The organism is Sphingobium sp. Ant17, assembly GCF_000588875.1.
Classification (GTDB): Bacteria; Pseudomonadota; Alphaproteobacteria; order Sphingomonadales; family Sphingomonadaceae; genus Sphingobium.
Window position 1 is genome coordinate 1 of record NZ_JEMV01000026.1, and the last position, 57,671, is coordinate 57,671.

The 57,671-nt window shown below is 61.8% G+C and carries 41 protein-coding genes and 8 pseudogenes (1 of these 49 running past the window's edge); 18 read left to right on the plus strand and 31 right to left on the minus strand.

What is annotated here, in order from left to right; genetic code table 11:
* Positions 1–85: 85 nt before the first annotated feature.
* From BF95_RS12800 to BF95_RS12815, 4 genes and pseudogenes are all read right to left on the minus strand, one after another.
* A pseudogene (locus BF95_RS12800) lies at positions 86–1,091 on the minus strand (IS30 family transposase).
* Between the two features lie 386 nt (positions 1,092–1,477).
* A pseudogene (locus BF95_RS12805) lies at positions 1,478–2,768 on the minus strand (ISNCY family transposase); the annotation flags it as partial.
* Positions 2,769–2,921: 153 nt separating this feature from the next.
* The gene (locus tag BF95_RS12810) at positions 2,922–3,350 is read right to left on the minus strand and encodes a ThuA domain-containing protein (protein ID WP_051520008.1); all 429 of its coding nucleotides are present in this window, start codon (positions 3,348–3,350) and stop codon (positions 2,922–2,924) included.
* Positions 3,351–3,419: 69 nt separating this feature from the next.
* A complete protein-coding gene (locus tag BF95_RS12815; RefSeq protein ID WP_043151835.1) occupies positions 3,420–4,919 on the minus strand; it encodes a CoA-acylating methylmalonate-semialdehyde dehydrogenase in 1,500 nt (499 codons plus the stop codon).
* Positions 4,920–5,013: 94 nt separating this feature from the next.
* Here BF95_RS12815 and BF95_RS12820 point away from each other — a divergent pair, with 94 nt between their 5' ends.
* Complete coding sequence (locus BF95_RS12820) at positions 5,014–5,898, plus strand: LysR family transcriptional regulator (protein WP_043151790.1); 885 nt, start codon at positions 5,014–5,016, stop codon at positions 5,896–5,898.
* Positions 5,899–5,968: 70 nt separating this feature from the next.
* Entirely contained in the window at positions 5,969–7,576 is a 1,608-nt protein-coding gene (locus BF95_RS12825; protein ID WP_152542707.1) for an AMP-binding protein, read from the plus strand.
* On the opposite strand, the gene BF95_RS12830 is transcribed toward BF95_RS12825, so the two are convergent.
* Both BF95_RS12830 and BF95_RS12835 read right to left on the minus strand, forming a co-directional pair.
* Positions 7,577–9,163 carry a family 43 glycosylhydrolase gene (locus tag BF95_RS12830; protein ID WP_043151792.1) on the minus strand — a complete coding sequence of 529 codons (1,587 nt, stop codon included), beginning with the start codon at positions 9,161–9,163 and terminating at the stop codon, positions 7,577–7,579.
* 57 nt (positions 9,164–9,220) lie between these two features.
* Entirely contained in the window at positions 9,221–12,064 is a 2,844-nt protein-coding gene (locus tag BF95_RS12835) for a TonB-dependent receptor (protein ID WP_051520009.1), read from the minus strand.
* A gap of 442 nt (positions 12,065–12,506) precedes the next feature.
* On the opposite strand from BF95_RS12835, the gene BF95_RS12840 reads away from it, so the two are divergent.
* Together BF95_RS12840 and BF95_RS12845 are read left to right on the plus strand one after the other, a co-directional pair.
* Positions 12,507–13,937: a pectate lyase family protein gene (locus BF95_RS12840; protein ID WP_235209734.1), complete on the plus strand. Its 1,431-nt coding sequence runs from the start codon at positions 12,507–12,509 to the stop codon at positions 13,935–13,937.
* Positions 13,934–14,341 (plus strand): cupin domain-containing protein, encoded by a 408-nt coding sequence (locus BF95_RS12845; RefSeq protein ID WP_043151796.1) that lies wholly within the window; start codon positions 13,934–13,936, stop codon positions 14,339–14,341. Before BF95_RS12840 ends, BF95_RS12845 begins: the two co-directional genes overlap by 4 nt.
* 44 nt (positions 14,342–14,385) lie before the next feature.
* Here BF95_RS12845 and BF95_RS12850 read toward each other — a convergent pair whose 3' ends face one another.
* The 10 genes from BF95_RS12850 to BF95_RS12895 form a co-directional block, all read right to left on the minus strand.
* Positions 14,386–15,927, minus strand: coding sequence for a carboxylesterase/lipase family protein (locus BF95_RS12850; RefSeq protein ID WP_043151797.1), 1,542 nt, complete (start codon positions 15,925–15,927; stop codon positions 14,386–14,388).
* A 92-nt stretch (positions 15,928–16,019) separates the two neighbouring features.
* The gene (gene kduD, locus BF95_RS12855; protein WP_043151798.1) at positions 16,020–16,775 is read right to left on the minus strand and encodes a 2-dehydro-3-deoxy-D-gluconate 5-dehydrogenase KduD; all 756 of its coding nucleotides are present in this window, start codon (positions 16,773–16,775) and stop codon (positions 16,020–16,022) included.
* Between the two features lie 96 nt (positions 16,776–16,871).
* Entirely contained in the window at positions 16,872–17,711 is an 840-nt protein-coding gene (gene kduI, locus BF95_RS12860) for a 5-dehydro-4-deoxy-D-glucuronate isomerase (RefSeq protein ID WP_043151799.1), read from the minus strand.
* A gap of 100 nt (positions 17,712–17,811) precedes the next feature.
* Positions 17,812–18,384: a LutC/YkgG family protein gene (locus BF95_RS12865; protein WP_235209735.1), complete on the minus strand. Its 573-nt coding sequence runs from the start codon at positions 18,382–18,384 to the stop codon at positions 17,812–17,814.
* 37 nt (positions 18,385–18,421) lie between these two features.
* Complete coding sequence (locus BF95_RS12870; RefSeq protein ID WP_043151801.1) at positions 18,422–19,816, minus strand: lactate utilization protein B; 1,395 nt, start codon at positions 19,814–19,816, stop codon at positions 18,422–18,424.
* Positions 19,813–20,568 (minus strand): (Fe-S)-binding protein, encoded by a 756-nt coding sequence (locus tag BF95_RS12875; RefSeq protein WP_043151803.1) that lies wholly within the window; start codon positions 20,566–20,568, stop codon positions 19,813–19,815. The genes BF95_RS12870 and BF95_RS12875 overlap by 4 nt, the downstream gene beginning before the upstream one ends.
* Positions 20,565–21,533 (minus strand): alpha/beta hydrolase, encoded by a 969-nt coding sequence (locus BF95_RS12880; RefSeq protein WP_043151804.1) that lies wholly within the window; start codon positions 21,531–21,533, stop codon positions 20,565–20,567. The genes BF95_RS12875 and BF95_RS12880 overlap by 4 nt, the downstream gene beginning before the upstream one ends.
* Complete coding sequence (locus BF95_RS12885) at positions 21,530–22,321, minus strand: rhamnogalacturonan acetylesterase (RefSeq protein WP_051520014.1); 792 nt, start codon at positions 22,319–22,321, stop codon at positions 21,530–21,532. The genes BF95_RS12880 and BF95_RS12885 overlap by 4 nt, the downstream gene beginning before the upstream one ends.
* Before the next feature lie 142 nt (positions 22,322–22,463).
* A complete protein-coding gene (locus tag BF95_RS12890; protein WP_043151805.1) occupies positions 22,464–23,228 on the minus strand; it encodes an SDR family NAD(P)-dependent oxidoreductase in 765 nt (254 codons plus the stop codon).
* A 24-nt stretch (positions 23,229–23,252) separates the two neighbouring features.
* Positions 23,253–24,080 (minus strand): IclR family transcriptional regulator, encoded by an 828-nt coding sequence (locus tag BF95_RS12895; protein ID WP_043151806.1) that lies wholly within the window; start codon positions 24,078–24,080, stop codon positions 23,253–23,255.
* A gap of 192 nt (positions 24,081–24,272) precedes the next feature.
* Here BF95_RS12895 and rhmD point away from each other — a divergent pair.
* The 7 genes and pseudogenes from rhmD (at position 24,273) to BF95_RS12930 (ending at position 31,046) form a co-directional block, all read left to right on the plus strand.
* Positions 24,273–25,456: pseudogene (gene rhmD / locus BF95_RS12900) on the plus strand (L-rhamnonate dehydratase).
* Positions 25,457–25,474: 18 nt separating this feature from the next.
* A complete protein-coding gene (locus BF95_RS12905; RefSeq protein WP_043151807.1) occupies positions 25,475–26,332 on the plus strand; it encodes a fumarylacetoacetate hydrolase family protein in 858 nt (285 codons plus the stop codon).
* Entirely contained in the window at positions 26,329–27,078 is a 750-nt protein-coding gene (locus BF95_RS12910) for an SDR family NAD(P)-dependent oxidoreductase (protein ID WP_043151809.1), read from the plus strand. Before BF95_RS12905 ends, BF95_RS12910 begins: the two co-directional genes overlap by 4 nt.
* Positions 27,079–27,241: 163 nt before the next feature.
* Positions 27,242–28,143, plus strand: a pseudogene (locus tag BF95_RS12915) (amidohydrolase family protein).
* Entirely contained in the window at positions 28,140–29,204 is a 1,065-nt protein-coding gene (rhaT, locus tag BF95_RS12920; RefSeq protein WP_043151810.1) for an L-rhamnose/proton symporter RhaT, read from the plus strand. The pseudogene BF95_RS12915 and the gene rhaT overlap by 4 nt, the downstream one beginning before the upstream one ends.
* Positions 29,204–30,241: a glycoside hydrolase family 43 protein gene (locus BF95_RS12925; protein WP_043151811.1), complete on the plus strand. Its 1,038-nt coding sequence runs from the start codon at positions 29,204–29,206 to the stop codon at positions 30,239–30,241. Before rhaT ends, BF95_RS12925 begins: the two co-directional genes overlap by 1 nt.
* A complete protein-coding gene (locus BF95_RS12930) occupies positions 30,228–31,046 on the plus strand; it encodes an alpha/beta hydrolase (protein ID WP_043151812.1) in 819 nt (272 codons plus the stop codon). The genes BF95_RS12925 and BF95_RS12930 overlap by 14 nt, the downstream gene beginning before the upstream one ends.
* Positions 31,047–31,053: 7 nt before the next feature.
* On the opposite strand, the gene BF95_RS12935 is transcribed toward BF95_RS12930, so the two are convergent.
* The 11 genes and pseudogenes from BF95_RS12935 to BF95_RS12975 all read right to left on the minus strand — a co-directional run bounded on the left by BF95_RS12935 (position 31,054) and on the right by BF95_RS12975 (position 44,582).
* A complete protein-coding gene (locus BF95_RS12935) occupies positions 31,054–32,016 on the minus strand; it encodes a family 43 glycosylhydrolase (protein ID WP_043151814.1) in 963 nt (320 codons plus the stop codon).
* Positions 31,937–33,193, minus strand: a complete 1,257-nt coding sequence (locus tag BF95_RS12940) for an SGNH/GDSL hydrolase family protein (protein ID WP_235209736.1) — start codon at positions 33,191–33,193, stop codon at positions 31,937–31,939. Before BF95_RS12940 ends, BF95_RS12935 begins: the two co-directional genes overlap by 80 nt.
* Positions 33,194–33,206: 13 nt before the next feature.
* A pseudogene (locus BF95_RS12945) lies at positions 33,207–34,704 on the minus strand (MFS transporter).
* A 95-nt stretch (positions 34,705–34,799) separates the two neighbouring features.
* Positions 34,800–37,148 carry a glycosyl hydrolase 115 family protein gene (locus BF95_RS12950; RefSeq protein WP_235209739.1) on the minus strand — a complete coding sequence of 783 codons (2,349 nt, stop codon included), beginning with the start codon at positions 37,146–37,148 and terminating at the stop codon, positions 34,800–34,802.
* 197 nt (positions 37,149–37,345) lie between these two features.
* Positions 37,346–38,461, minus strand: coding sequence for a beta-galactosidase BglB (bglB, locus tag BF95_RS12955; protein ID WP_043151815.1), 1,116 nt, complete (start codon positions 38,459–38,461; stop codon positions 37,346–37,348).
* 6 nt (positions 38,462–38,467) lie between these two features.
* On the minus strand, positions 38,468–39,724 hold the full coding sequence (locus tag BF95_RS29210) for a beta galactosidase jelly roll domain-containing protein (protein ID WP_268747172.1): 1,257 nt from the start codon (positions 39,722–39,724) through the stop codon (positions 38,468–38,470).
* 75 nt (positions 39,725–39,799) lie between these two features.
* A pseudogene (locus BF95_RS30355) lies at positions 39,800–40,537 on the minus strand (beta-galactosidase); the annotation flags it as partial.
* Positions 40,420–41,565, minus strand: coding sequence for a beta-galactosidase (locus BF95_RS29215; RefSeq protein WP_327195458.1), 1,146 nt, complete (start codon positions 41,563–41,565; stop codon positions 40,420–40,422). The gene BF95_RS29215 and the pseudogene BF95_RS30355, both read right to left, overlap by 118 nt.
* Positions 41,475–41,789, minus strand: coding sequence for an L-rhamnose mutarotase (locus BF95_RS12965; protein ID WP_043151816.1), 315 nt, complete (start codon positions 41,787–41,789; stop codon positions 41,475–41,477). Before BF95_RS12965 ends, BF95_RS29215 begins: the two co-directional genes overlap by 91 nt.
* A gap of 72 nt (positions 41,790–41,861) precedes the next feature.
* Entirely contained in the window at positions 41,862–43,382 is a 1,521-nt protein-coding gene (locus BF95_RS12970; protein WP_043151838.1) for a rhamnogalacturonidase, read from the minus strand.
* 39 nt (positions 43,383–43,421) lie between these two features.
* Positions 43,422–44,582 carry a rhamnogalacturonan acetylesterase gene (locus BF95_RS12975; protein WP_443018366.1) on the minus strand — a complete coding sequence of 387 codons (1,161 nt, stop codon included), beginning with the start codon at positions 44,580–44,582 and terminating at the stop codon, positions 43,422–43,424.
* 275 nt (positions 44,583–44,857) lie between these two features.
* On the opposite strand from BF95_RS12975, the pseudogene BF95_RS12980 reads away from it, so the two are divergent.
* The 3 genes and pseudogenes from BF95_RS12980 (at position 44,858) to BF95_RS30360 (ending at position 49,182) form a co-directional block, all read left to right on the plus strand.
* Positions 44,858–46,089, plus strand: a pseudogene (locus BF95_RS12980) (oligogalacturonate lyase family protein).
* A gap of 142 nt (positions 46,090–46,231) precedes the next feature.
* On the plus strand, positions 46,232–48,754 hold the full coding sequence (locus BF95_RS12985) for a TonB-dependent receptor (RefSeq protein WP_268747171.1): 2,523 nt from the start codon (positions 46,232–46,234) through the stop codon (positions 48,752–48,754).
* 32 nt (positions 48,755–48,786) lie between these two features.
* Positions 48,787–49,182: a hypothetical protein gene (locus BF95_RS30360; protein ID WP_327195461.1), complete on the plus strand. Its 396-nt coding sequence runs from the start codon at positions 48,787–48,789 to the stop codon at positions 49,180–49,182.
* A 78-nt stretch (positions 49,183–49,260) separates the two neighbouring features.
* Here the strand turns inward: BF95_RS30360 and BF95_RS12990 are convergent, their stop codons facing one another.
* The gene (locus tag BF95_RS12990; protein WP_043151817.1) at positions 49,261–50,037 is read right to left on the minus strand and encodes an IclR family transcriptional regulator; all 777 of its coding nucleotides are present in this window, start codon (positions 50,035–50,037) and stop codon (positions 49,261–49,263) included.
* Between the two features lie 76 nt (positions 50,038–50,113).
* Here BF95_RS12990 and BF95_RS29220 point away from each other — a divergent pair.
* Positions 50,114–50,405, plus strand: a pseudogene (locus BF95_RS29220) (IS110 family transposase); the annotation flags it as partial.
* Positions 50,406–50,684: 279 nt separating this feature from the next.
* On the opposite strand, the gene BF95_RS12995 reads toward BF95_RS29220, so the two are convergent.
* Both BF95_RS12995 and BF95_RS13000 read right to left on the minus strand, forming a co-directional pair.
* Positions 50,685–51,485, minus strand: coding sequence for an enoyl-CoA hydratase/isomerase family protein (locus BF95_RS12995; RefSeq protein WP_043151818.1), 801 nt, complete (start codon positions 51,483–51,485; stop codon positions 50,685–50,687).
* Between the two features lie 11 nt (positions 51,486–51,496).
* Entirely contained in the window at positions 51,497–53,707 is a 2,211-nt protein-coding gene (locus BF95_RS13000) for an acyl-CoA dehydrogenase (protein WP_043151819.1), read from the minus strand.
* 384 nt (positions 53,708–54,091) lie between these two features.
* Here BF95_RS13000 and BF95_RS13005 point away from each other — a divergent pair, with 384 nt between their 5' ends.
* The 3 genes from BF95_RS13005 to BF95_RS13015 all read left to right on the plus strand — a co-directional run bounded on the left by BF95_RS13005 (position 54,092) and on the right by BF95_RS13015 (position 55,544).
* Positions 54,092–54,802, plus strand: a complete 711-nt coding sequence (locus BF95_RS13005) for a Bax inhibitor-1/YccA family protein (protein WP_043151820.1) — start codon at positions 54,092–54,094, stop codon at positions 54,800–54,802.
* A 4-nt stretch (positions 54,803–54,806) separates the two neighbouring features.
* Entirely contained in the window at positions 54,807–55,091 is a 285-nt protein-coding gene (locus BF95_RS13010; RefSeq protein WP_043151821.1) for a TFIIB-type zinc ribbon-containing protein, read from the plus strand.
* Between the two features lie 159 nt (positions 55,092–55,250).
* The gene (locus tag BF95_RS13015; RefSeq protein WP_043151822.1) at positions 55,251–55,544 is read left to right on the plus strand and encodes a GIY-YIG nuclease family protein; all 294 of its coding nucleotides are present in this window, start codon (positions 55,251–55,253) and stop codon (positions 55,542–55,544) included.
* 112 nt (positions 55,545–55,656) lie between these two features.
* On the opposite strand, the gene polA is transcribed toward BF95_RS13015, so the two are convergent.
* A protein-coding gene (gene polA / locus BF95_RS13020) for a DNA polymerase I (protein WP_043151823.1) crosses the window boundary here: on the minus strand, positions 55,657–57,671 show its 3' portion. Its footprint extends 766 nt past the window's final position; only the last 2,015 of its 2,781 coding nucleotides appear in the window; the start codon falls outside the window, past its right edge; it ends in the stop codon at positions 55,657–55,659.

Consider the following 57,671-nt stretch of genomic DNA (forward strand, 5'->3'; position numbering starts at 1 on the left):
GGCGGTTTCGATTTGAAGCGCGACATCCATGGGATGCGTAGCATTTCATCGAGGGTGGGGCGAGCCCCACCCTCGATGGCAAAATCTATCGGGCCTTGAGGATGTTGATCTGCTCTCCCAGAACGTCATGCGGGGTGCGATAGTTCAGGCACTTGCGAGGGGTGCTGTTGATGCGATCAGCAACGGCCTGGATTTCCTTATCCGATAGCAACGCCAGGTCTGTGTCAGACGGCAGGAAGCGCCGTATCCGGCCATTGCTGTTTTCGACGCTGCCCTTTTGCCATGGTGCCGATGGCATGCAGAAATAGCTGGTCATCGCGAGTTTCTTCTGGAGTGTCGCAAAGGCGGCAAATTCCGTTCCCCGGTCAAAGGTGATGCTCTGACGCAGGGAAGGGGGCAGCATGTGCAAGTGGTGCTGGATTCCCGACATGACGCCGGCGGAATGCCGACTGGGATTGCGGGCGAGGATAGTAAATCGGCTGCGGCGCTCGACCAGCGAGGTGAGGTTGGCTTTGCCATATTCCAACCTGAAGATCATCAGGTCGCCTTCCCAATGACCAAAGCTGCTGCGATTACCGATTTCGGAAGGGCGTTTGCCAATGGTGTTGACCAAGGGAATATGCAGACCGCGGGGCTTACGCGCATAGCGTTGACGTCGAGATCGACGGGCAACAGGCAAAAGGCGCCAACAGCCTTGGCTTCGTCCGTCCGGCCCATAGACGAACTGGTAGATGGTCTCATGACAGACGGCTTCACGAATACCGCGATGGCGCCGAAGATATCCCGCAATCTGCTCGGGCGACCAAGCTGCTGACAAGCGGTCGGCGATATAGGCGGCAAGCTCGGGCTTTCGGGCAATCTTGCCACCACGCACCCGGCGCCTGTCCGCCATCGTTTGTGCGGCGGTCGGAAAAATAGCCACGAAACATTGGCTCGTCATCGAGATGCCGGTTGCGTTTGAGCTCACGATAGATGGTCGAACGATGTCGCTGCAGCGCCGCTGCTATCTGCTGCACGGACCGCCCGGTTGCAGCCAATTGATAAATCTGTCGCCGCTCGTCCAAATCCAGATGCTGATAGCCGTTCATCATGTGCCTTCCTGGAAAAGGGATCAAACCCCTATAAATCCTAGGATTTCGCACTTCGATCTAGAATCCACCGATCGGAATTGATGTTCCTGCTAATTAGAGAAGTCACTATCTGTGCCATATAGAAAATGTCACACGTTGATGGACAGCAGGGTCTGCGCGGAGCCATCGGTCTAGCGCAGCGCAGACCCCTGCTGATGCGCTGACCTTGGGGGTAGCGGACCCATGGACCCCGCTGCCCCTGCAGTGGGGCCCCGGGTCATGTCCTCTGCACGAACCTGAGCGTGCCGCGTTCGCGCAAACGCCTCATCACTGAGCCTGGGACCGCGCTTGAGCTTCGAGCCGCCCAGTTTGCGGCGATCGATCTTCGCGGGTGGTTCCGGCTCGGGGAACATATGCATGGGCTGGTCACGGCGGGCAGGGGCGTCGTTGTTGCGCTTGCGGTGATGCGGCATGATCGCCTGCATCTGCTTTGCCAGGATCAGAGCCGCGTCCAGATGTTTGTTCCCGACAATGGCTGGCTGGTTGACCTGCCGCATCTTGTCAAACTGGCGGTAGGGCAGGACATGGCCTCATGCTCGATCTCCAGTCGACCGTCGGGATATTCGCAGACCGTCACCCGCTTGCGCGCCAGCTTTTCGCTGACATCGTTCGGCTCCAGGATGAACATCGCCTTGTTGTAGTGCAGCGTCAGCGCTGCCGTCACGGTCCGCTGCTCACGCCAGACCATGATTGAGCGCAGATCGTCATGCGGGGCGAGGGGGCGGTGCAGATCGCGGGCATCGAAGGCAGGGCGGGCAAACCGCTCGTTGTGCCTGGCCATATAACTGTCGAGGAAGGTGTTGGCGTCCGCGATCGATGAGATGCCTTCCAGGCGCATCGCTTTCACCAGGCGATCCTGCAAGGTGGCGTTTGGCCCGCTCGACCCGGCCCTTGGCCTGTGGCGAGTTGGCGCAGATGATCTCGATGTTCAGAGCATCGAGCGCGCGGCCAAAATGCGTCATGCCATCCCCACGCGCCGCGCTGGCTTTGGCATTGCGGAAAACACTGTGCTTGTCGGAATAGAAGGCCACAGGCTTGCCGTGCCGTTCGATATACTCGCGCGTTGCCTCCATATAGGCGAAGGTGCTCTCGCTCTCGACCATCTTGAGGTGCATCAGCTCGCTGGTCGCGTCGTCGATATAGACGAGCAGGGTGCATTGCGGCCCGCGGTCTTCGAACCACCAATGTTTTGAGCCGTCGATCTGGATCAGCTCGCCACGGCAATCCCGGCGATAGCGAGGCTGATACGGGCGAGGGCGACGAGCATCGCGATCTTTCCACAAACCAGCCTGGATCATCAACTGGCGCAGCGTCTCGCAGGCCAGATGAATATCGTGCCGCTCGGCAAGATACTCGCGAGCCAGGGTTGGTCCGAAATCATGATAATGCTCGCGCACGATCGCGACGACGCGCTCGCGGGAAATCGTCATCATAACGCCGGTTGCTTGGTCGGCAACGCCTACCCGAAATCAAGCCTTCGGGACCGGCCGCATGTAATCGTGACAGCAACCGGAATATCTGCCTTCGACAAAGGCCCAATAGCGCCGACGCATCCTCAACACGCAATTCGCCACGCTCGACCCGCAGCAGCGTATCGTAACGGGAAAGCTCGCCATGGCTCATGCCAATCACCGTCATAAGCGCCACCTCCTGTATCAGGAGATAACCATGCCACCGATGACCCGCACTGCGACGTCGAGAGTGACATCTCTAACTAGCGGAGGGGTGACATTTCTATTTAGCGCTTACAATCATAAAGTCCGATAATATACATTATGTTAAATATATTCTCTATTGAGCTCGACATGCTTCCCGTCGATCGCCAGCCCACCGCATCGCATTTTCCAACAGCCGCAGATGATGCCCATCGGCGTAAGCTTCCGGGCGATGGCCGATAGCGCTGTACGACATGCGCCCTTTGCCAATGCAGCGCGTCCAGGCAATAGGATGATCACCCGTCGTCAACGGTTCGCCGGGCTTGTAGCTACCTTCATCCAACGTCGCGATGATCGTTGCCCCGGTCCCACGCGGGTTGCTTTTGAAGGAATACCATTCGACATTCATGACCCATGTTTTGGGCCGGCCCTGATTGACAGGATGTCCTGTATTTTCGATCATAACCCGTGCATCCTGGAATTGCGAATTCATCGGATGCGAGGCAAAACGCGCGCCGATCAGCGTATCGACATACCAGTCCCAAAACGCCGCCGGAATCACCATGTTTGGCGTAAATGTTATAGCAGTGCGGCGGCGATGGAAAGGCGAGCCGTGGCCGACCCGCCCTCTCCGTCACCCCATTGTCGGAATGACGAAGCTCTGGTCCATCACCGCACCGCCGCTCGGCCAACGCTGAGTGATCGTCTTGACCCGCGTATAGAAACGCACGCCATCCATGCCATATTGGTTCATGTCGCCAAAGCCCGACTGCTTCCAGCCGCCAAAGCTGTGATAGCTGACCGGCACCGGGATCGGCACGTTGATCCCCACCATGCCGACTTCGACATTGGCGCAGAATTTCCGCGCATAGTCGCCGTTGCGGGTGAAGATTGCCACGCCATTGCCATATTGATGCTTGGTCGGATAGCTCAGCGCCTCCTCGAACGTCGCCGCCCGCACCATCTGCAGCACCGGGCCGAAAATCTCTTCATTATAGCTTTTCATGTCCGGCTTCACATGATCGAGCAGCGTCGGCGCCAGGAAAAAACCCTCCTCATAGCCCTGCAATGCAAAGCCGCGCCCATCGATGACCAGTTCAGACCCTTCATCAACCGCCATCTGAATATAGTTTTCAATCCGTGCCTTATGCGCCGCACTGACCACCGGACCATAATGAGCGTCAGGATCGCTCGGCACGCCGACGCGCAGCCCCGCAATCCCGGTTTCGAGCTTAGCCCGCAGCGCTACCGCGGTCGCTTCGCCCACCGGCACCACTACCGGCAACGCCATGCAGCGTTCGCCCGCCGACCCGTAAGCCGCGCCCAGAATGTCCGCAACCGCTTGGTCCAGATCGGCGTCGGGCATGACGATGCCATGATTTTTCGCCCCGCCCATGCACTGCATCCGCTTACCGTTCGACGCGCCGCGGCCATAGACATATTGGGCGATGTCGGACGAGCCGACAAAGCTCACCGCGCGGATCGCCGGATTGTCGAGGATCGCGTCCACCACTTGCTTGTCGCCATGAACGACGTTCAGGATGCCTGCGGGCAGCCCCGCATCCATCGCCAACTCCGCAAGTCGCACCGGCACCGACGGGTTCCGTTCGGAGGGTTTCAGGATGAAGGCATTGCCGCACGCAATCGCAGGCGCGAACATCCACATCGGGATCATCGCCGGGAAATTGAACGGCGTGATCCCCGCCGCAATGCCGATCGGCTGGCGCATCGAATAGACGTCGATCCCCGGCCCTGCGCCTTCGGTATATTCGCCCTTGAGCAGATGCGGAATGCCGCAGGCGAATTCCACCACGTCCAGCCCGCGCTGGATGTCGCCCTTGGAATCCGAATGGACCTTGCCATGTTCGGCCGACAGCATTTCGGCCAGCTCGTCAATATGCTTTTCGATGAGCGCCTTCAGGTTGAACATCACCCGCGCCCGGCGCTGCGGGTTCATCGCCGCCCAGGCAGGCTGGGCCACCTGCGCATTGGCAACCGCCGCGTCCAGTTCGGTGGGATCGGACAGGCGGACCTGCGCCTGCACCTTGCCGGTCGCCGGATCGAACACGTCGCTCAGTCGAGAGGATGTCGATGCCTGATGAGTGCCGCCGATGAAATTGTCGATGATGCGCATGATGCCCTCGCGATAAATGCCTGACGCGGCGAATAGCCTATGGCGCCCTGCGCAAAAATGATCATATCTGCGCATCTGTTGTGCATGGATATATATGCTGCATTGGGATGATCTTCGCCTGTTCCTTGCCGTCGCGCGTGCTGGCCGCCTGACCAGCGCGGGGCAGGCGCTTGGCGTGAACCACACCACCGTTGCCCGCCGCCTGACCGCGCTGGAGGAGGCGCTGGGCGCGCGCCTGTTCGATCGCACTTCGCGCGGCGTGGCGATGACCGCGGCGGGCGCGCTGCTGCTCGACCATGCCGAGCGCGCCGAACGCGAGTTCGAGGCTGCCGCCGCAGCGCTGTCGGGACGGGCCGAAGCGATCGCGGGCGAAGTCCGTCTCGCCACTCCCGAAGCGTTCGGCACCTATATCGTCGCGCCCAACATTGCCGATTTCCACGCCCGCTATCCCGACCTGTTGTTGGAATTGATGCCGGAATCCCGCGCCGTCAGTCTCGCCAATCGCGAAGCCGACATCGCCATCACCGTCGATCGCCCGCCACGCGGCAAACTGGTGGTGCGCAAGCTGTGCGACTATCAGCTCGGCCTCTATGCGTCGGCCGACTATCTCGCCCGCCATCCGCCGATCCGCAGCGCGCAGGATGTCGCCGCGCAGCCCTTCGTGGCCTATATCGACCAGATGATCGACATGCGTGGCCTGCGCTATTTGTCCGAAGTCGCCGGCGAAGCGCGCCCGGTATTCCGCTCCAGCTCGATCGTCGCCCAGCAAAAGGCGGTGGCGTCAGGCGTCGGCCTTGGCCTGCTCCATCGTTTTTCGGCCGACAGCGAACCCGGCCTCGTCCGCATCCTGCCCAACGAGGTCGAAATCACGCGCAGCTACTGGCTGGTGCTGCGCCCGGAACATCAAAAATCTCCCCGCACCCGCGCCGTCATCGCTTTCATCGACGATCTGCTGGCGCGCTACCGGGCGTTGCTCTGACCCTCCATCGCCAGAGCGCTGGATTGCCGCCCGGCTTGCTCGTGCCGCCCATCTCCCGCATTTCTGCGCCATGTCCGAAACTGTCTCACTGCGGCGCACAACCCCCACCGGCTGGTCCATCCGCCGCGATGATGCTTTCGCGGCCCAAGCCTATAAGGATGGCTGGTGGCAGGCGAATAACGCCGCCGATGCGCTGGTCCGCGCGGCGCGTGAAACGCCCGACCACATCCTGCTGATCGACGGCGACACCAGCCTGACCGCCGCCTCCCTCCACGCGCAGGCCTCCCGTCTGGCGCAAGCCATGCTCGCCCGCTTCGCACCGGGCAGCGCCATCTCCTTCATGCTACCCAACTGGCACGAAGCCGCCATCATCTACATGGGCGCAACGCTGGCGGGCATGGTCGCCAACCCTATCCTGCCCTCGCTGCGCGATCATGATCTGCGCTTCATCCTCGCCGACCTGAACAGTGCGATGATCTTCATCCCCGCCAGCTTTCGCGGCTATGATTATGCCGGGATGCTCACCCGCGTCACCCAGGCGCTGGACAATCCGCCCGACGTGGTTGTCCTGCGCGGCGATGCAGGCCCGCACATCGCCTTTGCCGACCTGCTGGCAGAAGTCGGCGACGCCCCCCTTCCCGCTGTCGATCCCGACGATGTCCGCATGGTTATGTATACCAGCGGCACCACCGGACGGCCAAAGGGCGTCCTCCACAGCCATAACAGCATCAACGCGCTGATCCGCCAGATCGGCCGCCATTGGCTGGTCGAACCGGGCGACCGTTTCCTCGTCCCTTCCCCGGTCAGCCATATTGGCGGGTCGATCTACGCCTTTGAAACCCCGCTGCTGCTGGGCGCGACCGCGATCCTGATGGAACATTGGAACCCGGACGAGGCCGTCGCCATCATGACCGCCCAGCGCTGCACCCATATGGCCGGGGCTACCCCCTTCCTCCAGCATCTGCTGGCCTCGGCGCGCGCAGCGGAAACGCGCCTGCCTGATCTTAAACTCTTCATCTGCGGCGGCGCATCAGTCCCGCCCAGCCTGATCCGCGAGGCTGCCGCCTATTTCGACAAGGCGATCGTCAGCCGCGTCTATGGTTCCACCGAATTGCCTGTCACCACGGTCGGCGTGATCGACCCGGCCGATCGCGATCATGCCGCCGACACCGATGGCCGCCCCGGCATCGCTACCATCCGCATCGCGCCCGATGGCGAAATCCGCGCGCGCGGACCGCAGATGATGGTGGGCTATCTCCACCGGGAGGATGAGGAAACTAGCTTCGACGCCGACGGCTATTATCGAACCGGCGACCAGGGTGCATGGATCGACGGTGACCATCTGGTCGTCACTGGGCGGATCAAGGATATCATCATTCGCAATGGCGAGAATATCGCGCCGAAGGAGATTGAGGATCTGTTGATCGCCCATCCCGACATCGCCGAAATTGCGATCGTCGGCATTCCCGATCCGCGCACGGGGGAAAAGGCGGTTGCCGTCATCGTCCCGCGCAACCGCGCAAAACCGGACATAGCCTCTTTGGCTGACTTTCTCGCCAACCAAGGCGTTGCCCGCTTCAAATATCCCGAAAGCGTCCTGTGGGTCGACGCTTTGCCCAAGAATGACGCTGGCAAGATACTCAAGGCTGCGATCCGAACGAGCCTGACGACCGCCTGATCAAAGCGCCCGAAATCGGAAATTGCGGAACCGCGCCTCCCCCGGACCCGCCGCGTACAGGCCCGGTCGGAGCATCAGGAACCCGCCGCGCACATTATGATGATAGCCCGACACTTCGATGCCCCGGTCGAAGCGGCGCCATGTTCGCCCGCCATCACCGCTCAGATGATAGGAAACGATATGGTGACGGTTGGTCACCTTCATCGTCAGCTTGCGACCATGGGGATTGGCGGGGCGGCCCCGCTCCATGCCATATTGGTGGGTGACGAAGCGGTTCTCGTCAAACCCCAGCCCGCAATAGAGCCTGTCGTCATAGAAAAGCAGCAGCCCCGCTGTCCCGCCCGGCGCGATCTCGATATCGCACTGAAATTCATAGGATGGGTCGCCAGCGATCAACAGCAGCGGCGACGAATTGACCGGCGCGGTTCCTCGCCCTTTCAGCAGTAGCGCGCCGTCCTCCACCCGCGCCCGGCTGGCCTCGTCCGGAGAGGGCTTGAAGAAATTCCACTTCGCGCCCGGATTCAGCGTCGCAAAATCATCCGACAGCGCCATGCCGTGCGGCAATGTTTGCCCACCACGCGGCTTGGCGATCGGCTGTGACAAATCGCCCCCGGTCATGCGGAACCAGCCATCCGCCGTCCACTCGATCGGATCAAGCAAGGTCTGCCGACCCAGCGTCCACAGCCCATTCTCATAGCCATGATAAACCGCCCACCAACTCTTGTCGGGCGCTTCCACCAGGCTGGCATGGCCGCGCGACCACCAGCGTTCGGCCAGTCTTTCCGTCCGCACCAATGGATTGCCCGGATGCTGCTCCCAGGGACCATCAATGGAGCGGGATCGCGCTGCGATCACCATATGCCCAGTCGGTGGTCCCGCTGTCCCGCCCACCGCAGTCAGCATGTAGAACCACCCGCCATGGCGATGGATTTTCGGCCCTTCCGGTGAAAATCCTTCCACATCCCATGTGTCGGGGTAGCGCCAGGGATCATAGACATGCTCGACCGCGCCGACCGTGGACAGTCCGTCATCGCTCAATCTTATCCGGTCGCCGCCCGACAGGAACAGCCAGCGACTGCCATCCTCGCCAACCACATGGCAGGGGTCGATATGGTCATGCAGTTTGAGGTCAATGGGGTCGCTCCATGGCCCGTCGATCGTGTCGGCATGGATCACGAAGATGCTGTTGGGGGCCGCCTTCACCGGAATATAGAGAAAATAGCGCCCGCCATGCTTTTCCAGGCTGACCGCCCATACCGACCCGATATTCTTGTGCAATGCCGCTCCGCGCGGCTGCCAGTTGATCAGGTCGCGGCTATGCCAGATCGTGACGCCGGGATAGCTGTCGAATGTCGAGAAGGTCATGTAATAATCCGCGCCATCTTTGAGAATGGCCGGATCAGGGCGGTCGCCCGAAATCAGCGGATTGAGGAAGCGCCCGTCGCCCAAATCGGCGATACGCTGATTGTCGAAACCCCGTTTCCAGTCCGTTGCGGCCATGGGCGCTGTGGCCGCCTCCGCGCGGCTAAGAGCCAGCGCACTCCCCGCCAATACCCCCGTCATCGCGCCGCGCCGACTGATCGCCATAGTCTTTCCCAACCAAAAAACCGGGCCGCCCGTGCAGAGGCGACCCGGTCATGAGCCTTACATCTTGAAGCGCGCCCCCAACTGGATGGTGCGCCCATAATGCAACTGCTCATAATTGCGATTGGCGTCGAGATCGGTGTAGCGATCCCGATAATCGTCGGTCAGGTTGATGCCTTCCAGCGACAATTCGATCCAGTCGGTCAACTTGTAGCGCATCGACGCATCGACGTTGATCGTGCTGTTATAGCCTTCGAACACATTACCCGTGCCGCTATTCTGGTCGATATAGCCGCTGCGATAGCTGGCCGAGACGCGCGCGCTGAACTTGGCATCTTCATAATAGATGGTGCCGTTGAACGCTCGCTTCGACAGGCCGAACAGAGTCGCGTTGCGAACCGAGGACACCGTTCCACCGCCCGGCACCACGGCTGGCCCCGCCACCGTATAGTCTGCGCTGGAATCCACGAATGTCGCATTGGCGATCCCGCCGAAACGGGACAGGAAGCCGGGCAGGAAGGTAAAGGGTGCCTGCACCGACAATTCGATGCCCTTCAAGCTCGCACCGGTGCCGTTGACGATCGTGTTGATCGCCCAGCCTTCGTCTCGCTCAGGCTGCCCTGCCGCTGGAGAGCTTGGCGGAATGACGGACAGGGGAAGGCCGGTCGAGGCGAAAGTGCCATTGATCGTCTGGCCGATCGGGAAGCTCTGCACATCCTTCTTGAATATGGCGACTGACGCGATCGACTGCGGCGCGAAATACCATTCCAGCGCCAGATCATAGGCTGTCGCCCGGAACGGGCTGAGGTTGGGATTGCCGAAGCTGACCCGATAGTTGAACCCGTCGACCGATCCGCCCGGCGTCAGATTGCCCAGCGAAGGCCGCGTCATCACATCGGCCACCGATGCGCGCACAACGAAATCGCGATGAGGGAAGAAGGCGATGTTCATGGCGGGCAGCCAATCCTCATAGGACCGCGACACCTCCACCGGGACCGCATTGTTCAGGCCGATCGAACTCTGGTTGGTCCGTACATAGCGGATGCCTGCATTGGCCGCATATTCCAGTCCGAAAATATCGCCCTTGGCGTCGAACTGAATATAGCCGCCCTTGGTTTCTTCCACCACGCTGCGGGTATTGCCTGCATCGATGGTGGGGGTGCGCCCATAGAGGTTTGTAAAGTCGGTCCCCGCCGCCAGATTGGGGACCAACCATTGCGTCGTGGTTCCCGCCGGTGCGTTCGCGCCCTTGAGATTGAACATTTCCGCCAGCGCGGCAGTAACCGGAAAACCATAGACGGCGGACGGGCCAAATGCCGATGACGGCGAACAGTTGAGAGTGCCCAGAACCCGATCCACGCCGCCATTGCCGCAAACGACCGTATCGCGCGTGAAGCTTTCGGTATCGAACGAGAAGCGGCGATAGACTGCGCCCGCCTTGACCGTGAAGCCCTCCGTCACATCCCATTCGGTCCGCAACTGTGCGGTACGGAACTTATTGACCGTCGAGGAGGGACGATCGCGAATTTCAGACAATTGGAAATTGGCCGGATCGGTCACGCTGGTTCCGAACGTCAGCACGGGGCGCTTTATATTGCTATAGTCATAGCTATAGCCCTGCGCATCGCGATCGTCGAACACCAAAGTCGTCTCGAGCGGGATGGAGGCATCCGATTTGGAGAAGCCGCCCAGCAGCGTGAAGCGGAAGCTGTCGCTGACATCCTGGTCCCAGGTCGCACCCAGCTGGTAGAATTTCGTTTGCGACTTCCGCAGATAATGTTCAGTCCGCACCCAGGCGTCGTTCAGCGTCGCCGACACCAGGTTATTATTGCTGTCATAAACCGGATTCACGACGTCGATCGATCGCTCGTTCGACCGAAGCAGCACTTCGCCCCACTTCTCTTCGCGGGTTTCACGGAAGCGGGAGAACAGACCGTCGATCGACACTTTGGTCGCATCCGACGGTGCCCACTGGATCGAACCGGTAATACCCAAACGCTCACGTTCCTGTGCGATTTCGCCATAGCGGGGGATACGTGGATGGAAAGCGAGCGCGGCTTCATCGCAACCGGCGCTGGGCAGATAGGTGCCGCCGCTATTGGGTTGCGTGAAGCACCGCGTGCCATCAACGCTGTCGAACCGGGCCTGCGACCAGCGCACCGTATTATTACCCATCTGAAGCGTGTCGAGCTTCGAATAGGCGGCCGACAGCGCCACGCCCCACCGACCGTCCGGCGATTTCCAAGACATCAGGCCCGCCAGACGCGGCCCCCATTTCTTGGACAGGTCGTTGTAGGAAGCGGTCGCCGATCCTACGAAGGTGAAGCCATCCTTACCCGCCAGCGGATTGCCGGTGTTGAGATCTACGACCGCGCCGAGCGAACCCTCGTCGAGCGACGCCTCGGCGGTCTTGTGGACGACCAGCGAGCTAAAAAGTTCGGACGCGAACACGTTGAAATCGAAGGCACGGTCTCGGTTGGCACTCGCCCCGTCGGTCGATGTCGCCACGGTTTCCATTCCGTTCACGCGGACACGGGTGAACTGCGCGCCCAACCCGCGTACCGTGATGGCGCGTCCTTCGCCACCGTCACGCTGGATCGAAATGCCGGGAATACGCTGCAGCGATTCCGCCAGATTCTGGTCCGGGAATTTGGCGATATCTTCCGCCACGATCGCATCGACCGAACCGACCGACTGCCGCTTCAGGTTGATCGCCGCGCCCAGGGATTCGCGAAAGCCAGTGACGACGATGTCCGCCACTTCTTCGTCAGCCGCCGTTTGTGGCGCGCCATCTTGTGCCAGCGCGCCGCCCGGCATCGCCAACATCATGGCCGCGATGGAAGATCCTGCCAGCCACAAACGCGCTCTGCGCCTGTTCCGGCTTTGATTGTCGCCCTTTAGCATCGTCACCTTGTCGCTCCTTCCCTGTTTCGGCCGTCATCCACGGGTGGCGGGACGGCCCTGATTCGTCGGGGGCGAGAGCAGGCGCGACGGGGCCGCTATCCTCTCCCACCCATGCGCCGCCAGCTTTTGCTGATCCGTTGGCGTCATTGGAAACCGGTGTCATAAATGCGCGTCGTGTTTCCGCCTGTCAATATCCTGTGGCAATTTATGTCGTCACCAATGCCTTTTATCCCCCGCTCCTCATTAAGCTTCGGCCTACGCGAAAGGTTTATGCGTCCAATACTTGCCGAATTCGGTGCGTCTGGTCGCTAGGCACCGCCGGCCAGGGGCATCCATCGCCACTACCGCTCAACAAGCCATCTTTTTCAGACACCGGTGTCAAACGACGGTTGATCATGCCGCCCGGCGGTGGCACACCAGAGATGAGAGGAGACTGATAACCATGCCGACACTCAACCGGCCCCGCCCCCAATGGATGTTGTTGGGCCTGGCCCTGGCCCAACTCATAGCAAGCCAATCCGCCAGCGCCCAACCCGGCCCACAAACCGCCCCCGCAAGCCAGTCCGCCACCGCCTTTCCGGGCGCGGTAGGATGGGCTGCGACAACGCCGGGGGGACGTGGCGGCCGCATCTTGCGCGTCACCACCCTGGCCGCTGACGGCCCTGGCAGTTTCAAGGCGGCGTTGGAAGCCAAAGGCCCGCGAATCATCGTGTTCGAAGTGGGCGGCATCATCGACATGGGCCGCCAGACGCTCAAGATCATCGAGCCCTTCGTCACCATCGCCGGTCAAACTGCCCCTTCGCCGGGCATCACCCTCATCAAGACCGGTATCGACATTGCGACCCATGATGTTGTGGTCCGCCACATTCGCATCCGTACCGGTGTGGATGGGCAACCCAAATTAAGCGGTTGGGAAGCCGACTCTCTTTCCACCGTTGCGGCGCATCATGTCGTGATCGACCATTGCAGCTTCACCTGGGCGATCGACGAGAACATGTCCGCCTCTGGCCCTCGCTTCACAGGCAACACACCCGAAGACTGGCGCAAGGGAACCAGCCACGCGATCACATTTTCCTATAATATCGCGGCCGAAGGCCTTGCCGACGCCAGCCACCCCAAGGGCGAACATAGCAAAGGGACGCTGATTCACGACAATGCCAGCCAGATCCTGATCTACCGGAACCTCTACGCCCATAATGTCGAGCGCAACCCGCTGGTGAAGGGCGGTGGCCAGGTCGCGATGGTCAACAACATTCTCTATAATCCGGGTGAGCGGGCGGTTCATTACAACCTCATGGCGCTCGAATGGGGCGATCACCCCTATCAGACGGGCAAGATCGCCGCGGTTGGCAATGTCCTGCGCGGGGGCGTATCAACCGCCCCAGGCCTGCCCTTTCTGACATTGGGCGGCGATGGTGATCTGGACTATCACGGCAAGGACAATCTCGCCGTGGATCGCTTCGGCGTCGCCTTGCCCCTGTTCGGCCGCTATGGCGAAACACGCGCCAAGCTGAACGAAGTCGCGACCCCACCGATCTGGTGGCCCGGCACCCAGGTTCTTCCCGTGCGCGACGTCGAAACCCATGTGCTGGATCAGGCCGGTGCCCGTCCATGGGATCGCGATGCCGACGACTTACGCGTCCTCTTCTTCGTTGCGGAAGGTCGCGGCACCATCATCGACGATGAACGCGAAGTCGGCGGCTACCCCAAAATGGCACAAACCCGCGCGCCATTCGTAGAGGCCGACTGGAATCTTGACACGATGGAGCCGAAGTCTGGGCGGTATCCTGGCCAGACCGAGGACGTCGCCGAACATCTCTCGGATCGTGACAAGATGATGCGCCAGGGTGAAGCATCGGCCAGTCGCCGATGAACGCCCTTATCCCCCTGCTCCTTGCCGCAGCGCCGGCCATGGTCGTCATCGACGAACGAAATGTGCGCGTCGAAGAACCCCCGCCCCATGGTGCGATTGGTGCCAGCACGGCCTACCGGATCAGCGACATTGTCCCCCAGCCCCGCACCATGGAGTTCCGCAAGCGCATCCTCCATGTCGGTGCCGCCATCGGCCTTCACCCGATAGCCCATGATGAAGTCTATTATGTCCTGTCCGGCACTGGCGAAGTGACGTCGGACGGCAAGACCCACACCCTGACACCCGGCATGGCGGCCTATCTTTACGACGGCGCGGTCGTAGGCATCCGGCAGACGGGAGAAGAGCCTTTGGCCCTGATCATCAGCTACCCGGTCAAGCCCCATTCCGACGGTAAAGCGAGGTAGGGCTGTCAAATATAGTGAGCATATATATATATATATATCGAGGCTCAAATTCCCGGCTGGATATAGGGTGCGCGAGCAAATAATTCGCGCTCCCATCCTCGCGGATCATCCTCCTCGCGACTCACCCGATCGAATATCATCGTCGCGCGCCGGTCGAGCCGATATTGCTGCCACTCTGCCCGTTCCGTCCGCGCGAATTCCACGAAGCGAGTCATCATGGCCGCGCTGGCCGCCCTCGCGCCAGCACCTGTGCCTGCAAAAGATCCCGGTGCTTCCAGCGTCCCAAAGGCCAGCGCAATATCCATCATGTGCGGTGCCCCCCGCCGGGGGTGAGTGGGCGATTGGAAATCCACCTGATAGACCCAGGTCGGTGCGTCCGCCTGCGCCCGCGCCTCCGCTTCGATCACTTGACCCGGCCAGCTACGGCCCGCCGTGGTGGCGGCATAGAAGATTCGTTCTGCCGACCAGCTGGGATAACGCGCGCGATACTGGTCCACGATCCATTCGGGCAACAGATCGATCCGCAATTCGCCAGCCATCCGGTGCGCCAGATTGCTCCAATCCAGCCCTTGGACCAAAGGCCCATCAGGATCGATAAAGGCCCGAGTCTCGTCCAATGTATTGCCGAGTATCATCGGGATCGCGTTGCCCTGCGGCGCTGCGTCAGGCCAGAAAGGATGCCGCTCCAGCCAGCGCATATCCAGCACTGGCCCCATATAGACGCCGCCGCCTAATATCGGATCAGTGGCCGCCAACCCTTCGATCAGCCGTTCGACCGGCATAGTCAGCAAGGGTTCCAGCGCATCAGGCTGCACGCCCAAATGGTCCAGATAGGCCATCGTTCGCCGCGACGCGTTGATCGGACCGCTCGCGGTAACCTGTTGCCCACTCATGGTAATGGCGCGGTGGAAGAGGCCGTTGGCGGCCGGCATTGCCATCATCGTCGCGATCTTCGCCCCACCGCCGGACTGCCCGAACACCGTCACATTGGCAGGATCACCACCAAATGCCGCGATATTGTCCTTTACCCAGCGCAGCGCCAGCATCAGGTCCAACTGCCCCACATTGCCACTATCGGGAAACCTCGAATTTAGCCGGGCAAGATAGAGATAGCCCAACGCATTGAGCCGATGATTGACCGTGACCACGACGACATCGCCCGCCGCTGCCAGATGCCGCCCGTCATTTAGCGGATCGACCACGCTGCCATTGGCATAGGCACCGCCATGGATATACAGCATGACCGGCCGTTTGGCCGCAGGGTCCAGTCCCGCTGTCCAGATATTGACGAACAGGCAATCCTCGCTGGTCGCCTCCTGCTTGGCTCGCTGCGGACAGGACGGCCCAAACCGCACGGCATCGACAACACCGGACCAGGCTTGCGGTGCGACTGGCGCGCGAAAGCGCCGCGACCGTGTATCCTGACCATAGCGAATGCCACGAAACACCTGCAGCCCGCCTTCGCGCAAACCCCGAATGTTCCCTTGTCGCGTCGAAACAACCGGATCGCGTTGCGCGGCCACGGCAGGGCTCGTACCCAGGACCAGAGCTGACCCCACGAAAGCACGCCTGTCGATATTGGGCATCCATCCTCCTTTGGTGTGGGGGAGGGTTATCCCTCCTCTATGTGATAGCCTGTTCGCCCTGAGCCGAGCGGGTAGTGGTGGGTGTCAGTCGATCATCGCGCGAGCCATCCGCCGTCGACGGCGAGGGTATGGCCATGGATATAGGTCGCCGCGCTGGAAGCGAGGAACACGGCTGCGCCGCCAATGTCGCTGGCCTCGCCCCARCGGCCKGCCGGGATGCGTTCCTGGATCTGGCGGTTGCGGSTCTCGTCGGCYTGCAGCGCGGCGGTGTTGTTGGTGGCGATATAGCCTGGCGCAATGGCGTTGACGTTGACGCCCTTCGCCGCCCATTCATTGGCCAGCAGYTTGGTCAGSCCAGCRACCCCGCTCTTGGACGCGGTATAGCTTGGCACGCGGATGCCGCCCTGGAAGGACAGCAATGAGGCGATGTTGATGATCTTGCCCGCGCCCTGGCCGATCATATGCCGTCCCGCCGCCTGACAAAGAAAGAACAGCACTTTGAGATTGGTGTCGATCACCGCGTCCCAATCCGCTTCGGTAAAGTCCACGCTGTCGGCGCGGCGGATGATCCCGGCATTGTTGACGAGGATGTGCAGACCGCCGAGCTTTTCCAGCGTCTCGTCCACCACRYGCTGGACCGGGGCGATGGTCGAAAGGTCGGCGGATATGATCTCCGCGCGACGCCCAAGCGCGCGAACCTTTTCGACGGTTTCCTGTGCCGGGGTGCGGCCCACGGCGGCGATGTCCGCACCCGCAGCGGCCAACGACAAGGCGATCGCCTGGCCGATACCCGTGTTAGCGCCAGTGACGACGGCGACTTTGCCGGTGAGATCAAAGGGGTTGGTCACAATAATTCCGTTCGTGTCGAGCGAAGTCGAGAAACCAGCCGGGCGCTGTGCGAGCGTGTCTCGACTGCTCGACACGAACGGCTCTCTCACTTTGCGTTATGCGAGCTGGCAGATATCCAGCACGTTCATGTCGGTATAATCCTGGTTCTCACCCGCCATCGCCCAGATGAAGGCATAGGCCTTGGTGCCGCTGCCCATATGGATCGACCAGGGCGGCGAGATCACCGCTTCCTCATTGCCCATGACGATATGCCGCATCGCATCGCCTTCGCCCATATAGTGGAAGACGCGATCCGACGGCCCATCCAGTTCGAAGTAGAAGTAAATCTCGCTGCGACGCTCATGAATGTGCGGGGGCATGGTGTTCCASACCGAGCCGGGCTTGAGCACGGTAAGCCCCATGACCARCTGCGCGCTGTCRCAGATGCCRGGGATGACRAGCTGGAAGATGGTGCGCTCGTTGGATTCTTCGAGGGAGCCGCGTTCGAGCGCATTGGCGTCGGCGATGCCRAGCTTGCGGGTGGCAAASCCCTTATGYGCCGGACAGGAGGCGAGATARAAGCGCGCGCCTGCGCCTGCGAACTGCACATCCTTCGCGCCCATGGTGACATAGAGGCAATCCTTGTTGCCCAGCGTGAAGCTCTCGCCATCGACGGTGACGGTGCCTTCGACATTCGACACGTTCACGACCGCCATTTCGCGGCGTTCGAGGAAGGGATGCCCCGCCGCCGAAGCGGGCTCGGTCTGGGCAGGAAGCGCCACCGGCGCATCGACCACCGCAACGCCACCGATCACGAAGCGGTCGGCATGGGTATAGTTCAACACGCATTCGCCATCGCGGAACAGCCCGCCGATCAAATAGCGATCGCGCAATTCCTCGTTCGATACGCATTCCATCATGTCAGGGTGCGTCGCATAATAGGTCTTCTCGAACATCGGCTGTCTCCTGAATGGCTTTACCAAGCCTTATAGCGTCCAGTGCCGCGAAGAAAAGCATTTATCCCTGAATGTGGAATGATGATCCGATATGCGGTTATCAATCCCGCAGTAGGATCACGTGCAAGAAGCGCGGACCGTGCGCGCCGCGGACATAGGTGCCTTCGATATCCGTTGTGCCGGAAACGCCAGTGATCCAGTAATGGGCGCGTGGTTGCGGCCCAGGCAGGGGCGCGTCCTCCAGATGGGCAGCGATATCCTGCGCCGCCAGCAGCACGATATGATGCAGCGTCAGGAAATTGGGGAGCATCGGCGCGGTCGGGCTGGTTTCCAAGATCAGCGATCCGGTTTCCGCGATGCCCCGTCGCGCGATGGCAAGCGTGGCGGCTTCGTCTGGTGCCGCGCTATCGTGCAGGGTAAAGGCAGACCAGTCGCAGGCATCCAGACGCGGGTCGGGGGGACAGCATAGTGTTAATGCTTCGTTCTGCGCCTTCAAGTAGCGGGCAATGGCCGCCGGCAGATCCGCCAGGCTGGCAATGCTGTCATGGCTGGCATTGACGCTGGGCAGGGTAAGGCGGGCGAGAAATTCGGCTTCGAGTTGGGTAGGGTCGACCGCCGGGCGTTCGGGCGCAGCAAGCAGCGCGTCGGCCTGCGCCTTGATGTCGGCAGGCACCGAATCAGCCAGGCGAGCAAGAATGGCGGCACGGGCGTCATGAACGTCGCTCCCGCTGATATTGGGCCATGAAGCTTCGTGGGGCCGGTTTCGGCAGGTCGCGATGTCGCGTCCAACCGCCCGCCAGCGGCATGCTGGCGATCCAACCGCCTTTGCCTAGCAGCCGTATCGCCCTGATCGCGATGCCAGTGCCGAAGCGATAGAGCACCGGGCGCTGCGCGACCCAGGCCCACAGGCCGAGGCCCCAGCGCATCGAGGTTGGCTCTAACCCTTCGCGCCAGCTTTTCTCGCGCCAGCCCTTGAGCAGGGTGGGCAACGGGATTTTGACGGGGCACACTTCCTGGCATTTGCCGTTCAAGGTGCAGGCGTGCGCGAGATCGCGATTGGGTGCCAGACCATCCAGCGCGGGGGTCAGCACTGCGCCCATCGGTCCTGGATAGGTGCCGCCATAGGCATGGCCGCCGATCTGGCGGAACACCACGCAATGATTCATGCACGCGCCGCAGCGGATACAGCGGAGCATCTCCGCCAAGCCTTCGTCGCGCATTTTTGTGCGGCCATTATCGACCAGCACGATGTGCATCTCCGCCGGCCCATCGCGGTCGCCGGGACGTTTGGGGCCGGTATAGAAGGTCGTATATTGGGTCAGCGCTGCGCCAGTGGCGGACCGTGCCAGCATGCGAAGCATGTGGATGGCGTGGGGCATGGACGGGACGATCTTTTCGATCCCGGCGGTCACGATATGGACGCGCGGCGGGACAAGCGATAGTTCGGCATTGCCTTCATTGGTGACGGTGCAGACCGCGCCTGTATCCGCGATCAGGAAGTTGGCACCTGATATCCCGACGTCCGCGCCCAGCATGGCCCCGCGCAATTCGCGCCGCGCGCTTTCGGCCATGGCGGCGATGGTCTCTTCTATGTGCGGATTGGCGTGCTTTGCCTTGAACAGGGCAGACACCTGATCCCGCGTCTTGTGCATGGCGGGCCAGATGATGTGCGAAGGGCGCTCGTCCGCCAGCTGGATGATATGTTCGGCCAGGTCGGTTTCAACGCGACCGATGCCCGCTTCCGCCAGCGCATGGGGCAGGCCGATTTCCTCACCCAGCATGGATTTGGATCGAGCAACGGTCTTTGCCCCCGCCGCCTTGCAGATGTCGATGACGATCCGGCAGGCCTCGTCGGCGGTCTGTGCCCAATGGACCTTCGCACCCGCCGCGGTGGCATTGGCCTCAAACTGTTCAAGATAGGGGCCAAGGTTTGTAATTACATGATCCTTGATCGCGGCGGCGCGGGTCCGGGCAGCCTCGAAGTCAGGAAAAGCGTCGATGGCGATGGCGCGCTTGGCCTCCGCCGTGCCGGCCGTGCGCTCGACCGCGATCTTGAGGATCGGATCGGCCAGCGCGGCGTCGGCGCGATCCGTAAAGCTACTCATACTTCCTCGCCGATCGCCGGGCCGTCGCCCATACCCGCAATCAGTTCGATGGCATGATAGGCGCGCACCTTGCTGCCATTACGGTGGAGTTTGCCCGCCATGTTCATCAGGCAGCCAAGATCGCCCGCCAGCAGCAGGTGCGCGCCGGTTGCGTCGATCGCATCAGCCTTCTCCCCGACGATGGCGTTGGAGATGGCGGGATATTTGACGCAGAACGTACCGCCGAAGCCGCAGCAGGTTTCGGTGCCTGGCAACGGTTTAAGCGACAGGCCATCGATCGCTTTAAGCAGGCGACGGGGCTGTGCCTTAATCCCCAGTTCGCGAAGCCCCGAACAACTATCATGATAGGTGGCGGTGGCAGGCAGGGCGACGCCCTCCGGTTTCCAGCCACAGACCTCATCCAGATAGGCCATCACCTCGAAGGTCTTGGCGGCGACGGCCTGCGCGCGCGCGCGCCATGCCGCGTCATCGTCGAACAGTTCGGGATAGTGGCAGCGAATCGTCCCTGCGCAGGAGCCGGAGGGAACGACAACCGCCTCATAAGGTTCGAGCGCCTCGATCGTCTGCTTCGCCAGGGCCACGGCGTGGGGCCGGTCGCCGCTATTGAGCGCAGGCTGGCCGCAACAGGTCTGCCCCTGCGGCACCACGACGGTACAGCCCGCTGCTTCGAGCGCGCGGATCGCGGCAAAGCCTATGCGAGGCCGCATGACATCGACCAGGCAGGTGACGAACAGGGCGACGGTCTGACTCACAGGCCGTGGCGTTTCGCAAAAGCCATGAAGAGATCCGGCCAGGGCGCAGGTGCGGCGGGCGGGGCCACAAGGCCGAAGCCATGCCCCCCATTTTCGAACAAGTGGCATTCGCTCGCTACCCCCTTGGCGCGAAGGGCGGCGAGCATGGCGAGGCTGTTTTCCGGTGGGACTGCCTTGTCGTCCAGCGCATGGGCCAAGAAGATGGGCGGTGTTTCCGCGCTGACATGTCGGTCGAGCGAATAAGCCTGCATCCGTTCGGCTGTAGGATTGGGGCCGAGCAATTGGGTGCGCGACCCCTGATGCACGAACGCGCCCTCCATCTGGATTACGGGGTACATATAGGCCGCGATGGCAGCTTTGATCGGTTCACGGTCGGCCGAGTCCACCGGCCTGTAGCTATCCTGCGGCGACCGGCTGGTCAGCCAGGCGGCGAGATGCCCCCCTGCCGAAAAGCCCATCACGCCGATGCGGTTCGCGTCGAACTTTTCCCGCGGGGCCAGTGCGCGGATCAGGCGCAGGGCGCGCTGGGCATCCTGCAACGGTGCCTCTGCGCCTGCTGCCCAGCCATCGGCAGGCAGGCGATACAGCAGCGAAAAACAGGCATAGCCCGCCTGCGCGAAATGGCGGGCAATGTTGTAGCCTTCATGCCCGATCGCGACACGGGTATAGCCCCCGCCAGGGATAAGCAGGATCGCTGCGCCATTGGGCTTGGCGGGGCGCAGCAAGGTGAGTGTCGGTGTCACCACATGCGCAAACACGCCGTCATCCGGCCCACTATCGGGGCGGCGGAGGCTTTCAACCTCCTGCACCGTGACCCGTTCGCCGCCCGGCGCTTTGCCGGGCCAAATCGGAAACCGCTCGAACCCCTGGGGCAGAGGGAAGCTTTGCGCCAGCGCGGGCGTTGCGAGCGTCGCGGAGGCAAGCGTTCCAGCAAGGAGGGTGCGGCGGTCGATTGGCGGCGTCATTGGCAATCCGTCCTTCCAAGCGCGGTTGTACGCGTAAGGGCCGGGCGAGACCCAGATATTTTCGCGGAGATCGGAAGCGCAAGGGACTTAAGGCCATCGGCCACCAGGTCGGCCACCTGCCGCGCGCCCAGTTCGCTGAAATGGGTATCATCGCTAATCCCCTTGGGAAAGGCGGCAACACTGTCCTCCGCGCCATAGTGAAGATAGAGTGAGCGGGACGCCTCCGGCCCGGCCCGGTCGAGCCATGCGCGCGAGCGGGCTTCCAGGTCGATCATCTGTGTGCCCGTCTTAACGGCCAGGTCGCGCATCACGCCAGACCATGCGGAAAAATCGGCGACGGCCCGTCCGCCCGGCCCAAAGTTGCGCCGCGCAACGGGCGTGACAAGCACGGGGACACCCCCCGCGGTCCGCACGTCGCGAATAAAGCGCAACAAATTGTCGCGATAGTCGGTCTGCGCCGGTGCCCAGCGGAGAGGTTTGGCTCGGCTCGCATCATTATGGCCGAACTGGATCAGCACGGTGTCGCCGGGCATCATGTCGGCGCGCAAGGCGTCCCACCGCCCTTCGGCTAGGAAGCTGCGAGTGGAACGACCACCCATCGCATGGTTGAAAACGCGCACATCCGGGCCGACCGCGCAGCGCAGCATCGTTCCCCATCCCGTCTGCGGATAGCGCTCCGGTGCGTAGTCAGCCGCGGTGGAATCCCCCGCGATCAGGATAGTGTTGCCGGGTGCGGTGGCGTTTGCGGGGAAGGTGAGGATGACGCCAAGCAGGACAATCTGCACCATCCTTACGGCATAACCAGCGAACTTACGCATTCTGCTCTCCCCCCGTTCGGGCTGAGCTTGTCGAAGCCCAGATTTCGCCAAGCGAGAAAGAAAACCCTTCGACAGGCTCAGGGCGAACGGAGGTGAGGGGGAGCATCACGGTTTACTGCAAGTTCACATACATGCCGCCATCGACCAACAGCGCTGCGCCGGTGACATAGGCGGCCATTTCGGATGCCAGGAACACGATCGGCCCCGCCAGATCCTCCGGCGCGCCCAGCCGACCCAGCGGCGTGCGCTGCTCCATATAGGTCCGCTTTTCGACGTCGGCGAGGTCATCCTTGTTGATCTCGGTCAGTATGGTGCCGGGCAGCACGCTGTTGCAGCGGATGCCATATTTGCCGAGCGCAATGGCGGTGGACTGCATCAGCGAATGAACGCCCGCCTTGGTCGGCGTATAATGGGTCTGATATTCGCCTCCCACCAGCGCGGAGATGGAGGAAACGGCGACGATCGAGCCGCCATGGCCCTGTTTCACCATCTGCTGGGCGGCAGCCTGCACCATGAAATAGGCGCCATGCAGGTTAACCTTGAAGGTGCGCTCGACCACGTCCACGGGCATGTCGAGAAAGGCATGGAAGGGGCAGATGCCCGCATTGCTGACCATCACATCGACCTTGCCGAAGGCGTCAACCGCCTTTGTCACGAAGTCCTGTGCGGTCTGCGGATCGGCAACGTCGCCCTTCACCGCGATGGCACGCTGGCCCAGTGCCTCGATCTCGGCGACACAACTCGCGGCAGGCCCATCGCTATTGGCATAGTTAATCGCCACATCGGCACCATGTTGCGCGGCACTGATGGCGGCAGCGCGGCCGATGCCGGTCGATGCGCCGGTGACGAGGACGGTCTTGCCTTCAAGCAGTTTCATCGGATCGGGCCTTTCTTCGGCTGGTTACCGCCGTGCCGGGCGGTTGGGTGGTTTGACGCCGGGGGTCCAGCCCAGATCGGCGCTGATGGCGTGGGCCGCCGCGCGGACATCGGCGCTCAACGTCTGCATCCGCTCGTCGTCCATATATTGGGCTGCGCTCGACAGGCTGATGGCGGCCACGATCGCACCCGCTGCATCACGCACGGGGGCTGCGACGCAGCGTATCTGGTCCTCATTTTCTTCGAGATCGAACGTGCGCCCCTGCGCGACATAGGCGCGCATCCGGTCGAACCAGAGGGCCGCATCGGCATCATGTGTGCCATCTTCGCGCTCGGCGTCGAACAGCCGCGTCCAGACCGCTTCGCTGTCGTCCAACAGCAGCGCCTTGCCAAGCCCGGTCGAGGTCAACGGATGACGATCGCCGATGCGGCTGGATATTTCGACGCGGCGACGCCCGGCTATCTTGTCGAGATAAAGCGCCTGATCGCCGTCGAGCCGACCCAGATGCACCGTATCTTCGCTGGCGGATGCCAGGGCTTCGAGATGCGGGCGGGCGATCTGCACCACATCGGCCTGCGCTTGCGCCAGGAAACCGAGTTGCAGCAGTTTCGGCCCCAACTGATAGCCTTCGCGCGGCAGGAAGGTGAGGAATCCCCGTTCCACCATCGCGTTGGCGAGGCGGTGAGTGGTCGACCGGGTGAGACCCATAAGTTCGGACAGGTCGGCGAGCTTTACCGGCCCGTCGATCACCTGGTCGAGCAGGTCCAGCCCACGCTGCAAGGTCTGCGACCCGGCGGCTTTCGACTTTTCCTCTCGTTCACCCGATTCTGGATTTGACGTTCTCTGTCTCATCTAATAACACTCTATCCCACAAAATGAGAAAAACAAGGGCGAAGGCGAGGACCAAGCGTGATTCTTTCGAACATGCCCCCCGTGCCTGCTGTCCGACCTTTATCGCCATTTTGCTCAGATTTTGGAAGTTTCTGCCGTCTTGTCCCATATATTGGACGTCGGCGTGGTTCAGGGAGTGTGTGCGTGCCGATCGTGACCTTGCCGAAAATCAAGCATGTCCGGGCCTTCACCGTGCGCGGTGGCGGTGCCGATTATCATGACCAGGGCGAAGGCCACTGGATCGACGACCATATTGCGACGCCCATGTCGCGCTATCCCAAATATCGCCAGTCGCGCCAGAGCTTCGGCATCAACGTGCTGGGCACTTTGGTCGTTGAGATCGAGGCGGAAGATGGCACGATCGGTTTTGCCGTGACGACCGGCGGCGAGCCGGCAGCGTTCATCGTCGAAAAGCATCTGGCCCGTTTTCTGGAAGGCCGTTCTCCCACCGATTATGAGAAAATCTGGGACCAGATGTATTTCTCGACCCAATATTATGGGCGTAAGGGGCTGGTCGTGAACGCCATTTCCGGTGTCGATCTGGCGCTGTGGGATTTGCTGGGCAAGTTGCGGCAAGAGCCGGTCTACCACATGCTGGGCGGCGCGGTGCGCGATGAATTGCAATTCTACGCCACCGGCGCGCGGCCCGATGTCGCCAAGGAACTGGGCTTCATCGGCGGCAAGATGCCGCTGCACCATGGCCCGGCCGAGGGCATCGAAGGCTCAAGAAAAATATCGCCGAGCTGGCCGATATGCGCGCAAAATGCGGTCCCGACTTCTGGCTGATGTGGGATTGCTGGATGGCGCTCGACGTCGATTATGCCACGCGCCTAGCCATCGCCGCGCATGAACATGGCCTCAAATGGATCGAGGAAGCGATCAGCCCCGATGATTATTGGGGCTATCAACAGCTCAAGCGCAATGTGCCCAAGGGGATGCTGGTGACGACCGGTGAGCATGAGGCGACCCGCTGGGGCTTCCGAATGCTGCTGGAAATGGATTGCTGCGACATCATCCAGCCCGATGTTGGCTGGTGCGGCGGCGTGACCGAATTGCTCAAGATCAGCGCACTGGCGGACGCGCATGGCAAGATGGTCGTGCCGCATGGCTCATCGGTCTATTCCTATCATTTCGTCATTACCCGCCACAATTCGCCCTTCGCTGAATTTCTGATGATGCATCCCGGACCGACCGAAGTCGTGCCCATGTTCCATCCGCAATTGATCGGCGAACCCGTGCCGGAAAATGGTCGGCTCAAGGCCAGCGCGCTGGATGCACCCGGTTTCGGCGTCGAACTGAACCGCGATATTGCGATGCACCGTCCCTATACTCACTAAGCAAGAAGCGAGATTGCCATGAAATTCTGCCGTTTTGGCCCGCGTGGCCAGGAAAAGCCCGGTATCGTCGATGCCGATGGCAATATCCGCGACTTGTCGGGCGTGGTCACCGAGCTGACGATTGAGACGCTGGCCGCCGCCAAGGCCGCTGACATCGCGTCGCTGCCGATCGTCGAGGGGACGCCGCGCTATGGCGTGCCGTTGAAGGGCGTGGGCAAGATCGTCGCCATCGGCCTCAATTATGAGGATCATGCGATCGAATCCAACCTGCCGATCCCGACCGAACCAATGATGTTCATGAAGGCTTTGTCGTCGCTCAATGGGCCAAACGATGAAGTAATGCTGCCCAAGGGCGCGACCCATGGCGACTGGGAAGTCGAGCTGGGCGTCATCATCGGGCAAACCTGCCGCTTCGTGAGCGAAGAGGATGCGCTGTCAAAGGTGGCGGGTTACACCCTCGTCAACGACGTGTCGGAACGCTTCAACCAGAAGCAGCGCGGCACCCAGTGGAGCAAGGGCAAGGGGCATGACACTTTCTGCCCGACCGGCCCTTGGCTGGTGACGCCCGACGAGGTGGGCGATTGCCAGGATCTCGACATGTATCTCAACGTCAATGGCGACCGGATGCAGACCGGCAACACCCGCACAATGATCTTCACCGTCGCGCAGCTCATCTCTTATGTCAGCGAATATATCACGCTCTATCCCGGCGACCTGATGATCACCGGCACACCGCCCGGCGTTGGCGAAGGTAAGAAGCCGACTGCCATCTTCCTGAAGGCCGGTGACGTGATGGAACTGGGCATCGCCAAGCTGGGCACCCAGACGCAGAATGTCGTCGAATGGCGGCATCTGGGCGACGAGGTGCTCGGATGAGCGTCTTTGCTGGTCGTTATGAAGGACGCTGCGCCATCGTCACCGGCGGCGCGTCGGGCCTGGGCAAACAGGTCGCCGCGCGGATCGTGGCCGAAGGCGGTAAGGTTGCCTTGTGGGACGTGAACGCCGATGCGCTGGCGGAAACCAAAGCGGAGATCGGCGCGACCCATGTGGTCGCGCTCGACGTCTCTGATCAGGCGGCAGTGGAGGCGGCAGCCAAGTCCAGCGCGGAAGCACTGGGCAAAGTCGACGTGCTGGTTTGCTCCGCGGGCATCACCGGCGCGACCGCGACCCTATGGGACTATCCGCTCGACAGCTGGCGCAGCGTGATCGACATCAACCTGAACGGCCTCTTTTACTGCAACCGCGCAGTGGTGCCGTTCATGCTCCAAAATGGCTATGGCCGCATCGTCAACTTGGCCTCGGTTGCTGGCAAGGAAGGCAATCCCAATGCCAGCGCTTATTCCGCAAGCAAGGCGGGCGTGATCGGGCTGACCAAGAGCCTGGGCAAGGAACTGGCCGGTAAGGGCGTGATCGCCAATGCCCTGACCCCCGCCACCTTCGAAAGCCCCATTCTCGCACAACTGCCCCAAAGCCAGGTCGATTATATGCGCTCCAAAATCCCGATGGGGCGCTTGGGCGAAGTCAGCGAGTCCGCTGCCATGGTCTGCTTCATGGCCAGCGAGGAATGTAGCTTCACCACCGCATCGACCTTCGACACGTCGGGCGGTCGCACCACTTTCTGACACAAGTCGCGCGGCGCGACTGGCCAGCCAAGAGCCAGCGCGCCGCGTTGGAACAAGCCTCCAGTGCCGTTCGGGCTGAGCCTGTCGAAGCCTTCTTCTGAAGAAGTAAGGCCCTTCGACAAGTTCAGGGCGAACGGAGAGATGGGATAAGGAGAGGACGGCCATGATCCCCTTTGTCGATGCGCATATCCATTTATGGGATCTGGCGCATATCCGCTACGACTGGCTCAGCCCGCCCTTCGCCGAGGATGGGCCGAACGGCAGCGTCGAACCGATCGCGCATGATTATGGCATCGCGGAATATCGCGCAGACCTCGCACGCTGGAATGTCATTGGCGCCGTGCATGTCGATGCGGGCGCGGCGGCAGACAGCGCGCTGCGGGAAACCCAATGGCTCGATGGCCTTGCTGCGATCGAGGGGCTGCCCACGGGCATCGTCGCCTTCGCCGCGCTCAACGGCCCGCACGTCAATGCACTATTGTCCGCGCAAGCCGCTTACAGCCGCGTCAAGGGCATCCGCCATATCGTCAACTGGCACCCCGACCCTCGGCGCAGTTACACGCCCAACGACCTGACCATCGATCCGCGATGGCAGGCGGGCTATGGCTTGCTGGCAAAACACAAGCTGTCCTTCGACCTGCAATGCTATCCGGGGCAGATGCCGGGACTTGTCCCACTGATCGAGCGCCACCCCGACATTCCCGTCATCATCAACCATCTCGCATGCCGGTGCTGACCGACGCGGACGGCGTTGGCGATTGGCGGCTGGGCATGCAGGCGCTCGCAGCGCTACCCCATGTCTCCGTCAAGCTGTCGGGCATGGGCTTCATCCGTCGCGACTGGAGCCGCGAGACGATCGCGCCCTTTGTCCGCGAAACGATCGACCTGTTCGGTGTCGATCGCTGCATGTTCGCCAGCGACACGCCGACCGACAAGCTGTTTGGCCCAATCGACCGCTATATGGAGGCCTATCACGCCATCGTCGCGGATTTGCCCGAAGCCGACCGCCGCGCCCTGTTCGGCGGCAACGCCAATCGCCTCTATCGCCTGGGACTTGATATATGATCGGCAATCCTCTTCTCGGCGTCTTGTTCCATTGGCTGGGCGGTCTTGCCTCGGCCAGCTTCTATGTCCCCTATCGCGGGGTGAAGCGCTGGAATTGGGAGATTTTCTGGCTGACCGGCGGTATCTTTTCCTGGGTCATCGCGCCCTGGTTCTTCGCCTCCATCCAGACCAACGACCTGATGGGCGTGATGGCGCAGGTGCCGGGCTCGGTCGTGGGCTGGTGCATGTTCTTCGGCTTCCTATGGGGCTTTGGCGGGCTGACCTATGGCCTCACCATGCGCTATCTTGGCCTTTCGCTCGGCATGGCGGTGGTACTGGGCCTTTGCACTGTGTTCGGCACGCTGATCCCGCCGATCGTCGATGGCAGCTTCATGACGGAGATCGCAGGCACGCTGCATGGGCAGATCGTGCTGCTGGGGCTGGCCGTGACCGTGCTGGGCATCATCGTCGTCGCCATGGCCGGCGCGCGCAAGGATGCGGCGCTCTCGCCTGAACAAAAGGCCGCCGCCGTTGCCGAGTTCGACTTCAAGAAGGGTATCGCCGTCGCCATATTCTCCGGCATCATGTCCTCCTGCTTCGCCTTTGGCCTTGCGGCGGGCGAACCAGTCAAGGCGCTGTCGGCGGCTGCTGGGACAGGACCGCTCTGGACTGGCCTGCCGACGCTGTGCATCGTCATGTTCGGTGGCCTCATCACCAACGCCGTCTGGTGCGGGTGGCTGATTGTGAAAAACAAGTCTGCGGGCCAGTGGCTCGGCGCACCCGACGCAGATGGCAAGCGCGCGGCGCTACTGCCCAATGTCCTGCTCTGCGCGCTAGCGGGGACGGCCTGGTATTTCCAGTTCTTCTTCTACACCATGGGCGAAAGCCAGATGGGTCGCTTCGGCTTTTCCAGCTGGACGCTGCACATGGCGTCGATCATCATCTTCGGCACCTGCTGGGGCTTTGCCTTTCGCGAGTGGAAAGACGCCGCCCCCGCCGTTCGTCGCATGGTGTGGAGCGGCGTGGGCCTGCTGGTCCTCGCCACGCTCATCATCGGCTATGGCAACCGGATGGCGGGCTGATGCGGAGCCTGTTCGCCCTATTGCTGTTGGCGTTCGCGGCCCCACTGGCGGCGCAAGCGCCGCTGCTGACATCGCACCTGCGTATCCATGACCCGTGGGTGGTCGCGGATACCGACAGCCAGACTTATTGGCTGTTCAGCCGCAATGATCCCGCCGTCACCGGCGACAAACGGCTGGGTATCATGGCTTATGTCAGCCGCGATCTTGCGCATTGGGAAAAGCCGCGCATCGTCTTCACCCTCCCCGATGGGACATGGGCCAACGACGGTGCCTGGGCACCCGAAGTGCATCAATGGAAGGGGCGCTGGTATCTACTGGCGACGTTCCATAACGAAGCTGCCGTCATCCAGGCAAAGGGACCGCGTCCGACCTACCGACGCACCACCTTGCTGGCGGTATCCGACCGGCTCGACGGTCCCTTCACCTTGATGTGCGGCGGCGATCCGATCGCCCCTGCTGATGATATGACGCTCGATGGTACGCTGCATGTCGATGCGGCGGGTAAGCCTTGGCTCGTCTATGCCCATGAATGGATGCAAGTCGGCGCGGGCACGATCGAGGCGATGCCGCTAAAGGATGACCTGTCTGCGGCCGGACCGCCGCAACTGCTGTTCCGCGCCGACGAGGCTGATTGGGTGGTAGGGCAAAAACAGCCCGAAGGCGACATCGTCCACGTCACCGACGGCCCCGAACTGTTCAGCACGGCCAAGGGCGCATTACTCATGCTATGGTCGAGCTATGGCAAGGACGGCTATGTACAAGCGCTGGCCCGCTCGACCTCCGGCACGGTGACTGGCCCTTGGGAACAATTGGGACCTCTGGTCGAGCGGGACAGCGGGCATGGCATGCTCTTTCGTGCGTTCGATGGGCGGCTGATGATGGTCGTGCATCGCCCCTTCAAGCGCGCCTTGGCCAAATTCTACGAAATGCGCGACACCGGCGATCGGGTCGAGGTGTTGCGCGAAGCGGTGGAACTGGATGGGGAAGCCTATCCCACCCATGGCTGCCCGATGGGAGCGCAAGATGCTGGGTGCTGATCAGGTCTGGCCGCTGCATGCCGCAGCGACGGGTAGATTCATGCTGGAAGATGACGCCGCGCCGCCGGAGAAAGCCGTGGTCACAGCAGTCGAACGCCCCGTCCTGCTCGGCTATGCGCCCGATCGCCCCAATGGCCGGGCGATGCTGGTGCTGGGCGGGGGCGGCTATGTCGCGCTGATGGCGGGGCGCGAAGGCGTCCAGGTCGCACGTTGGCTCAACCAACTGGGCTATTATGTCTTCTTGCTGATCCATCGTTTTCCCAATGCGCAAAGCGGCCCATCCGCCCCGCTCGACGACGCGCATGCGGCAATGGCGCTTGCCCGCGCCAGTGGGCATGCAGAGCAAGGGTTGGGTGTCGTGGGCCTGTCGTCGGGCGGTCATCTCGCTACCTGCCTCGTCGCCGACTATCCGGCGGCCTGGGGCAAAGCCGCTCCGCAGCTGCCCGATCTCCTGGTTATCGGCTATGCTCCCATCTCGACCAATGCAAAGGGCCGAACGGTCGTCGCCGATAAACCGCCATTGCCGCCGGTTGAAAAACAGGCGCTCTACGATGTACTGCAGCCCGACGCCCAACTGCTGCCCGACCCACCGCCGACCTTCATCGTCTATGCCGGCAATGATCCGGTCGTCCCTGTCGAGAATGCCCACCGCCTGCATGCAGCATTGCGCGCCGCCGGGGGATCGGCCGAACTCCATATCTTTGCCGATGCTCCGCACGGCTTTGCGCTGGACACGGCGGACATGCCGGTGTCGATCTGGCCAACGCTATGCGAAGCCTGGCTGCGGCAGGTCGGCTTTCTGTAACCTACAATCAGGGTTTCAGCGTGACCGGCACCGGCGCGTTACGATCGACCGAAATAAACCCGTCGCGTTCGACCAGTTCCGCGATCTGGAGGACGCTGCGGCGTTTCCAGTCGGGATTGGCGCGCGCTTCATCCTCGCCATCCTGATGGACGAAATAGAGGATATAGGCCCGCTCCCCCGCCACGATGATATCGGGGTGCTGGCCCTTGGCGCGATCGGTGGAATGGATGCCGGGGACGCCAAGGATATGGCCCTCCTGCCTCGTCCATGCTTCCGCGTCGTCGGACCGCATGACCAGCAACCCTTTCCACGCGTCGGAGATCAGCCACCAACGCCCCCTCCAGCGAAACGTCTTGGGGCCTTCGCCCGGCGTGTCGGTCAGGCGCTTACCAACCGTCCAGTGGACCAGATCTTTGCTGTCCGCCGTACGGATTGCCTTATTCTCGCGTTCATCGTTGAAGAAGAGACGATAGCCCCCGTCAGGCAGCGCTATGACGCTCGCATCGATCACCCGGTCAGAACCAAGGTCAAGCCGCTCGCCGCATTTCCATGTCGCTAAGTCGGGACTGGTCAGGTGGACGATGAAGCGCGGCGCGCTCCAGTCGCGAAAGACCCCCGGCACGACGGTCAGCCACATATGCCATTGTCCGTCGAGAAACTGGACTTCGGGTGCCCAGAGCGTCTCGCCGGTGCAGCTTTGCGGGATGGCAGCCGTGCCGCTATAGCGCCAATGCGCGCCATCCTTCGACCGGGCGGTGCCGATGGCGGTGCCATGCACCCAGCGAACGTCCTTGGCATCATCCATCGGCAGATCGGCGCGACGGTTGGTGTAGAACATTACCCATTCGCCGCTGGCCCGGTCATAGACGGTCGAGGCGTCGGCCGCGCCATCATGGATGGGGTCGCGATAGAGCGGCTTGGGCGCAATCGGCCCGCTGGCGGCCGCGAGCAGGAGCAGCGCAGCGATCATCGAAACAGGCGCAGATCGAACGCAGCCGCCATCGCCGCAAACCCCGCATCATTAGGGTGCAGCGCGTCGCCCACATCATAGGCTTCGCCATCCGCGCCGGATCGGCGGGGTCGGCGATCGCCTTGGCGAGATCGACCATACCATCGGCTTCGTCGGTCGTGCGGATCCAGTCGTTGACGGCGACACGGACAGCGTCGCCCTCTTCGCTCCAATAGCCAGCGCCCTTATAGGGCAGGATGGTGGCGAGGATGACCTTGACCCCATTGCCCTGCGCGCGCGCGATCATCTGGCGATAGGCACCGATCAGGTCATCAGCGCTCGGCAAAGGGCTTTTCTGCGCCTTCGCCGCGCCGATATCATTGACCCCTTCCAATATCACCACATGACTGACGCCCGGCACCGCCAGCACATCGCTATCGAAGCGCGCGAGCGCATTATAGCCTTCGCCTTCGGACAAGAGGCGGTTGGCGCTGATCCCCGCATTGGCGATCGCGACGTTTTTTCGTTCAGCCTTCTGGAATCGTTCGGCGAGCAGGTCAGGCCAGCGCCGGTTGCTGTCATTGGTCGCGCGCACGCCGTCGGTTATGGAATCCCCCAGCGTGACGATGGTGGGGGCAGGCCGGGCGGTTTCTACTTCCACGGCGGACAGGATGAGGCGCGGCCCGATGGTCGTCGCCCCGGTCAGGCTGATCGCGGCGGTCTGGTCGCCCGGCGCGATCCAGTTGGTGGCGGCGGCATAAGCGTGGACCGTTGGAGTGGCTGCGCCCTGCGGCAAGTGGATGCTGATCGTCAGCCGGGTGAGTGGCTTAACCGGCAAGTCGATCGGATCGCTCAGCAACGGCGCGCGCGGGGAAAGCGTCGCCCCCTGCACGCGGTTGAACGCGACGACGCGGTCCGTGCCCGGCAAAATCGCGCCATCCTCCCCGGCCAGCGCGACATGGACCGCCCCGATCGTCAGCGGCGCAACCGCCATTTCGTTGGACAAGCGCAGGCGGATGCGCGCGCCGCCATTGGACAGGCGAACGACCTGCCGCACCGTGCGGTCAGTCAGGTCCGGGCGCTTATCGGCCGGTGCGCTCCAAGCCAGTGGCGCGGCCATCCAACTGCGCGACCAATGCTGCGCCTCGACGGGCGTGGCTGTCAGGGCTAAGGCGGCAAGAAGCAGGAGAGGGCGCATGATCGATCCTTTGTCAGCGGGCGACCGGGTTTCTGCCCCATAGCTGGTCATAGCGCCAGCCCGACAGATCCTCGACGATCCGGCCCGCGTCTGGGCTCGTCGGGGTCCGCCCGCCGCCCCGCAGATGCTCAATCTCGGTCATCAGGACATCATGGGTCGCGGGGCTGAGGCGGAAGCGGGTGGATACGAGGATACCGAAGCCCAGCATTCCCACCGTGCCGATACCCAATAGCAAGGCGATCGTCAGGATGGCGTCATAGCTTTGCACGGGCGCACCGGAAACGAAACCACCTGCCTGCATGATGAACCCCACGCCCGCCACGGCCGCGGCCTGTGTCGCCTTGCGCACGAAGGTCATGACGCCGGCAAAGCTGCCTTCGCGCCGCTGGCCGGTGACGATCTCGTCCACGTCCGCCATATAATTATAGGTCGCCCAGGGAATATAGTTGAGCGCACCACGGCCGAGGCCCGCCAAGATGATAGGCAGCCAGATCATCGGGCTGCTCGCTGCGATGCCCAAAACCCACAAGCCAATGAGTGTCAGCGCACCCGCCGCGAAGCTGGCCGCCGCAATCTGATAGGCGCGCGACGGCGACGCCCGCAGCGCCAGGTTGATCGCGATAATGACCGCCACGAACTGGACGATATACATGGTGCCGAGCAGCCCCGATGCGATCGCCATCGACCCCGTCAGCGCAAAGATGACGAAGAAAGTGAAGGCCGCGTTGAAAATGTCCTGACTAATATAGCCACCCAAATACATGCCCAGATGCAGCCGGAACGCCCGAATACGCATGGTGGAAAAAAGGTTGCGATACAGCGCCTTGAACGCCTGCCCCATGCCAGCCGTCGGCGCGGCCTGCGTCAGCGCAACCCCGCCCGGCATATGCCGTTCCCAACTGAACAGATACAGCAGCCCGGCCGTCAGCATGAAGAGCGCGGCGAAAATGATGCCCATATAGAAAAACGTGTCGGCACTATCGCGGCCCAGCGTCGTGATCAGCCAGAGCGGCAGGAAGCCCGCCAATATGGCCGACGCCTGTCCGAACAGGATGCGCGCGCCCGCAAAWTTTCGCCTTGGTCTTATAGTCGCTCGACATTTCGGCGGCCAATGTCTCGAACGGGATGATCTCCATCGCATAAACGAGTTCGAACAGCACATAGCTGATAAGATAATACCAGAATGTCTGGCCCGGCAGCCACATCAGCGCGAAGCTTGGCAATAGCGGGATCGCGGCGAGGATAAAGAAGCGTCGGCGACCGAAACGCTGGCCAAGCCGGGTGCTGCCGAAATGGTCGGAAATATAGCCGATCATCGGTGAAGCAACGGCATCGAGGATGCGGGCTACCGCGAAAATCGTCGCTGCCTGTCCAGCGGACAGCCCGCAAAACTGCGTGTAGAAGATTAGCACCCAGCCGGAAATGACCGCCATCGACCCTGCGCCCAGCACATCGTTCGATCCATAAGCGAGATAATTGCGCAGGCGGACGGGGCGGGTTTCTGGCAGCACTGCTTGTCTATCCTCAGCCTTGGATCGTGCCACAGTCTTTCATGCTGGCACTTGGTTTAATACCATATAGTGAACTTCTATCACGCTATCTGAGATTAATGCAAGCCATCTGTCGCTGGAACCGGCGTAAAACGGACGGCCTCGATCATCACGCCCGGACCGGCGGACTGCAAGGTGATGCGATGCGCGCCTGCTGGGAGATCAACCGGCACGGCAAGCGCGATGCGATTGTCGAGTACAGCCTTTGCCCAGTCGCGGTCGCCCGTCTGGCGCGGGGCTTCCAGCCGACGCGCGGTCCCGTCGATGGCGATGGTCATGCGCAATGGATCGCCATCCCGGTCGGCATAGGTTGGCAGCACATCGACAAAAGCGCGCCATTGCCCGGCGGGGAGCGTGAAGGTCGCACTGACAGTGCCGATCTGACCAGTGGGCACAAGGACAGCGTCATGCCGTCCGAGGCCGTCGCCCAACCGCCAGCCTGTGCGGAGCGCGAATTGCCGTGGCGTGAGCACGGGATTGGTTACGGCTGGCGCCATCGTCGGCGCGGATGTAGGTGAGGCTGAGACGTCAGGCGCGGGCAGGATCGGCGGGATCAGGCGATAGCTGCGCCACTGGCCGTCAGCCGGTTCCACCGCCATCATGCCGCGCCATTTGCCGTCGGCAATCTCCTGATTATACCGCTGTGTCAACCCGCGCAGGGTCGCATCGGCCGCATGGGCGATCATGCCGCGTCGGATCGCTTCAGCCAGGTTGCTGTCTCGCAGCCGGTCATGCGCTTCGGCCGCAAAGAAGCGGCGATTAGCGGCGGCGGATGCGGCGACCGGATAGGTCAGCAATTCGAACAGAGCGTCGCGGCGATCGGCGGCGACATGCGGTTCCAGCGCGGTGGCTGCCTGTTCCATGGCGGCGAATTCGGCGAGCCGGTCGTCCGCTTTCGCGATCGACAACGGGCTTTGTTGCGCCTTTTCACCAGGTCGATACCATTGCAGATGTTCAGGGCGGCGATCGAAATTCAGGCGGTGATAGGCACGCCATATGTCGGCGACCGGCCGGGCCTGCGCCGCGTCGATATTCTCCGCCGCCCAGCCTTTGACGAAATGTTCGATCGTCTGGCCGCGGGTGGCCTCTATGTCCCAGGCGAGGCTCAGGAAATATTCCGTGGCCAACTCGGCGGGCTTCAAGTCACCCACATTGGCAACCCACATTTGACGCGCGCCCCTGTCGAAGGCTCGGCCCATTTCCTCGCGGATCAGCGCGGGCGGCGTCGTGGAGAGCCAGAGATAGGAGAGCGGCGCGCCAAGATAGGAGAGATGGTAATAAATAGCCGAACCACCCGACCGCGCGCGCTCCGCCTTATCTGGAAAATGGCGGATATAGCCGAAATTATCGTCGGGCCACATCAGCGTGACATCATCGGGCACCTTGAGCCCCGCGCGGTAGATGTCGAGCACTTCCTCATAAGGGGTAAAGACTTGTGGTGCGTTGGCTATGCCTGCACGATCCAGCATGCCACGCTGGTCGGTGATGATGCGCTCCAACGTGGCGCGGCGATCCGCGATGGTGGATGGGCCGACCATGCCACTGTCGTGAATGCCGCGCATGCCGAGCGTCCATATGCTCTCATAGCCTGCATTGGTGGCGACGCGATCAGCCCAGTAACGCTGCACACCGTCCGCATTCTTCACATAGTCGAAATCATCCGGCGGTGCGGTCCATTCGCCGACATTATTGCGCAGCATGGGTTCGGCATGGCTCGACCCCATGACGATGGCGTAGCGTTCCGCCAACGCGGCGTTGGCAGGATCCGCGTTGAAGGGCTGTGTCACCTTGTGCATGGCAGGCCAGAGGAGATTGGCCTTCAGCCGTAGCATCAGTTCGAAGACCTTGGCGTAGGTCTTGGGACCAAGTGGCTTTTCCTGCGGCGCATGGGTCGTGGCAGCCCAGGGGACTAGCCCCCAATCTTCGTCATTGAAGAAGATACCGCGATATTTGACCGAAGGCGGGCCGAAGCGGCGCAAGCCTTTGGCGACATGGAGGTTGGCCTGATGCCGGGGCGTGACATCGGCCCACCAGTACCAGGGCGAAACGCCAATTGCGCGCGACAGTTCATAGGCACCATAAGCCGTCCCGCGCCGATCCGACCCGATAATCACCAGGGCGCGAGCGACGCCGGGGCGGGGCTTGTCGACGCTGGTGATCAGGAAACTTTCCCAGGCACCCTTCAACGTGCCGGCGGCGATGCGGCGGTCAGCGATCAACCGGTCGATCGCGGCATTTCTGCCCAGTGTGCCGATCCAGATCTGCGTGTCGCCGCCGGGCGTTGCTTGTGTGACGGTGGCAAGGTCGCGGCGCAGGTTGGCAGCGGCGATGGCGACGACATCATGGTCGGCAGGATCGGTGACGACCAGGCGCGACGCGGCCCTGCGCCGCCAGCGTGAGATCACCAGTACGCGGAGACGCCCGCACCCAATCCCGTGCCGCTGCCATCGGCGTGACACTGAGCAGCGCGAGCAGGAAAAGAAAGCGCGCTATCATCGCGATGCGCGAAATGCCGCCAGCGTCGCAACGCTGGCGGCACCCCTGGGCGAACATTGGCGGTCGATCGGTCCTTCCATTTCCCGCCCTCTCGCCGTTCGCTTTGTCAGATATAGCTGCGCAGAAATTCGCCCAGCGCGCAGATTGCCAGACTCTGGCCATAGGGCATGGAGGTCAGCGCGATATCCTTGTAGAATTGCTGGGTGTCGCCCATCGCGGTGCCAAAGCTCACCTGCTGCAATTCGCCCGCCGCGTCGATATTGGCCAGCACGCCGCGCACCGCCTTGATGCCGACGGCCTCATAGTGGCGCGGCAGATAGCCCTTTCGCACCGCCTTGAGGACGCCATAGGCGAAGCCGGCCGTGGCGGAGGCTTCCAGATAGCTGGTCGGATCGACGATCAGCGTGTGCCACAGGCCGGTATCGGCGTCCTGCGTTTGCGCCAGCGTCTTCACCTGCGCAGCCAGCGTGTCGATCAGGAAGGTGCGGAACGAATCGCCTTCGGCCAGGTCGAGGATTTCGATAATTTCAGGGATCGCGATCGTCACCCAGCAATTGCCGCGCGCCCACAGCGCCTCTGCAAAATTATGACGGCCATTGAAATCCCAGCCATGGAACCACAGGCCTGTCTTGGTATCGAACAGATATTTGATGTGGAGGAGGAACTGGCGCTTGGCTTCCTCGACATAGGCGGGGCGGTTCAGCAACAGGCCGATCTTGGCCAGCGGCAGCACCGACATCATCAGCGTGTCGTCCCACATCTCACCCGGATTTTCGTCATTATAAACGATATGCTGAAAGCCGCCCTCTTCCGTCTTGGGCAGGCCATCATCCGCCATTAGCCATTCGGCCCAAGTGTCGAGATAGGGGATGTAACGCGGGTCCGGCTCATGCTCGTACAGATAGGCAAGCGTGATGAAGGGCGCCATCGTATTGATATTCTTGGTCGGCGTGCCTTCGGCAAAGCGATCCTCGAACCATTGTTTAATGATACCCAACGCCTTTTGGTCGCCGGTCTGCTCATAATAGCGCCACATACCGAATAGGCCGATGCCATGGGTCCATTCCCATCCGGCCCAGCCCTTGGTGTCGATGATGCGGCCATCATCCAGATGCAGAAGGAACTCGCCGGTCTCGTCTTTGATATTGACGAGATTGTCCATCAGCCGGTCGATGGCATCGACCACCTGGTTCCGCGGGACATCATGATTGAGTGCGGCCACTTAGTGTTACTCCTTGAGGTCTGAAGGTGCGTTTGGCGCGGTAACCATCTGCACTGGCAGACCGCCTTTCACGGAATGAAGGGTGACGAGGCGCACGGCTTCGAGCGCGTCGCCCGGCTGGCCATCGGATGTGACGGCCAGCGCGACATGGTTCTTGCCCCGGTGATTCAATATGCCTTCGGGGATGGGGAAGGTGCGTTGCGGCCCGACATGGGCGATGAATTGCCCCATATTCCAGCCATTGACGAACATCAGCACGCGATAGCGAACCGGCGATCGCGGCTTGGTCGCATCGCCGAAGCTGAGCGCGATGGTCGCGTCCTGCCCCTTGGGCACGGCCAGGTCGAAGCTGGTGCGATACCAACTGGTTCCTGCTTCTCCCTGCGCGGCAGGAACAGTGGCCCTCGCCCAGCGCTTGTCATCGAAGCCGGGCAGATGCCATCCCATGCGCTCGCCATAGAGGCCGCCATTATTGGCCGGACCGCGTGTCGGATCGGCCAGCGTCTCGCCGCCCCGCTTGCCCTGAATCTTCCAGGCGATCGGCACGGCAAAGCTGCGTCCGCTTGGGCCACCTTCCAGCGACGCGGAAATCAGCCCGCGTGCCTCCTTGTGGAAATCATCGCTGTCCAGATCCCAATTATGGCCATTGTTGCGGACCATGACGGACAGGATATGCTCGCCGCTCTGCGCATTGGTGGGCAAAGCAAAGCGGGCCGTGCCGGTGGTGATCGGCCGCGGCAGGCCGCCCGGCGTTTCTGCCTCGCCGATAAATTGCCCGTCGACCCAGGCCTGGACGAGGCCAGAGCCGCCCGCGCCATAATAGAGCGAGAGCGCCTTTGCGTCGGACGTTCCGGTAAAGCGACCGCGATACCAGACATCGCCGTCATGGAAGCCATAGGCATCCATACTCATATTGGGCTGGCCATCGGGGCGGGCGGTTATGCTGGCCGATGATCGATTGTCGATCAGCTGCCAGCCGCTGTCGTCGAAGGCTGGGTCTGCTTCGGGCGATCCCTTGGCCATGCGCCAGTCGGTAAGTGCAGGGAGCGCAAAGTCGGCAGGACCGGCGAGCGGCTGCGATGCCGCAAGACTGCCCGATGGCGTGGCGCGGGTGGCGATCTTCGTGCCGTTCCAGGTCACGCTGCGGATCGTGCCCGGCCCCCAGACTTCGAGCGGGCTTTGCGTCGCGGTGTCTCCGGTTAGGGCCAGCGTGCCGCCTTTCACCGTCGCATGGCGCACCAGTTCCGGGCCACGGATCAACATGTCGCCCTGCCGCCAATAGCGGACGGCTTCGGCTTCGTCGCCCAGGATCACCGTCAACGGCGGTCGCCCGCCACCCTCGATCCGCACGATGGCGCGACCCTGATGGCTGTAGCTGAGTTTCAAATCGCCCTTCGCCGTGTCGAAGCGGCTGGTGGCTTCCCCCTCGATCACCGTCACAGTCGGCGCGGCGTTATAGCGCAGCACGGTTTCGCCCGGCTCCCCGGCGCGGCCGTAGAGCAGCATCAGGTCGCCCTTGTCCTGCCGCTGCGCCGATTGCAGTTCCGACGTGGAATAGACCAGCCGCTGCCCGCCCAGCGTCACGCCCGCCACCAGCCATTTCGCGTCAAAGCCGTTGAGGCGCATCGGCACGGTATAACGGCCATCGGGCAGCTCGGCGGTGAAAGTGAAGCTGTCGTTCGTCTGCCCGTTGGACGGCTTGTGCGTCACCATCAGGAAACGGGCGTCAGTCTCCGGGCTTTTATTATGATAAATCTGGATATTGGGCGATGTGATCTCGACCGGCCCGGCCGGGGTCATGCCCGCCAGATCGGGGACGGACGCGATCAGGCCGCCCAACTGCTTCATCTCCCGCGCCTTTTCGCGCAGCGCACGGGGTTCTGAAATCGCCGCGCCATAATCATAGCTGGTGAACACCACCGGGCCAGGCAACCAGCCCCAGCTGGTGCCGCCATAGGTCATGTAAAAGCTCTGGATGCCGATGCCGTTGGCGAGGTTCGTGCCATAGAAGACCCGCTGGAACCGCTTGCCGCGCTGGATCGCGTTGCAGTCATAGCCGCCGTTCGACCCCCAATAGTCGAACCAGCCGCCGCCGAACTCGGCCGCAAATCCCGGCGTATCGGGGGAAGCCGACGCGCCGCCCTTGGCCCCGCCCGTGCCATAATAGCCCCAATCAGGCGCTGCGACATCGCGGGTGGCTGACCCGTGACGGTGCAGGTGCCGCCGGGATAGCCATCGAACGCATACATGTCGTTGGGGCCGGTGACGACCTTCTCGACCGTCGAGGATTCGGGCGTCCAATAGCCATTGCGGCCCTGATCATTGTGGAAGATCGGCACGGTGATGCCGTCTGCCCGCGCCTTGGCATAGAGGTGATCCATATAGCGCCGCTGTGCGGGCGTCGTCAGCGCCAGTTCGTTTTCGATCTGGTGCAGGATGACGCCGCCCTTGCGCTGCTTGTCCACATTGATCTGGTGCCGCGCGATGATCGGGTTGATTTGGCTGAGCCATTCATCGACGGCCTTGAGATAATCCGGGTCGTCAGTGCGCGCACGCGCGCGCTGGTTGACCAGCCAGCCGGGAAAGCCGCCGCGCGACAGTTCGGCATTCACATAAGGCCCTGCGCGCGTGATGACGTAGAGACCTTCCTCTTCCGCCATGGTGAGCAGCCGGTCGAGGTCGCGGATGCCGGTAAAGTCGTACACGCCCTGTTTCGGGCTATGATAGCCCCAGTCGAAATAGAGGGCGACGGTGTTGAATCCGCTCGCCTTCATCTTCTGCAATATGTCGCGCCACAGGTCGGGCGAGGGCAGGCGGAAGGGGTGAAATTCCCCGCCCCAGATGATCTTGCGCTCGCCATCGATCATCATTGAGCGCGCATCATAGGAGACGCGACCAAAGCTCTTGACCGGGGCGGACAGGTTGGCGGTAGGCTTGGCGACCTGCGCCATCGCAGGGATCGCCAGGGCGGAGCCGATCATTAGGGCGGCAATTAGGGAGCGCATCGGTCGGATCAATCCATGTGGAACAGCAGGGGGAGCGGCCATTCCTTGGGTCGATTGTCCGGTTCGACCTCCATCAACGGCGCCATATAGGCCCACCATTTCTGCATCACGGGATGATCGGGCAGCGTTTCGCGCTGATTCTCCGCCGCCAGCGTCAGTACTGCGAACAGGCTGAGTGTATCTTCATCCAGAAAGATGGAATAATCGGAGATACCCGACCGGCGCAGCAGGTCGGACAGTTCGGGCCATATTTCGTCATGGCGGCGACGATATTCGTCCACGCCGCCGGGCTTCAATTGCATTTTGAAGGCGTGGATCGACATCTCGGCTCTTCCCCTATAAACCACATTATGGAACATGTGACCTATATTTGGTAACATCGTCCCAATTGTTCGTCAACGCCACAGTGGCGTGTTTCGCACTGTCAGATGCCGCACATCGTCGAACAGTAAGGGCGGACGCTGGTCGGGTGTGCGCGTTTCCGCCGAGAATCGCTCGATCGTCAGCCGCTCGGCGTGCCGCGCCCACAGCGCCCAGGCGGGCAGAACGCCAAACATGCTCGGCTCAGGATAGGCGTCGGCCAGTTCGGCGGGCCGCCGTGCGGCATCCTGCGATGTGCCACCGCCCGCATAATCCAGATGGACGTCGCGGACCGTCACGTCGCGAATGGGATGGCCGGGCAGGCCCGCAATCGTGGCCGGGAAGCGATGGTCGATGCCGCGCGCATCCACTTCGCTGATCTCGATATGGCGGATCGCGCCAATTCCCGTCCCCTCCGGCCCGCGCCGCCGATCGCCCAGCCGCAGGAAGAGGGGCGCGGTGGTCACGTTGCGCATGGTCAACCGCCGCGCGACGATATGCTCCATCACCCCGCCATCAACCGTCTCCAGCGCCAGCCCCCGGCAGCGGGTGAAGCGGCAATCCTCGATACGGATATTGCGATAGCCGCCATTACTCTCGGTTCCGAGCTTGATCCGGCCGGTGACGCGATCCTGATCGGGTGCTATTTGCTGGACGGTGGTGCGCGTGCCGTCGATCAGCGATCCCATATCATAGCCGGACACATCGCAGTCGCGGATCATTATGTCCTCCGCTGCGATGGCTTTACCGAGCGCATAGCTGCTCTTGACCACAATGGCATCGTCATTGGGTGAATTGACCCGGCAGCGCTCCACCACCACGTCGCGCACGCAATCCAGGTCGATGCCGTCACGGTCGGTGTCGATCGTTAGTCCATTGATGCGCAGCTTTTGTGTGCCGGTCGCCAGGATGGCAAAATGGCCGCCCTTCACTATGCTAAAACCCGACAGGCGAATGTCGCGGCCATTTTTTAATGCGATTGCTTTGTTGCCCTTGCCCGCCATCGCGGCGGCGGCAGGTTCCAGATCAGCAATCTGCGCCTCGGTCATGGCGCGCATCGACAAGGGTCGCTCGCCTGCCTGTTTTTTCCAATGCGCACCGGGACCGTCGCGGGTCAGGCCTGCGCCATGGATCATGCCGGGGCCAAGGATGGCGACCTCGCATACATCATCACCCCAGATCAGGCTGTTGCGCCAATGGCTGTGGCCGAAATCCTGATAAAGCTGGTCGACGCCTTCTTCAGGCAGATCATAGCGCCCGGCATGGCGTGCCGGATCGGCGGCCTCGATCACTACGCCTTCGCCCAGAAGCAATGTGACGCGACTATGTAGTCGGATCGAGAAGCACAGGTAACGCCCGCGCGGCAGGATGACGGTGCCGCCGACCCCACGCGAGGCGGCAAGGATGGCGGCGTTGATCGCCGGGCTGTCGATCGCGATACCGTCGCCGCGTGCGCCATGGTCGCGCACGTCGATGCGGCGCGCGGCGTGGGCAGGGAAGGGCAGGGTCGCAAGCGGCAGGCAGGCAAGTCCCAGCGCCAGGTTGCGGCGGGTCATGTCCATCTCAGTTCCCGGCCGGGCGCTGATCGCTATGGATCAGACTGGGGGCGATCGCGACTTGTGCTGCCGTCGGTGGCTTTTCAGGGGCAAAGGCGTCGGCGGTGACATGCGGGGCAAGCGCCGGTATGGTATCGCGAATGCGCTGCGCCACGCGCTGGCCAGCAGCCATGCGCCATAATTATTATGATGGGTCTTGTCCTTGCCGCCATCGTTGAAGGCAGTCGGCGCGACATCGGGGCCAAGTGCCTCATAAATTGTGCGACTGTCGGCGTTCAGGTCGATCAGCGGGACGCCATCTTCCGCCGCGACCTTCCGCACCGCCGTCGCATAGTCGCCCAGCGTATCGACGATACGGCCGTGCGCATCAAAATTTCGCCGTTCGGGCGACGTCACCAGCACTGGATGCGCGCCACGCCGCCGCGCTTCGGCGATATAGGCGCGCAGGTAGGCGAGGTAGGTCGTGTCCGCCGCAACATGGGTTTGCGGCCATTGCTGCTTTTGGTCATTATGGCCGAACTGAATGAACAGCCAGTCGCCCGACCGCATCGCCGACAGCAGTTTGTCGAAGCGTAAGCTGGTTAGAAAGGACTTAAGCGTCTCGCCTGACTTGGCATGATTGGCAACGACGATGCGCTCGTCCAGCATTGCGGGCAGCATCTGCCCCCAGCTTGCCGCCGGTTCGGCATATTGGTCGGTGACGGTCGAATCGCCCGCCAGGAAAATCGCCGGTGCGGTGACTGGTTCAACGCGGATCGACTGGACTGCGGGTTGACCCAAAAACTCCAGCGTCAGCTTGTCGTCCCAGGTAAATTCCTGCGCATCACGTGTGTCGATCCGCACCCGGTCGCCGCCCGGTGCGGTCGGCGGCGGCGGCGGGAGAGCAGGCGTGCGGATATCGACCAGGAAGCGACGCTTGACCTGTTCGCCCTTGCGCGTGCGGATATGGGGCAACATCAGGCGGCGGGCCTCTGCCTTTACTGTCGTATCGCCCGCCTGCGCACGGTCGCCCAGCCGCAGCGTCACGCGATAGCGACCTTCGGGCAGGGCGATGGAATAGACGAAGCCCCGAGCGCTGGATCCAGGCTCCACGCCATGGCTCCCCACCTGATAAGGCTGCAAAGTATCGGTTCGGAGGTCAATGGTCTGCGCACCGGAGGTCGCCGTCAGTAGCAGGAAGAGGGCAGCGCTGGATGGCATGATATGGCCCCCGGACAGGAATGTAAGAGCGGGGGAGCGCCACGAGATTGCTGCGCTCCCCCCAGAATATCGGCCCGTGCAGAGGCCAATATAAATCCCGTTAATTAGCAATACGATCCATATTTAGGGATTGAGTTGCGGTCAATGCCTTTTCCTCTTTCCCATATATGATCCATATGTAAGGATCATGCATCACTATGTAGAACAAAAAGGGGCAGGATATGGGGGTATTGATGCGTGCGTGGGGCATGATGCTACTCTGCCTCTAGGCGCCGATGGTGCAGGCCGCGCCGGCGGCGGAATGGACCGACGCCACGACTAGGCATCGCATTGTACGTATCAGTCGCGAGGCGGGCAGCCTGTCGCTCTATTTCCACCAGAACAGTTACACGCCCCAAGGCGATAAAATGGTGATCGCGACTCCGGGCGGCATCGCCGTGGTGACGCTGGCCGACTGGAGCGTGACCCCGCTGGTGCGCAACAAGCACGCCAAGCTCCTGTTCGCTGGCCGCAAAACTCGCACAGCCTATTATAGCGTCACGCGCAACACCGGGTCAGTCATCCACAGTGTTGATATCGACAGCGGCAAAGTACGCAAAATCGTGTCAATCGATCGCGGCACGATCGGCTCGATCAATGCCGATGAAACGCTTCTTCTGGGTCAATGGGCGCAGGCCGCGCCGCCGTTGCAACCAGGTGGCGAGGGGAATCGGCCAGGTGAAACCGCCTTCGCCGCGACCGGGACGGGCGGCACGCCGCTCTCCTATGCCGATGCCAAAGAGGTTCGCCTGAACCAGCGGCTGGAAGCAAAGATTCCGATGGAAATCTTCACCATCGACATCCGTACCGGTGCGCGACGCGTGGTTGTCGCATCGACGGACTGGCTCAACCATGTCCAATTTTCGCCGACTGACCCGATGCGCATTCTCTATTGTCACGAAGGGCCGTGGCACAAGGTCGACCGCATCTGGACTGTCCGCGCGGATGGTAGCGACAAGCGGCTCGTCCACAAACGCATGATGAACATGGAGATCGCTGGCCATGAGTTTTTCTCGGCGGATGGAAAATGGATCTGGTATGATCTCCAGACGCGCGCGGCGAAATATTCTGGCTCGCGGGCTATGAGCTGGCGACGGGCAAGCGCCGCTGGCTGCCGGTCGATCGCAACCACTGGTCGGTCCATTACAGCCCATCGCCGGACGGCCGGAGCTTTTCAGGCGACGGCGGCGACCGTGAGATGGTGGCCCGTGCGCCGGATGGCAAATATCTCTACCGCTTCACGCCCCGTGCGATTCCGGACGTAGCTGGCATCCGTGCCGCCAACGGCGATGATCTGATCGTGCCGGGACGCTTGGATGTTGAGAAGATCGTTGACCTGCGCGCGCATGACTATCGGCTGGAACCCAATGCGACCTTTACGCCCGACGGCCGCTGGCTTGTGTTCCGGTCCAACATGGAAGGGGCAACCCATATCTATGCCGTAAAGGTGGAACGGAGCAGTAATTAGTCCCACAATGTGGTTTGTAAAATCACATGATGATTTTTCTTTCAATTTTACGACTCGCGATATACAATGAAATTGTAGTTCACATAGTGGGACAATGAGGGCGTCATCGGGTGATGACGACCAGCCAAAAGGGGAGGAAGTCATGTTGCACACCCGTTCCGTATTTGCGCGCCGCAGCTCGGCCATCGCGATCGCCACCACGCTCCTGGTTGTGGCTCCAGCCATCGCGCAGGATCAGACCGCCGCGGTTGAAGCGGAAACTGCCGACATCGTTGTTACAGGCTTCCGCGCTTCGCTTGATAGCGCCCTGGGCATGAAGCGGCGCGAAGCCGCCGCGATCGACTCGATCGTAGCCGAAGACATCGGCAAATTCCCCGACTCCAACCTCGCTGAATCGATGCAGCGCGTGCCCGGCGTGGCGCTGGCGCGCGGCGATGGTGGCGAAGGCCGCAACATCTCGGTCCGTGGTCTGGGTGCCGGTTTCACCCGCGTCCGCATCAACGGCATGGAAGGCACGGCCCAGACCGGCGGCTCAGACATTTATGGTGCCGGCAATAATGGCCGCAGCTTTGACTTCAACGTCTTCCCGACCGAAATCTTCTCGGCCCTCTCGGTGCGCAAGACGCCCTCGGCCGATGTCGAGGAAGGCTCGCTCGGCGCAACCGTTGACCTCTCCGCGCCCAAGCCCTTCGACCAGAAGGACGATTTCGTCCTCTCGATGACGGCACGCGGCGTTTACAACGAGCTGTCGAAAAAGGTCGATCCACGCGCCTCGCTGCTCATCTCGAAGCAGTTTGGCGACAGCGGCTTTGGCATATTGGCATCGGGTGCCTATCAACAGCGTAACCTGCGCGAGGTCGGCTATTCGGCAGTCGATCTCTTGCCTGCCAACCTGAATGGTGGCTTCTGCTCCCCGCTTGGCGCGCCGATCAATACGGCCGGTCAGACCCCCGCGCAATTGGCGTCGCGCGGCGTGACAGCGACCGATTGCAGCACCGGTAATCCGCGGACGGGTACGCAGGCCGCCTATGACACGATCCAGAACCTGCGGCGGTCAGGCCAGGAAGCGACGCCGGGTAGCGGCGCCTTCTTCCCACGCCTCCCGCGCTATCTGAACAGCGAACAGAAGCAGGAGCGGATTGGCGGATCTTTGACCCTGCAATATCAGCCTGACGACCAGACCGATATTTCCGTCGACTTCCTTTACTCACGCTTCGAAGTGACCCGCCGCGACAATTATATCGCCGGCGTGTCGTTTGCCCGTTCCGCTTCGAATAATGGCCAGCCGATGACCTCGGTGCGCGAAATTGAGTTCGATCAGAACGGATCGCTTGTTCATGGCGTGTTCGACGGTGTCGATGTTCGGTCTGAAGGGCTGGTCGATAATTTCGTTTCGACTTTCAAACAGGCCAACGTCAACTTTAAGCGCGAGCTCAATGACAGCCTGATTGTCGATGCCCTAGTCGGCTTCAATCGCTCGATCTGGGATGGCAAGAAGCGTCTGCAGACCTTCATCGATGTGATCGATGCCGATGGTTTCTCCATCGATTTCCGTGATGGCGGTACGACACCGGTGATCGGTTTTGGCGCCGACATCAATAATCCTGCCAGCTTCAATTATGCGCCTGGCTTGGCGAATGGCACCGTGTTGGGAGGCTTTAGCTATCAAGGGAAGCCCTCGAAGAACACCACCGACAATTTTACCGCCGAAACCAACCTGAAATGGGCAGTCAGCGATGCTTTCTCCATTCGGGCGGGTGCGCAATATCGGCGCAGCGATTTCATTTCTACATTCCTGCGGCCTTTCAATGCTGACACCGTCGTGCGCCCGCTGCCTGCCGGCACCAGCTTGGCCGACATCACCACGTCAATCACCGGTGTCGATAAATTGTGGGGTAATGGCGCACCTGCGAGCTGGGCTGCAATCGACTCAGATAAATGGGCTGACACTTTCGGATTTGATGCCGTGCGCTATTGCGGCGTTGAATGTGGCGGTGGCCGCAGTCGGGTCCGCGAAGAAGTGACGAGCGGTTTCCTCATGGCCAACTTTGATCTTGAAAATGCCATCGGTTTCAGTGTGCGTGGCGATGTGGGCGTCCGCTATGTCAAGACGGACATGACCTCGTCAGGCTATATCGCGGTTGCGCCGCCAGCGGGCCAGACGTCACCGACCAATTTGGTTGGCCGTTTCGGCTCAGCGACCAACAATTATGACGATTGGTTGCCCTCGGCCAATATCGTGATTGAACCAGTACCGAATTTGCTCTTCCGCTTTTCTGGCGCAAAGGTGCTCGCACGGCCGGAACTGGGATTGCTTACTCCTACCAGCGGCGTCAATCCAATCACGCGCGTTGGTAACGTCAATAATCCTTTCCTCGATCCCATCCGCGCCAACACGTTCGATGTTGCAGTAGAATGGTATTTCCGTCCTGGATCATTGCTGTCGGCCGCCTTCTTCTACAAGGACATCAAAAGCTTCGTCCAAAATGTGAACACTCAGATTCCGTTCAATGAACTGGGTTTGCCTGACGCGCTGTTGGAAAACAGCAACACCGCCCCAACGGAACTGTTCAACGTGTCGCAGCCATTCAACACGCCGGGCGGGCCGCTAAAGGATTTGAACTCAACGCGCAGATCCCCTTCACCTTCTTCGACGGGTTCCTGAGCAATTTTGGTGTACTTGGTAACTACACGCAGGTGACCTCCAAGATCGACTATATCCTCGCCAGCGTGGGCGGGGTTCCGACTGTGACGACCACCAACGATCTGGTCGGCCTGTCGAAGCGCACGGCATCCGGCACGCTCTATTACGAAGATGAGAAGTTCAGCATACGCACCACGGGCAATTTCCGCGACAAGTTCATCCGCGGCATCCCCGCTTCACCGGGCAGCGATCTCGTAGGCAATGCCAAGACCTTCTACATGGACGCATCAGCTTCCTTCGCCGTTACCGATCGTCTGAAGCTCATTGTCGAAGCGCAAAATCTGACCGATGAACAGAACCGCCTCTACACTGACAGCGTGCGGCAGGACACATTGTTCGAAACCCGTATCGGTCGCACCTTCACCTTCGGCGTGACCTACCGGATGTAAGATACCCTCTCCCCCAACCTAAAGGGCGCGATCATTGCGATGATCGCGCCCTTATTGTTTTTAGGCAGCGCCACCCGCTTAGCGCGGGCCGCTATAGCCAACAGCGGTGCTGATCTGTTCGGCCGACCGCATCACCTGCTGCGCCAATGTCGCGCGCAGTTCGTCGGTCAGATAATGGGCGGCGCTGGCGATCGAGATAGCGATGCAGATATTGCCCTTTGCATCGCGGATCGGCGTAGCGATCGAACGGACGCCATCGCCCAGTTCGCTGTCATGCAGCACTTCGCCGCGCGCCTTGTGGCGCTGCATTTCGGTAATGAACGCATTGATCGCTCCGCGCGAGGGCTTGCCACCCTTGGCCGCAACATAAAGCCGCTCCCAGGTCGCTTCGTCCTCGTCCAGCAACAATGCCTTGCCCAACCCCGTTTCCGCAATCGGGCGGCGATCGCCCGGCGCCGTCGCAACGCGCAGCCGCTGCGTCCCCGTCACGCGATCGAGATGGCGGGAAAAATCCCCTTCGCGTTTCCCGACGAATACGCAAAAACCACTGCGCTCCGACAATAATTCCATGAATGGCCGTGCGATACGAACAAAATCAATCTGCTCAGTCGCCAACACGCCCAACTGGAGCAATTTGGGGCCGAGGGCAAAACCATCCCGCGTGACTGCCAGATAATTGCGCGACTTGAGAGCCTGCACCAATCGGTGCGCGGTGGTCTTGCTCATCCCCAGCTTGCGGGCAAGATCGGCGGCGCGGATCGGCCCATCAATCACTTCATCCATAATGTCGAGCGCGCGCATCAGCGTCTGCGTACCCTTTACGCCCGGTTCTTTGCTGTCTTCGCTATCGATCATGCTCTGCCCGCCATGAGTTCCAAATAAAGGTGCTTCTATCGACCATGTTGGCACACCTGTCAGCAGATTTGTACGGCTGGTCGACGCCATCCGCGGGTTTGGCGCGGCGTATGGTGTTACTATCGCGACGGGGATGTGCCGCGTGGAACCTTGCTCGAACGGATCACCGCCGACGAGGCCATTCCTAAATTGGTTCGTGAATTATTTGCTCTGCACGGGGAGGAGTATGCGCAAATCCAGCGAGAAATCGAACGGGTCGATGAGAAGTTGATAGCTGGCACCGAAGCGACGGATGTTGCCAGAGATTAGCGCACATTTCCGGTGTGGGGCCAACTGGCCCGACGTTGCTCATCAAGAAAGCGCCTGATCAGATCGACCGGCCAGGCCTCGTCCGCATTCATCGCACATTACATCAAACACACAAACAAGATTGCCCCATCACGGCGGGCTTTTTGCAGTACGAGCCACCTCACAATCGTATTGCTCCGATAAGGGCCGCCTTGCGGAGATAGGCTGATATTTCGAGATGGCACTGGTACGCAAGTGCCAAAACACCCCCACGAGAGGTGTTAGGCGGCTTGTTTAGCCTGACTCCCGCAACACTGGGATTCCTAGCAGCGATATGGCCGCCTGTGCGCGCCTGACCCTTATCCCTTCTTGCCGCCCACGCCCCTCATGTAGCGTTCCATTCCTTCCAAATAGGCCGGGTTGAGCATCAGTGCACTGTTCGCCATCCGCTCGACATGCCGCCCCATGGCGGGGCCGACCTCGGCTGCCAGCTCGATAGCAATCTTGGCCGCGGCCATCTGCTCGGCATTTTGTTTGGTCAGGTGGCGGCAGAAATCCAGCGCCGCTTCGTCGAACCCCATATCGGGCAACACGTCATGCACCAGCCCCATAATGAGCGCGCGGTCGGCATCTGCCTTTTGATTGCCCATGATCAGCCAACGTGCCCAGTGCGGCCCGCAGATGCGCGTGAGGCGGCTGACACCGTTGGAGGCGGGCAGTACCCCGAATAATCCTTCGGGAAAGGAAAAGTCGGCGGATTTTGCCGCCAACCGAAAATCGCATGATAGCGCCATTTCTAATCCGCCACCGACGCAGGTCGCATGAATGGCGCTGACGATCGGCTTTTCGATATGCTCCATCTCGTCATAGATGCGCTGCATGCCGTTGAGGTTGAGCCGATGATTTTCGCGAATGCCCGACGGCGTGCGCGGATAGTCCGGATTGCCCCCGCTTTTCAGGTCCGCGCCCGAACAGAAATAGCGCCCGGTCGCGCGGATCAGCATCACCCGCAATTCCGGCGTATCGCGAAAGCGCAACAGCGCTTGTTCGAACAGCGCCATCGTCTGCGCCGACAGGGCGTTGAGCTTATCCGGCCGGTTCAAAGTTACAATCAGGATGCCGTCTTGGTCCTGCGTCAGCAGATGCGGGGCGTCGCTCATATCGTCATCCTTCAGGCGCGGGTGCGCGGCAGGCCCAGCGCGCGCTCGGCGATCATGGAACGATGGACCTCGCTTGTCCCACCATAGATGGTCGCGCCCTGCGCGTGGCGGTAGAACATGTTGATCTCCGCCGCCGCCCCCTTGCGCTTGGACAGGGACAAGGGCGCGGTCAGGTCCATCAGGTCGCGCGCATCGCTCTGAAACTTCTCCGAACTGAACATCTTGGCCATCGGTCCATAGGCTAGGTTCGGCTTCTTCTCCATGCTTGCCCAATTGGCGCGGAATGCGATCAGTTCGGACGCCCACAGATTGGCCGCGGTGCGCGCCAGCCGCGCCTGCGCCCCGGCGTCGGCGATCAACGGCTGGCCATCACGCTGTATCTCCTGGCACAGCGTTTCGGCCGCATGCAGCATCGCGCGCTGATATTTGGCAAAGCCGCCACCATGCTCCAGTTCCAGGCTCGCGCTCATCGTCCGCACCCCGCCGTCGACCGCGCCCAGCCGCCAGCTATCGGGTATCTTCACTCCGTCATAGAAGGTGATGTTGGTGCGCTCGTCCTGAAAAGTATGGACCGGCTGGATCGTCACGCCTTCGGCCTTCAGCGGCACGATGAACATGGTCAGCCCCTTATGCTTGGCCACGTCCGGGTTGGTCCGGCACAGCATCAGCACATAGGTCGACAGGTTCGCCCCGCTGGTGAACATCTTGGTCCCATCGATCCGCCAGCTACCATCGGCTTCCTGCGTCGCGCGGCACTGCGCGGCGAACACGTCGGACCCTGCACCTGGCTCGGAATAGCCCAGCGAGCAGATGACTTCGCCGCGCATGATTTCGGGCAGGATCGCCGCCTTCAATTCCTCGCTGCCAAAGCGATGGACGATCAGCGCGACCATCTGCGTAACATTCGCAGCCGGATTATTATAACCCTCCGCTTCGAACGCATCCATCGCGGCGGTCTTTTCATAGGCGGAAAGCCCGCGCCCGCCGACATCCTGCGGCAGCCCCAAATATAGCAGATTCTGCGCCGCCAATTTGCGGTTGAGGTCCGGGTTATAGCCCTCCCAGCTATAATGAAATGCCTCTCGCATTTCCGGCGTCACATGGGCGGCGAAGAAATCCTCTATCTCCTGGGTGATGGCGCGCGCGTCGTCGCCCAGATCGAAATTGACCGGCATGTCGCCCGCATCAGGCAAGGCTGCCTGCTCGCCCGCAAAGAGCCGTCGCCCGGCCTCTGTGATTAGTCGCTGCGGATCGCCCAGCAGCAAAGGCCAAGCCTTGGCGCGCAGGTTGAACAGGAAAATATCATATTCGGTGGTGAGCCCATAGCCGCCAAAGGTGTGCAGCGCTTGTGCCACCGCCCGGCCCGCCGCATCGCTGTTCCACCAGGCCGCGATGCTGATCGCCGCTCCCGCCTCTGGCGCGCCATCGGCAATGTCGCGGATCGCCTTCCACACCAGGAACTTGCCGCCGTCGACATCGCACAGCAAATCGGCGAGGGGGTGAGAAATGCCCTGAAATTGCCCGATGAACTGGTCGAACTGCTTGCGCTCGCACGCATATGCCGCCGCCAGTTTCAAAGCTTCGCGCCCGATCCCGGCAAGGCCAGCCGCTACCAGCAGCTTCCATTCCTCGACACCGCTGGCAAAGGTCGCAACGGCGTCCGCGCTGGACGCCAGCACGACCTGCGGCAAGGCGCCAAGGTCGATGTGTGCCATCGGCGTATCGGCCAGATTCTCTTCCGCCACGCGCGCGCCGTCCTGCACGTCGATCAGAACGATGTCGTCACCACGCCGCGCGACGACAGCCTGCGCCACCTGACCACCGCCGATCCACTGCACCGGTTGCGTGGCGATATCATGGAAGGCGATGCTCGCCACCGCTTCACCAGCCATGACGCGGCCGAGCAGGGCGGTCGCGGCGTCGCCGCCCAGCAAAGCCAGCATCCGCGCCGCCACCAACGTTTCGGCCAGCGGCCCCGACACCAAGGTCCGGCCCGCTTCTTCCATCAAAAGGACGGCATCGAACAGGCCAAGCCCCAGGCCGCCCGCTTCCTCCGGCACGCGGATCGACAAGGCACCCAATTCCGCCAAACCCGTCCACAGCGCCGGATCGAAACCCGAAGGCGCCGCCGCGCGCACCCGCGCGATGCTGCTATGTTCGTCCATAAAGCGCACGAACATGTCGCGCATCATTTCCTGGTCGTCGGTCAGGTCGAAATTCATTGGACTATGCCTCTGCTACTCTCAATCCTCCCTGTAAGGGGAGGGGGACCACGAAGTGGTGGAGGGGTGTCACYCTATCGAGRSGGTAACACCCCTCCGTCAGGGCTGCGCCCTGCCACCTCCCCTGACAGGGGAGGATGAGCGACGGTATTTGTAATAAAATGTTGCATCTGCGCCCGACCCTTGCACCGGCGCGTTCCTCCACCAATATGCTTGATGCGGGCCGGGCCCCTCTGACGATCTGGATTTCCCCCCTTGTCCATGTCGTGATGTCGGACCGCATCGGGTGCGCCCGGTGCAGGTTTTGCGGCAGTTGCCCCCTCAATGTCGCAACAGACCGCACCGGGCCACTCGATCCACCGTCTTGATGGAGTAAGAGTAGCCGTGAATAATCCCGTTCGTGTGCCGGGCTATGGCGCGAGCCGGACGGCGCAGACCGACGCCGGGCTGCGCGCGCATATGCTGGGCGTTTTCCGCAATATGGGCCTTGGGCTGGTGATCACCGGCCTGGTCGCCGCGTTCATCGGCAATACGCCGGTGCTGGCCGCCGCGATCTTTGGCACGCCGCTCAAATGGGTGGCGATCTTCGCGCCTCTGGCCTTCGTGTTCTTTTTCAGCTTCCGCATCGACAAGATGACGACGGCGGGCGCGCGGATGGCCTTCTTCGCCTTTTCCGCCGTGATGGGCGTGTCGCTGGCCAGCATCTTCCTGGTGTTCACCGGCGGCAGCATCGCGCAGGCCTTCTTCTCGGCCGCGGTCATGTTCCTCGCCATGGCGCTGTGGGGCTATACCACGCAGCGCGACCTGACGAAGATGGGCAGCTTCCTGATCATGGGGCTCATCGGCATCATCGTTGCCAGCCTGATTAACCTGTTCATCGGGTCTTCGGCGATGCAGATGGTCATTTCGATCCTCGGCGTCATAATCTTCACCGGCCTGACCGCCTGGGATACGCAGCGGATCAAGTCCGACTATTTTGCCTATGCGGGCCATGAAATGGCGGCCAAGATGCAGGTGATGGGCGCGCTGTCGCTGTACCTCAATTTCGTCAACCTGTTCCAGATGTTGCTCAGCCTGACGGGCGAGCGGGAGTAAATATATGCGTGATCAAGCGGCGGTCTCCGCCATGCTCTGCCCGGTCTGTCATGTCGGATTGGCGATGACCGACCGGCAGGGCGTAGAAATCGACTATTGCCCGCAATGCCGGGGCGTGTGGCTGGACCGGGGCGAACTGGACAAGATCATCGAGCGTTCGGGGCCGGGCAATGTCGCGGCGGCGCCGGTGGCGAGGCCGAGCTACCGCCCCGACCGCGACTTTCGCGACGACGGACGAGGCTATCCACAAAAACGAAAGAAGAGCTTTCTGGAAGAGCTGTTCGATTGAGGAATGGCCGGTCCGGCGAGGATCGGCCGTTTCCTCGCGGTATAAACAAGCGAGATCCCAGCGTTCGCTGGGATGACGTTAAATTGGGCGCGCACCTTGCCTCCCCGTCATGCCAGCAAACGCTGGCATCTCCCTGCCTTTTGACGCAACCTTGCAACTATGGCGGGCGGATGGCTCTATATCATGACAAACCGCGCCTATGGCGTCTTGTATATTGGCGTGACAGCCAGTCTACCGCGTCGAGCCATGCAGCATCGCGACGGCACTGGCTCGGACTTCTGTCGTCGCTATCGGCTCGACCGGCTGGTCTATGCGGAGCGGCACGAGACAATCATGGACGCCATCACGCGGGAGAAAGCGGTGAAGGCGTGGAAGCGCGCCTGGAAGGTCGAGTTGATCGAGAGCATCAATCCCAAATGGGTTGATTTGTTCGACACGTTGCATTTGGACTGAGGGACAGCGAGAAGAAGGGAGATGCCAGCGTTCGCTGGCATGACGGGTATAATCTCCCTACCGTCATCCCAGCGAAAGCTGGGATCTCACTTGTTCTTTGGCTCCCCGCATTTCAATGCGCCGCGCCCCAACTCGCTCCGGTCCCAATCTCCACGCCCAACGGCACGCTCAGCTTCACGATCGGCTCAGCCGCACTCTCCATCACGCGCCGGATGACCGCGTTCGCCGCGTCCACGTCCACCTCCGGCACCTCGAACACCAGTTCGTCATGCACCTGCAGCAGCATCTTCACGCCCGATAGCCCCGCCGCATCCAGCGCCGGTTCCATGCGCGCCATCGCCCGCTTGATGATGTCGGCACTCGTCCCTTGGATCGGGGCGTTGATCGCGGCGCGTTCGGCCCCTTGCCGTTCATGCTGGACCGACGCCTTGATGCGCGGGAACCAGGTCTTTCGCCCGAACAGCGTCTCGGTATAGCCGCAGGCGCGCGCCTTTTCGATCGTCTCGTTGATGTAGATACTGATGCCGGGAAAACGCTCATAATATTTGGCGATCATGTCCTGCGCCTCGTCCGCGCTGATCTCCAGCCGCCCGGCCAGCCCCCAGCGCGAAATGCCGTACAGGATCGCGAAGTTGATCGTCTTGGCCCGGCCGCGCGTGTCGCGATTGACCTCGCCGAACAATTCCTTGGCGGTGGCCGCGTGAATATCCTCACCCGCTGCAAAGGCATCGCGCAGCGCTGGCACATCGGCCATGTGCGCGGCCAGCCGCAATTCGATCTGGCTATAGTCCGCCGCCAAGATGACATTGCCGGGTTCCGCGACGAAGGCATGGCGGATCTGCCGTCCGACTTCGGTGCGGATCGGGATATTCTGCAGGTTGGGATCGGTCGAGGACAGCCGCCCGGTCTGCGCCCCGGTCAACGAATAGCTGGTATGGACGCGGCCCGTATCCTTGTTGATCTGCGCCTGCAGCGCATCGGTATAGGTGGATTTGAGCTTCGATAATTGCCGCCATTCCAATATCTTGGCGGCGATCGGCGCACCCTGCGCCTGCAACTGCTCCAATATGGTGACGTCGGTTGAATAGGCCCCGGACTTGCCCTTCTTGCCGCCCTTATAGCCCATTTTGTCGAACAGGATCGCGCCCAGCTGCTGTGTCGATCCGATCGCGAAGGGCTGCCCCGCCAGTTCGTGAATCTCCGTCTCCAGCGCCGCGATGCCAGCGGTAAACTCGCCCGACAGCCGCGCCAGATGCTCGCGATCCACCTTGATGCCGCGATGCTCCATCCGCGCGATCACCGGCACCAGCGGCCGGTCCACCAGTTCATAGACGCGGTTCGCGCCTTCATTAGCGACGCGGGTCTTGAACACGCACCACAGCCGCAGCGTCACGTCCGCATCCTCAGCGGCATAAGCGGTCGCCTTGTCGAGCGGCACTTCGGCAAAGCTGATCTGGTTCTTGCCGGTGCCAACCACCTCCTTGAAGCTGATACAGTCATGGCCAAGATGCGTGCGCGCCGCCTCGTCCATGCCATGCCCCGACAGGCTTTGCCCGGCGTCCAGGTCGAAGCTCATGACGATCGTGTCGTCATAGGGGATGATCTCGATGCCGTGCCGCCGCAGCACGGTCATGTCATATTTGAGGTTCTGGCCGACTTTGAGGACCGCATCATCCTCCAGCAGCGGCTTGAGCTTCGCCAGCACCAGCGCCTTGTCGAGCTGCACGGGCTTTTCCGCGAACATGTCGCGTCCGCCATGGCCGACCGGAATATAGCAGGCCTGGTTGGGGCCGGTGGCGAGGCTGATGCCGACCAACTGGCACGACACGCAATCGAGCATGTCGGTTTCGGTATCCACCGCGACGACCCCCTCGGCCCGCGCCTGCGCGATCCAACGGTCGAGCGCATCTTCGCTGACCACCGTTTCGTAGAGGCTGCGGTCGATCGGCGGCGCTTGCGGCGCGACAGGCGCGGCGATCGGCTCGGCCACGCCCGCAGCGGCGGCAGCAACGGCCACCGCAGCCGCAGGCGCACCCAGCCGATTGAGCAGCGTCTTGAAGCCATGATGCGTCAGGAAATCCTGCAACGGTTCCTTGGGAATGCCCTTCAACGCCAGGTCTTCGAGCG

Coding starts and splice junctions, on each gene's coding strand:
- BF95_RS12990 (WP_043151817.1), bottom strand. CDS start 50,037: ATGATCGATAGCGAAGACAGCAAAGAACCGGGCGTAAAGGGTACGCAG.
- BF95_RS29215 (WP_327195458.1), bottom strand. CDS start 41,565: ATGGTGGGCCTATATGGCGCCGTTGATGGAGGTCGAACCGGACAATCG.
- BF95_RS12910 (WP_043151809.1), top strand. CDS start 26,329: ATGAGCGTCTTTGCTGGTCGTTATGAAGGACGCTGCGCCATCGTCACC.
- BF95_RS13000 (WP_043151819.1), bottom strand. CDS start 53,707: ATGAATTTCGACCTGACCGACGACCAGGAAATGATGCGCGACATGTTC.
- BF95_RS12890 (WP_043151805.1), bottom strand. CDS start 23,228: ATGAAACTGCTTGAAGGCAAGACCGTCCTCGTCACCGGCGCATCGACC.
- BF95_RS12810 (WP_051520008.1), bottom strand. CDS start 3,350: ATGGTGATTCCGGCGGCGTTTTGGGACTGGTATGTCGATACGCTGATC.
- BF95_RS12815 (WP_043151835.1), bottom strand. CDS start 4,919: ATGCGCATCATCGACAATTTCATCGGCGGCACTCATCAGGCATCGACA.
- BF95_RS12975 (WP_443018366.1), bottom strand. CDS start 44,582: ATGCCATCCAGCGCTGCCCTCTTCCTGCTACTGACGGCGACCTCCGGT.
- BF95_RS12940 (WP_235209736.1), bottom strand. CDS start 33,193: ATGCGCCCTCTCCTGCTTCTTGCCGCCTTAGCCCTGACAGCCACGCCC.
- BF95_RS12840 (WP_235209734.1), top strand. CDS start 12,507: ATGCCGACACTCAACCGGCCCCGCCCCCAATGGATGTTGTTGGGCCTG.
- BF95_RS12930 (WP_043151812.1), top strand. CDS start 30,228: ATGCTGGGTGCTGATCAGGTCTGGCCGCTGCATGCCGCAGCGACGGGT.
- BF95_RS12820 (WP_043151790.1), top strand. CDS start 5,014: ATGCTGCATTGGGATGATCTTCGCCTGTTCCTTGCCGTCGCGCGTGCT.
- BF95_RS13015 (WP_043151822.1), top strand. CDS start 55,251: ATGGCGGGCGGATGGCTCTATATCATGACAAACCGCGCCTATGGCGTC.
- BF95_RS12845 (WP_043151796.1), top strand. CDS start 13,934: ATGAACGCCCTTATCCCCCTGCTCCTTGCCGCAGCGCCGGCCATGGTC.
- BF95_RS12885 (WP_051520014.1), bottom strand. CDS start 22,321: ATGGTGCAGATTGTCCTGCTTGGCGTCATCCTCACCTTCCCCGCAAAC.
- BF95_RS12825 (WP_152542707.1), top strand. CDS start 5,969: ATGTCCGAAACTGTCTCACTGCGGCGCACAACCCCCACCGGCTGGTCC.
- rhaT (WP_043151810.1), top strand. CDS start 28,140: ATGATCGGCAATCCTCTTCTCGGCGTCTTGTTCCATTGGCTGGGCGGT.
- BF95_RS12995 (WP_043151818.1), bottom strand. CDS start 51,485: ATGAGCGACGCCCCGCATCTGCTGACGCAGGACCAAGACGGCATCCTG.
- BF95_RS12970 (WP_043151838.1), bottom strand. CDS start 43,382: ATGACCCGCCGCAACCTGGCGCTGGGACTTGCCTGCCTGCCGCTTGCG.
- BF95_RS12925 (WP_043151811.1), top strand. CDS start 29,204: ATGCGGAGCCTGTTCGCCCTATTGCTGTTGGCGTTCGCGGCCCCACTG.
- BF95_RS12895 (WP_043151806.1), bottom strand. CDS start 24,080: ATGAGACAGAGAACGTCAAATCCAGAATCGGGTGAACGAGAGGAAAAG.
- BF95_RS12835 (WP_051520009.1), bottom strand. CDS start 12,064: ATGCTAAAGGGCGACAATCAAAGCCGGAACAGGCGCAGAGCGCGTTTG.
- BF95_RS29210 (WP_268747172.1), bottom strand. CDS start 39,724: ATGTTGATCCGTGGCCCGGAACTGGTGCGCCATGCGACGGTGAAAGGC.
- BF95_RS12985 (WP_268747171.1), top strand. CDS start 46,232: ATGTTGCACACCCGTTCCGTATTTGCGCGCCGCAGCTCGGCCATCGCG.
- BF95_RS12850 (WP_043151797.1), bottom strand. CDS start 15,927: ATGCCCAATATCGACAGGCGTGCTTTCGTGGGGTCAGCTCTGGTCCTG.
- BF95_RS12830 (WP_043151792.1), bottom strand. CDS start 9,163: ATGGCGATCAGTCGGCGCGGCGCGATGACGGGGGTATTGGCGGGGAGT.
- BF95_RS12905 (WP_043151807.1), top strand. CDS start 25,475: ATGAAATTCTGCCGTTTTGGCCCGCGTGGCCAGGAAAAGCCCGGTATC.
- BF95_RS12965 (WP_043151816.1), bottom strand. CDS start 41,789: ATGTCGATCCACGCCTTCAAAATGCAATTGAAGCCCGGCGGCGTGGAC.
- BF95_RS12870 (WP_043151801.1), bottom strand. CDS start 19,816: ATGAGTAGCTTTACGGATCGCGCCGACGCCGCGCTGGCCGATCCGATC.
- BF95_RS13010 (WP_043151821.1), top strand. CDS start 54,807: ATGCGTGATCAAGCGGCGGTCTCCGCCATGCTCTGCCCGGTCTGTCAT.
- BF95_RS12935 (WP_043151814.1), bottom strand. CDS start 32,016: ATGATCGCTGCGCTGCTCCTGCTCGCGGCCGCCAGCGGGCCGATTGCG.
- BF95_RS12880 (WP_043151804.1), bottom strand. CDS start 21,533: ATGACGCCGCCAATCGACCGCCGCACCCTCCTTGCTGGAACGCTTGCC.